This is a genomic window from uncultured Methanobrevibacter sp. (assembly GCF_902771435.1).
In the GTDB taxonomy this organism is placed as follows: Archaea; Methanobacteriota; Methanobacteria; order Methanobacteriales; family Methanobacteriaceae; genus Methanocatella.
Window position 1 is genome coordinate 1 of the sequence record NZ_CACXXB010000013.1, and the last position, 57,513, is coordinate 57,513.

General features: G+C 34.2%; 55 protein-coding genes, 1 tRNA gene and 1 pseudogene. 26 read left to right on the forward strand and 31 right to left on the reverse strand.

Features of this window, described 5'->3' with window-relative positions; translation table 11 throughout:
* Positions 1-676: condensation domain-containing protein (locus tag QZU83_RS04635; RefSeq protein ID WP_366925378.1), on the reverse strand; the 676-nt coding region annotated here is incomplete at its 3' end.
* A gap of 176 nt (positions 677-852) precedes the next feature.
* Positions 853-5,448 (reverse strand): non-ribosomal peptide synthetase, encoded by a 4,596-nt coding sequence (locus QZU83_RS04640; protein WP_295610064.1) that lies wholly within the window; start codon positions 5,446-5,448, stop codon positions 853-855.
* A 537-nt stretch (positions 5,449-5,985) separates the two neighbouring features.
* Here QZU83_RS04640 and QZU83_RS04645 point away from each other — a divergent pair.
* Positions 5,986-7,356, forward strand: a complete 1,371-nt coding sequence (locus QZU83_RS04645) for an MFS transporter (RefSeq protein WP_295610066.1) — start codon at positions 5,986-5,988, stop codon at positions 7,354-7,356.
* A 43-nt stretch (positions 7,357-7,399) separates the two neighbouring features.
* On the opposite strand, the gene QZU83_RS04650 is transcribed toward QZU83_RS04645, so the two are convergent.
* Positions 7,400-8,848, reverse strand: coding sequence for a sodium-dependent transporter (locus tag QZU83_RS04650; protein ID WP_295610067.1), 1,449 nt, complete (start codon positions 8,846-8,848; stop codon positions 7,400-7,402).
* A gap of 272 nt (positions 8,849-9,120) precedes the next feature.
* Between QZU83_RS04650 and QZU83_RS04655 the strand changes: the two genes are divergently transcribed.
* Entirely contained in the window at positions 9,121-9,231 is a 111-nt protein-coding gene (locus QZU83_RS04655) for an NAD(P)H-dependent oxidoreductase (RefSeq protein WP_295610069.1), read from the forward strand.
* A 28-nt stretch (positions 9,232-9,259) separates the two neighbouring features.
* Positions 9,260-9,781, forward strand: a complete 522-nt coding sequence (locus QZU83_RS04660; RefSeq protein WP_295610071.1) for an NAD(P)H-dependent oxidoreductase — start codon at positions 9,260-9,262, stop codon at positions 9,779-9,781.
* Positions 9,782-9,834: 53 nt separating this feature from the next.
* On the opposite strand, the gene QZU83_RS04665 is transcribed toward QZU83_RS04660, so the two are convergent.
* Complete coding sequence (locus QZU83_RS04665) at positions 9,835-10,053, reverse strand: hypothetical protein (protein WP_295610072.1); 219 nt, start codon at positions 10,051-10,053, stop codon at positions 9,835-9,837.
* A 225-nt stretch (positions 10,054-10,278) separates the two neighbouring features.
* Between QZU83_RS04665 and QZU83_RS04670 the strand changes: the two genes are divergently transcribed.
* The 3 genes from QZU83_RS04670 to QZU83_RS04680 all read left to right on the forward strand — a co-directional run bounded on the left by QZU83_RS04670 (position 10,279) and on the right by QZU83_RS04680 (position 13,031).
* Positions 10,279-11,121, forward strand: a complete 843-nt coding sequence (locus QZU83_RS04670; protein ID WP_295610073.1) for an aldo/keto reductase — start codon at positions 10,279-10,281, stop codon at positions 11,119-11,121.
* A 175-nt stretch (positions 11,122-11,296) separates the two neighbouring features.
* Positions 11,297-11,764 (forward strand): hypothetical protein, encoded by a 468-nt coding sequence (locus tag QZU83_RS04675; protein ID WP_295610074.1) that lies wholly within the window; start codon positions 11,297-11,299, stop codon positions 11,762-11,764.
* A 496-nt stretch (positions 11,765-12,260) separates the two neighbouring features.
* Positions 12,261-13,031 (forward strand): V4R domain-containing protein, encoded by a 771-nt coding sequence (locus QZU83_RS04680; RefSeq protein WP_295610075.1) that lies wholly within the window; start codon positions 12,261-12,263, stop codon positions 13,029-13,031.
* Here the strand turns inward: QZU83_RS04680 and cobI are convergent.
* Positions 13,028-13,732 (reverse strand): precorrin-2 C(20)-methyltransferase, encoded by a 705-nt coding sequence (cobI, locus tag QZU83_RS04685; protein WP_295610077.1) that lies wholly within the window; start codon positions 13,730-13,732, stop codon positions 13,028-13,030. The genes QZU83_RS04680 and cobI overlap by 4 nt on opposite strands.
* A gap of 95 nt (positions 13,733-13,827) precedes the next feature.
* On the opposite strand from cobI, the gene QZU83_RS04690 reads away from it, so the two are divergent.
* Entirely contained in the window at positions 13,828-15,657 is a 1,830-nt protein-coding gene (locus tag QZU83_RS04690) for a helicase C-terminal domain-containing protein (protein WP_295610079.1), read from the forward strand.
* A 1-nt stretch (position 15,658) separates the two neighbouring features.
* Here QZU83_RS04690 and QZU83_RS04695 read toward each other — a convergent pair.
* From QZU83_RS04695 to hpt, 8 genes are all read right to left on the reverse strand, one after another.
* Positions 15,659-15,732 (reverse strand) — tRNA-Arg (locus tag QZU83_RS04695).
* A gap of 22 nt (positions 15,733-15,754) precedes the next feature.
* A complete protein-coding gene (locus QZU83_RS04700; protein WP_295610081.1) occupies positions 15,755-16,732 on the reverse strand; it encodes a topoisomerase IV in 978 nt (325 codons plus the stop codon).
* Between the two features lie 11 nt (positions 16,733-16,743).
* Complete coding sequence (locus QZU83_RS04705) at positions 16,744-17,052, reverse strand: transcription factor S (RefSeq protein WP_295610083.1); 309 nt, start codon at positions 17,050-17,052, stop codon at positions 16,744-16,746.
* Positions 17,053-17,133: 81 nt separating this feature from the next.
* A complete protein-coding gene (locus QZU83_RS04710) occupies positions 17,134-17,556 on the reverse strand; it encodes an NUDIX hydrolase (protein WP_295610085.1) in 423 nt (140 codons plus the stop codon).
* Between the two features lie 27 nt (positions 17,557-17,583).
* Entirely contained in the window at positions 17,584-17,862 is a 279-nt protein-coding gene (locus QZU83_RS04715) for a DNA-directed RNA polymerase subunit L (RefSeq protein ID WP_295610087.1), read from the reverse strand.
* Between the two features lie 14 nt (positions 17,863-17,876).
* Positions 17,877-18,446 carry an exosome complex RNA-binding protein Csl4 gene (locus tag QZU83_RS04720; protein WP_295610088.1) on the reverse strand — a complete coding sequence of 190 codons (570 nt, stop codon included), beginning with the start codon at positions 18,444-18,446 and terminating at the stop codon, positions 17,877-17,879.
* Positions 18,447-18,519: 73 nt separating this feature from the next.
* A complete protein-coding gene (gene dph2 / locus QZU83_RS04725; protein WP_295610089.1) occupies positions 18,520-19,524 on the reverse strand; it encodes a diphthamide biosynthesis enzyme Dph2 in 1,005 nt (334 codons plus the stop codon).
* A 1-nt stretch (position 19,525) separates the two neighbouring features.
* Positions 19,526-20,095 carry a hypoxanthine/guanine phosphoribosyltransferase gene (gene hpt, locus QZU83_RS04730; RefSeq protein ID WP_295610090.1) on the reverse strand — a complete coding sequence of 190 codons (570 nt, stop codon included), beginning with the start codon at positions 20,093-20,095 and terminating at the stop codon, positions 19,526-19,528.
* An 86-nt stretch (positions 20,096-20,181) separates the two neighbouring features.
* Here hpt and QZU83_RS04735 point away from each other — a divergent pair, with 86 nt between their 5' ends.
* The 9 genes from QZU83_RS04735 to QZU83_RS04775 all read left to right on the forward strand — a co-directional run bounded on the left by QZU83_RS04735 (position 20,182) and on the right by QZU83_RS04775 (position 27,501).
* Positions 20,182-21,531 (forward strand): signal recognition particle protein Srp54, encoded by a 1,350-nt coding sequence (locus QZU83_RS04735; protein ID WP_295610144.1) that lies wholly within the window; start codon positions 20,182-20,184, stop codon positions 21,529-21,531.
* Positions 21,524-22,741, forward strand: a complete 1,218-nt coding sequence (locus tag QZU83_RS04740) for a tRNA pseudouridine(54/55) synthase Pus10 (protein ID WP_295610145.1) — start codon at positions 21,524-21,526, stop codon at positions 22,739-22,741. Before QZU83_RS04735 ends, QZU83_RS04740 begins: the two co-directional genes overlap by 8 nt.
* Positions 22,742-22,747: 6 nt before the next feature.
* Positions 22,748-23,215 (forward strand): cyclic pyranopterin monophosphate synthase MoaC, encoded by a 468-nt coding sequence (moaC, locus tag QZU83_RS04745; RefSeq protein ID WP_295610091.1) that lies wholly within the window; start codon positions 22,748-22,750, stop codon positions 23,213-23,215.
* Positions 23,216-23,284: 69 nt separating this feature from the next.
* The gene (locus QZU83_RS04750) at positions 23,285-23,446 is read left to right on the forward strand and encodes a preprotein translocase subunit Sec61beta (protein WP_295610092.1); all 162 of its coding nucleotides are present in this window, start codon (positions 23,285-23,287) and stop codon (positions 23,444-23,446) included.
* Between the two features lie 51 nt (positions 23,447-23,497).
* Complete coding sequence (gene hisF, locus QZU83_RS04755; protein WP_295610093.1) at positions 23,498-24,322, forward strand: imidazole glycerol phosphate synthase subunit HisF; 825 nt, start codon at positions 23,498-23,500, stop codon at positions 24,320-24,322.
* Positions 24,319-25,236 carry a DNA glycosylase gene (locus QZU83_RS04760; protein ID WP_295610094.1) on the forward strand — a complete coding sequence of 306 codons (918 nt, stop codon included), beginning with the start codon at positions 24,319-24,321 and terminating at the stop codon, positions 25,234-25,236. Before hisF ends, QZU83_RS04760 begins: the two co-directional genes overlap by 4 nt.
* A gap of 35 nt (positions 25,237-25,271) precedes the next feature.
* A complete protein-coding gene (locus QZU83_RS04765; RefSeq protein ID WP_295610095.1) occupies positions 25,272-25,667 on the forward strand; it encodes a nuclear transport factor 2 family protein in 396 nt (131 codons plus the stop codon).
* 75 nt (positions 25,668-25,742) lie between these two features.
* Positions 25,743-26,093: a VOC family protein gene (locus QZU83_RS04770; protein ID WP_295610096.1), complete on the forward strand. Its 351-nt coding sequence runs from the start codon at positions 25,743-25,745 to the stop codon at positions 26,091-26,093.
* A 37-nt stretch (positions 26,094-26,130) separates the two neighbouring features.
* Positions 26,131-27,501 carry an MFS transporter gene (locus tag QZU83_RS04775; protein WP_295610097.1) on the forward strand — a complete coding sequence of 457 codons (1,371 nt, stop codon included), beginning with the start codon at positions 26,131-26,133 and terminating at the stop codon, positions 27,499-27,501.
* Between the two features lie 157 nt (positions 27,502-27,658).
* Here the strand turns inward: QZU83_RS04775 and QZU83_RS04780 are convergent, their stop codons facing one another.
* Together QZU83_RS04780 and QZU83_RS04785 are read right to left on the reverse strand one after the other, a co-directional pair.
* The gene (locus tag QZU83_RS04780) at positions 27,659-28,066 is read right to left on the reverse strand and encodes a hypothetical protein (RefSeq protein WP_295610099.1); all 408 of its coding nucleotides are present in this window, start codon (positions 28,064-28,066) and stop codon (positions 27,659-27,661) included.
* A 143-nt stretch (positions 28,067-28,209) separates the two neighbouring features.
* Positions 28,210-28,641: a peptidylprolyl isomerase gene (locus tag QZU83_RS04785; RefSeq protein ID WP_295610100.1), complete on the reverse strand. Its 432-nt coding sequence runs from the start codon at positions 28,639-28,641 to the stop codon at positions 28,210-28,212.
* Between the two features lie 73 nt (positions 28,642-28,714).
* Between QZU83_RS04785 and QZU83_RS04790 the strand changes: the two genes are divergently transcribed.
* A complete protein-coding gene (locus QZU83_RS04790) occupies positions 28,715-29,875 on the forward strand; it encodes an acetylornithine transaminase (RefSeq protein WP_295610102.1) in 1,161 nt (386 codons plus the stop codon).
* Positions 29,876-29,884: 9 nt separating this feature from the next.
* Complete coding sequence (locus QZU83_RS04795) at positions 29,885-30,586, forward strand: hypothetical protein (protein WP_295610103.1); 702 nt, start codon at positions 29,885-29,887, stop codon at positions 30,584-30,586.
* Here the strand turns inward: QZU83_RS04795 and QZU83_RS04800 are convergent.
* Entirely contained in the window at positions 30,583-30,987 is a 405-nt protein-coding gene (locus QZU83_RS04800) for an NUDIX domain-containing protein (RefSeq protein ID WP_295610105.1), read from the reverse strand. The genes QZU83_RS04795 and QZU83_RS04800 overlap by 4 nt on opposite strands.
* 131 nt (positions 30,988-31,118) lie before the next feature.
* Between QZU83_RS04800 and lysA the strand changes: the two genes are divergently transcribed.
* Both lysA and dapF read left to right on the forward strand, forming a co-directional pair.
* The gene (gene lysA / locus QZU83_RS04805; RefSeq protein WP_295610107.1) at positions 31,119-32,402 is read left to right on the forward strand and encodes a diaminopimelate decarboxylase; all 1,284 of its coding nucleotides are present in this window, start codon (positions 31,119-31,121) and stop codon (positions 32,400-32,402) included.
* Positions 32,403-32,412: 10 nt separating this feature from the next.
* Positions 32,413-33,273, forward strand: a complete 861-nt coding sequence (gene dapF, locus QZU83_RS04810) for a diaminopimelate epimerase (protein ID WP_295610109.1) — start codon at positions 32,413-32,415, stop codon at positions 33,271-33,273.
* A gap of 9 nt (positions 33,274-33,282) precedes the next feature.
* Here the strand turns inward: dapF and QZU83_RS04815 are convergent, their stop codons facing one another.
* The 10 genes from QZU83_RS04815 to polC form a co-directional block, all read right to left on the reverse strand.
* Complete coding sequence (locus tag QZU83_RS04815; RefSeq protein ID WP_295610110.1) at positions 33,283-33,441, reverse strand: hypothetical protein; 159 nt, start codon at positions 33,439-33,441, stop codon at positions 33,283-33,285.
* Between the two features lie 14 nt (positions 33,442-33,455).
* On the reverse strand, positions 33,456-34,040 hold the full coding sequence (locus QZU83_RS04820; protein ID WP_295610112.1) for a HemK2/MTQ2 family protein methyltransferase: 585 nt from the start codon (positions 34,038-34,040) through the stop codon (positions 33,456-33,458).
* Between the two features lie 5 nt (positions 34,041-34,045).
* Complete coding sequence (gene rsmA / locus QZU83_RS04825; RefSeq protein ID WP_295610113.1) at positions 34,046-34,918, reverse strand: 16S rRNA (adenine(1518)-N(6)/adenine(1519)-N(6))-dimethyltransferase RsmA; 873 nt, start codon at positions 34,916-34,918, stop codon at positions 34,046-34,048.
* Positions 34,919-34,926: 8 nt separating this feature from the next.
* Positions 34,927-35,559, reverse strand: a complete 633-nt coding sequence (locus QZU83_RS04830) for a DUF655 domain-containing protein (protein ID WP_295610115.1) — start codon at positions 35,557-35,559, stop codon at positions 34,927-34,929.
* A 171-nt stretch (positions 35,560-35,730) separates the two neighbouring features.
* Positions 35,731-36,075 carry an RNA polymerase Rpb4 family protein gene (locus tag QZU83_RS04835; protein ID WP_295610117.1) on the reverse strand — a complete coding sequence of 115 codons (345 nt, stop codon included), beginning with the start codon at positions 36,073-36,075 and terminating at the stop codon, positions 35,731-35,733.
* Positions 36,076-36,080: 5 nt separating this feature from the next.
* Positions 36,081-36,371, reverse strand: coding sequence for a 50S ribosomal protein L21e (locus tag QZU83_RS04840; protein ID WP_294999928.1), 291 nt, complete (start codon positions 36,369-36,371; stop codon positions 36,081-36,083).
* 418 nt (positions 36,372-36,789) lie between these two features.
* Positions 36,790-37,275 (reverse strand): hypothetical protein, encoded by a 486-nt coding sequence (locus tag QZU83_RS04845; RefSeq protein WP_295610119.1) that lies wholly within the window; start codon positions 37,273-37,275, stop codon positions 36,790-36,792.
* Positions 37,276-37,436: 161 nt separating this feature from the next.
* Positions 37,437-41,000, reverse strand: a complete 3,564-nt coding sequence (locus tag QZU83_RS04850; RefSeq protein WP_295610121.1) for a C1 family peptidase — start codon at positions 40,998-41,000, stop codon at positions 37,437-37,439.
* Between the two features lie 129 nt (positions 41,001-41,129).
* Positions 41,130-43,448 carry an anaerobic ribonucleoside-triphosphate reductase gene (gene nrdD, locus QZU83_RS04855; RefSeq protein WP_295610123.1) on the reverse strand — a complete coding sequence of 773 codons (2,319 nt, stop codon included), beginning with the start codon at positions 43,446-43,448 and terminating at the stop codon, positions 41,130-41,132.
* Between the two features lie 262 nt (positions 43,449-43,710).
* Entirely contained in the window at positions 43,711-47,010 is a 3,300-nt protein-coding gene (gene polC / locus QZU83_RS04860; RefSeq protein ID WP_295610125.1) for a DNA polymerase II large subunit, read from the reverse strand.
* Positions 47,011-47,193: 183 nt separating this feature from the next.
* On the opposite strand from polC, the gene QZU83_RS04865 reads away from it, so the two are divergent.
* The 3 genes from QZU83_RS04865 to QZU83_RS04875 are packed head-to-tail and all read left to right on the forward strand — an operon-like array spanning position 47,194 to position 49,297.
* On the forward strand, positions 47,194-48,408 hold the full coding sequence (locus QZU83_RS04865) for a hypothetical protein (RefSeq protein WP_295610126.1): 1,215 nt from the start codon (positions 47,194-47,196) through the stop codon (positions 48,406-48,408).
* A gap of 32 nt (positions 48,409-48,440) precedes the next feature.
* Positions 48,441-48,911, forward strand: coding sequence for a nucleoside deaminase (locus tag QZU83_RS04870; protein WP_295610128.1), 471 nt, complete (start codon positions 48,441-48,443; stop codon positions 48,909-48,911).
* Positions 48,911-49,297 (forward strand): hypothetical protein, encoded by a 387-nt coding sequence (locus QZU83_RS04875; RefSeq protein ID WP_295610130.1) that lies wholly within the window; start codon positions 48,911-48,913, stop codon positions 49,295-49,297. Before QZU83_RS04870 ends, QZU83_RS04875 begins: the two co-directional genes overlap by 1 nt.
* 20 nt (positions 49,298-49,317) lie before the next feature.
* On the opposite strand, the gene lysS is transcribed toward QZU83_RS04875, so the two are convergent.
* From lysS to QZU83_RS04895, 4 genes and pseudogenes are all read right to left on the reverse strand, one after another.
* Positions 49,318-50,901 carry a lysine--tRNA ligase gene (gene lysS, locus QZU83_RS04880; RefSeq protein WP_295610132.1) on the reverse strand — a complete coding sequence of 528 codons (1,584 nt, stop codon included), beginning with the start codon at positions 50,899-50,901 and terminating at the stop codon, positions 49,318-49,320.
* Positions 50,902-51,102: 201 nt separating this feature from the next.
* Positions 51,103-52,280 (reverse strand): annotated as a pseudogene (locus tag QZU83_RS04885) (phosphomethylpyrimidine synthase ThiC).
* 244 nt (positions 52,281-52,524) lie between these two features.
* Positions 52,525-53,439, reverse strand: coding sequence for a carbohydrate kinase family protein (locus tag QZU83_RS04890; RefSeq protein WP_295610134.1), 915 nt, complete (start codon positions 53,437-53,439; stop codon positions 52,525-52,527).
* 164 nt (positions 53,440-53,603) lie between these two features.
* Positions 53,604-54,473 carry a LysR family transcriptional regulator gene (locus tag QZU83_RS04895; RefSeq protein WP_295610136.1) on the reverse strand — a complete coding sequence of 290 codons (870 nt, stop codon included), beginning with the start codon at positions 54,471-54,473 and terminating at the stop codon, positions 53,604-53,606.
* Positions 54,474-54,539: 66 nt separating this feature from the next.
* On the opposite strand from QZU83_RS04895, the gene hxlB reads away from it, so the two are divergent.
* The gene (gene hxlB, locus QZU83_RS04900; RefSeq protein WP_295610138.1) at positions 54,540-55,130 is read left to right on the forward strand and encodes a 6-phospho-3-hexuloisomerase; all 591 of its coding nucleotides are present in this window, start codon (positions 54,540-54,542) and stop codon (positions 55,128-55,130) included.
* Position 55,131: 1 nt separating this feature from the next.
* Here the strand turns inward: hxlB and fdhD are convergent, their stop codons facing one another.
* Complete coding sequence (gene fdhD / locus QZU83_RS04905) at positions 55,132-55,881, reverse strand: formate dehydrogenase accessory sulfurtransferase FdhD (RefSeq protein ID WP_295610139.1); 750 nt, start codon at positions 55,879-55,881, stop codon at positions 55,132-55,134.
* A 570-nt stretch (positions 55,882-56,451) separates the two neighbouring features.
* Here fdhD and QZU83_RS04910 point away from each other — a divergent pair.
* The gene (locus QZU83_RS04910; RefSeq protein ID WP_295610141.1) at positions 56,452-57,249 is read left to right on the forward strand and encodes a formate/nitrite transporter family protein; all 798 of its coding nucleotides are present in this window, start codon (positions 56,452-56,454) and stop codon (positions 57,247-57,249) included.
* 84 nt (positions 57,250-57,333) lie between these two features.
* Positions 57,334-57,513 (forward strand): hypothetical protein (locus QZU83_RS04915; RefSeq protein ID WP_295591526.1); only part of this gene is annotated, 180 nt, incomplete at its 3' end.

A 57,513-nucleotide genomic window follows, 5' to 3' on the forward strand; every position in this document is an offset into this window, starting at 1 on the left:
TTATGTCATTTTTCATTATTTCCTTATTGGTAATTGAATCTATTTCAACAATTTCTATTTCTTCAATTTCAGCATCATCACATCTTTTTTGCATGATTTGTCCATCATCAGTATTGACAATTCTTGTTTTAAGATATGGATGTGCTTCAATAGTATCAATAAGTGCTTTCTTAAGCTTTTCAGGTTCAATACTGTTATCAAATCTCACTGCGACTGGCATTGTGTATTTGATTTTTTCAGTTTGCATACATTCGTAATAAATTCCTAATTGGTTTGAAGTCAATGGGAAGTACTCAGTATCCTTTGCACTTTCAATAATCTCATCAACGTCAATGTCTGATTCGATGTTATTGTCAATCTTATATGAAAGTGATTGGACTGTTGGATTGTTGAATAATGAAGTTATGTCAATGTTTACATTGGTTTCATTATAAATCATGGAGTTTAACTTCATTAATGTTAAAGATGTGAATCCGAGAGTATAAAGGTCATCTGTTGTTCCGAATTCAGAAGATCCAATCATTTCAGAGACCATTCTGAATAGTTTTTCTTCTGTTTCATTTTCAGGTTTTACATTTTCCAAATCTAGTTTTGGAGTAGGTAATTTTTTCAGGTCTGTTTTTCCGTTTGGCAGATGTGGAATTTCATCAAGCTGCATAAATACTGTTGGAACCATATATTTGGTTAATTTGTTATGCAGATATCTTTTCAATAGTCTTATGTCAATTTCCTCATCGCTTGTGAAATATGCACACAGGTGGTCGTTATTGTTAATCTCTTTGATTACAACAACAGTCCTTTTAATATTTGGGAATCTGTTGATGTTGGATTCGATTTCTCCGATTTCTATTCTCAGTCCTCTGAGTTTGATTTGGTTGTCGATTCTTCCTTTGATGTCGATTTCACCATTTGGAAGTTCTTTTCCTTGTAGTTGGATGCAATTGTTGCTTCGGTTGGTCCGTAACTGTTGTATACCTTTGCGTTGGTGTATTGTTTGACTCCGTTGAATGCCTTGGCTGAGAATTGTTCTCCACCCATTACAATACATTTTCCACAACCTATCGCATTGCAAAACTCTTCAATTTCAAGATAAGAAAGTAATCTGGATGGTGTGAATTCCATTACTTCCGGTTGGTTTTCTTTGATTAAATTAGTTAAATCAACAACATTTTTTATCTCATTATCATTTGCAAATATGATTTTAATACCGTTTGTTATTCCGGTTAGGATATCTTCAAGGGATGTGTCAAATGCTATTGTTGCAATACTCAATATGCTTGAGTATTCGCATTTTGGATTTTCTGCTGCTTCATTACATGCATTTTCATGACTTATCATTACTCCTTTAGGATTACCTGTTGATCCTGAAGTGTAAATCATGTATGCCAAGTCATCAGGAGTTATTTCAACATTTGGATTGTCAACATTTTCTTCCTTAATTAATTCATTGATGTCCAAGGTGTTTTTAGTTGTTCCATCGGTATTGATTATATAGTCCGCCTCACTATTTTCATAGATATATTTTATTCTTTCAGCAGGATATTCTAAATCTATTGGAATGAATGTGCATCCAGCCTTAAATATTCCAATGATAGTTGCTATGAGGTTGCTGGTCCTTGGAAGCATTACCAGGACATTATTTCCAGGTTCAACACCTTTTTTTATCAATGAATTGGCTATCCTATTACTTTTTTCATTTAATTGTTTGTAAGTTAATGTAGAATCACTTGCAACAAGAGCAATATCGTCAGGTTTTTCAGCGACCTGTCTTTCAAAGCGTCCATGTAAGAAAGGATTATCGATTGGGTCAAATGTAGGTATTCCTTTATCTTCACTTAGTTCTATTTCACCAATAGATAATTTTTCAATATCCGCTTCAATTAATTGATTTATTACATTAACAATGCAATTTAAGAAGGTTTCTATGTAATCTTCACTGTATAACTGGTCATTATATTGGATAAACAATTCAAGATTGTCTTTGGTTTCATTAACATCCAAAGATATTTTATAATTGACTTCAAGTGAATTCAAATACTTGACTTTATAAACTTTATCATCAATTTCAATTTCTTCAGCGTCAAGATTGTTGTATGCATAGAAAAACTCAGGTTTTAATTTAAACTCTTCGGAAATTTTAGTATAAGGATAATCTGAATGGCTAATGGTTTCCATCCAAATATCATTTATAGATTTTAAATATTCTTTAACTGTTAAAGTTCTATCATCGTTTATTGAGACAATAGGAAGTGTTTTAACAAGCAATGTTTGTGTATTGCTGTATAATGAGTTTGATCTTCCATTGAAAATGGTTGTAATCAGTGTTTTATCACTGAATGTGTACTTATTAAGGTTTAATATGGTTGTTGCCATGAACAAAGCATTTGGAGTTATTTTATTTGCGTTACAGAATTCACTAATCAAATCTGGTTTAATATTTTTGGAAACTGATTTTAAAACTCCATCTTCAAAGTTTCCATTCAAATTAGGGGTCAAAACAGTTGAATCAATTTCCTGGGACAGTTTGTCCTGGAAGAATTTTCTGGATGATTCATATTTTTCACTGTTTTCATTTTCAGTTTCAATCAGGCTGTTAATGTAACCATCAATTTCCTCTTTTTCAATTTCAATTCCCTGATAAGCATTAGCAATGTTTGTGAATAACTTATCTAAAGATTCTCCGTCAGAAATTATGTGGTGAACGTCGGAGAATAAAATTGTTTCAGTAGGGGTTGTATAAATTTTAAATCTGAATAATTGGTCATTATGCAAATCAAATGGTTTTAGATTTTCCTTTTCAAGTTCATCGTCTAAAATATCTTCAACACTGACAATCGGAATATCTTCGATAGCTATTGAATCGTCACGTTTTAGCATCACTTTACTTTTTTCTAGAACAATTCTGGTTTTAAGATATGGATATGCTTCAATTGTCTTGATAATGGCTTCTTTTAATCTATTTGCATCAATTTCACTGCCAAATCTTATGACTGACGGAAGATTATATTGTGCAACATCTCCGCTTTGAATACATTCATAATAGATTCCCATTTGATTTTCTGTTAATGGATAATACTCGGTATTATGGGATAATTCAATTATGCTGTCTAAATCAAGCAAATCATTATTTTCAATTTCATTTGCAATGTTTTTTATTGTAGGATCATTCAATAAAGCAATGATGTCTAAATTAACACCCATTTCATCATAAATCCTAGCATTTAATTTCATCAGTGTTAATGAGGTAAATCCAATGGCATATAAATCATCAGTAGTACCGAACTCTTTTGTTTCACTAATGGATGAAGCGATTTCATGCAATCTTATTTCAGTTTCTGTTTCTGGAAGTGTTAATGTTAATCTTAATTGTGGTTCCGGTAGTTTTTTCAAGTCTGTTTTACCGTTTGGTGTTTGTGGCATCTCATCAAGTTGCATAAATACTGTTGGAACCATATAACGAGTTAATTTGTCTTTTAAATACTCTTTCAAATCATTGCTATCAATCTCTTCATCAGCTGTGTAATAAGCACATAAATGGTCATTATTGTTAATTTCTTTAATTACAACAACCGCTTGTTTTATATTAGGATATTGGCTAATGTTTGTTTCAATTTCACCAATTTCGATCCTTAAACCTCTTAATTTAATTTGATTGTCTATTCTTCCTTTGATGTCAATCTCACCATTTGGAAGCTCTATAGCATAGTCTCCACTTCGGTAATATGGAATGTCGTTGATAGTCATGAAAACCTCTGCGGTTTTTTCCGGCATGTTGTAGTATCCTTTACCTACGCCGGTACCACCAATGTATAATTCGCCCATTACTCCATTTGGCACTAGTTTGCCATCAATATCACGAACATCAGTTATATAATTGTCTAAAGGAAATCCTACAGTTATATCATTAATGTCAGTCACTTCTTTGTTGTTTGAAGTGATTGTTGTCTCAGTTGGTCCGTAACTGTTGTATACAATCGCATCGGAGTATTTTCTAAAGTCTTCGTATACTTTGGTTGAAAATTGTTCTCCTCCGAGGAATAAACATTTCAAGCAGCTTATGGCATTACAGAATTCTTCCACTTCAAGGTGTGAAGCCATTCTGGATGGGGTAAAATCAGCCACTTCCGGTTCATGTTCGTTTATTAATTCGGTTAGTTTTGGTATGTTTTTGATTTGTATATCATTTGCAAATATCAGTTTGATTCCATTTCCAAGTGCTGAAAATATGTCATCCATAGCTACGTCAAAAGAAATTGTTGTAATACATAATAAGCTTTTGTATTGTGATTTTGGATTTTGCACTTCGTTACAGATGTTTTCATGTGAAATCATTACTCCTTTTGGATTTCCGGTTGAACCTGATGTATAAATCATGTATGCCAAATCATCAGGAGTAATTTCAACATCTGGGTTTTCAGTATTTTCCTCTTTAAGTAGTTCCTTGATGTTTAATGAATTCTCTTTATCCTCATCTGAAATGATGTAGTCTGCCTGACTGTTTTCGTATATATAGTTGATTCTGTCCTTCGGATATTCCAAATCGATTGGGATGTATGCGCATCCTGCTTTCAATATACCTAATATTGATGCTATTAGGTCGCTGTTTCTGTGAAGCATTACCAGGACATTGCTTTTTGGTTTTACTCCTTTTTTGATTAATGCATTAGCAATTTTGTTTGCTTTTTGGTTAAGTTCATCAGCAGTGAATGTTGCATCTTCGGCTACAAGAGCAATGTTGTCAGGGTTTGCTTTAACCTGCTCTTCAAAGCGTTTGTGGAATATAGGCATTTCAACTTCAGTGAACTCAATATCTTCTTTTTCACTTACAAGAGCAATATCTTCAATGTTTGTTTTCTCGACATCAATATTAACAAATTGGTTTATAATATTTTCAATGCTTGACAGGAATAAATTGATGAAATCTGCTGTGTATAATTCGCTATTGTAAAATAAGGATAATAAAACAGTTTTGTCACTTTCAGCAATGTTTAAATAATTTGAATATTCAATGTCTGATTTTAAATCTTCATTGAAACTGTAGTAAAATTCAGGCTTTAAAAGAAGGGCATCTTTATCAATATATTCATCAAATTCTAAAGTTTCATTATAGATTTCATGAATATTTTCAAGAAATTCCTTAATGGAAATTTTCCTGTTTTCAAATTTAGTGGCGAATGGGACATTATTCTGATTGAAAATTAAAGTTTCATCTGAAAAATTGAATTTATTCAGGGTTAATGTTAAACTTGCCAATAAAAGTTCGTTAATGGAAATTGAATTGGAATTTAAAAATCCGACCAGATCTTCTTTTTTAATTTCATATTCTGATTTAGCAATTATGCCTTTTTCCTTTTCTCTACTTTTATTTGGAGAGATTAAAGTTGTTTCATCAAAATCCGCATAGATTTTTGATAAATGTTCATTGATGGAATTAAATTCTTTGCTCATATATATCAAACCTATATACCTTTTTAACATTATATTGTGTCTGTCAATTTGTTAGCTCTTGATTATTCTTGGAATACTTTTTCATTCATATAGTCTTGTAAACTTTTGAATATTATCTGATTCCTTTTTAACAAATCAACATAGATAATAATATATAAATTTGTTGATTATTCTTTATATTTGTTTTTGAATTTTTTCTTAAATTTTGTTATAGGGAAGTTTGATTATGTATTTTTTTTAAAATTATATTCTAATTCGTTTAATTTTTGTTAATTGTGGAAAATGTATTAAGGTTTAATAATATGCGAAATGCGCAAATTATGAACGAAACCCTGCTGTCTCATTATTAATAAGCTTTATACTATGCGTGTTTTTTAGGTTGTTATCTTTAGGGTAAGTTAGACAAATATAAAAACAATATGCGATATAAAATATAATATTCAATTAGGTGGGGATATTATTTTTAAAATTTCACAGAAAAAATCAACTTTAATTGTTGCGGCAGCATCCCAATTACTCATACAGTTAATTGCCAACATGACTGTTATTGCCCTGCCTGATATAGCTGCTGAATTAAATTTTTCTGCTGAAGCACTTTTGTGGGTAAATATAATCTATATGATGAGTTTTGTAGCTTTCAGTCTGCCTTTTGCTAAAATCATTTCACAGTATGGGGTTAAGAAATCCACAAAAATAAGTCTTTTATTGCTGTTTTTTTCTATTTTAATCTCAATTTTTTCGATAAATGATATCATGTTTCTTTTATCTAGATTAATGCAAGGATTTTCAGCCGCTGTATTGGCCATTAGCTTATATGTTATTATAGTTGAAGAGTTTGAGGATAGTGAAATAGGTTCTGCATTAGGTGTAGTTTCATCAACAGGATATATTGGATTGTTGATTGCTCCGGTAGTTATGGGATTTGCAATTTTTTTATTAAACTGGAAATTTGCATTTTTAATGGTGCTTCCAATAATAGCTGTTCTTTTGATATTATTGAATAGAATTGACTATGAATGGTCTACCGAAAAGAGACCTGTCGACAATAAAGGCTCACTAATTTATGTTGTCATGATGTGTCTATTTACCTATGGGATGACAATACTGGATGAGATTGGAATTGTTTTTGTAGTTGTCAGCTTTATTTTATTCATATTATTAGTTAAAGTTGAAAAAAATGCTCACGAACCAATATTTAATTTCAAGTTGCTTAAGGATGTTAAATATGTGATTGGAAATTATGCTGCTATGGTAACTTATTTCACTGTAACAATTACAATTACTGTACTGGCACTGCATTTGCAATATGTTTTAAATGTTGAAGAGATTATCGTGAGCTTTACTCTTCTTATTGCACCTATTATCATGATAGGGGCATCCGGTTTTTCAGGTAGGCTTTCAAATAGAATAGATTCAAGAATAATATCCGGTGTTGCAATGATGTTCATATGCGCATCATCAACCTTGTTTTTCTTTGTTGATTTTATACCGTTTAATCTTATTCTTGTTGCATGTGCCTTACAGGGAATCGGTAATGGATTGTTTTCAGCTCCAAATAATAAATATGTTTTAACTCTTGTGGATGAGGAAGATTTACCTGATGCAAGTTCAGTTTTATCAACAAGTAAGGAATTCGGTAAAATTTTAAGTTCCGGAATTTTCACAGTCATATTGTCCATTTTCATTGGAAATCAGCAATTGGGACCTGACCACATTGACCATTTGTTTGTTCAGTCAGCTAACTTAATGATGTTTATATGCATATTGTTAAATTTATCTGCAGTAATTTTACTCTTCTACAGTAAATTCAGATATGATTATGCTCCTAATGAGAATACTGTAAGATTCTTTAAACGCATTGCACCGGAATGGGCTAAAAAAAGGGTGTATGACAAATACGACCTTTGATTTTTTGTGGTAAGATACTTTAAAGCATGTTTCAAGTTTTGCATTATCGTGGCTTCAATTTTGTAAACAGTATTGAAAGTCCAATAACAATAACCGAGATAATTGCATCAACTATAATTTTAAATGTGTTCGCATTATTAAATAAATCAGCAAGTCCGAATGCCCAAACACCAATTAAAAGAAGTGGTATTAAATATTTTATTGTTAAAACCCAGGATTTTCCAACTTTAAAAGTTGAAAATTCATTTAGCACAGGCATGACCTTTTCAACGCCATAAAACCATCCGAAAATTATTGCCTGAATGCCAATCAGGACTAATATTCCAAAATTATTTACAAATTCATCAACGATTTCCACTAAATAACTGCTGATTCCTGTTGAATAGATAACCGTAACAATACAGGCAATGATTGTCAGAATTGTAACTCCTTTTTTCCTGCTCCATCCAAATTTATCACACAGGGATGAAAGCAAAGGTTCAAACAGTGCAAAGGAAGATGTAATTCCTGCAAACAATATTGATATAAACAATAATGGAGCTATAATATGTCCAACTACACCCATTGTATTGAATATGTGGGGAAATACAATAAAGATTAATCCGGTACCTTCGCTGATTAATTCACTCATAGGTATTGAAGATGTTAATGACATGTATCCAAGCATTGAAAATACTCCAAAAGCTACGAAAATCTCATATAGTGAGTTTGAAATAACAACAATCAATACTTCGTCAACTAATTTGGTATTTTTAGGCAAATAACTTGCATATGTATATACCATAGCCTGACCGATACTTAAAGTGAATATAGTTTGTCCGAATGCTGCAAGCCAGACATTTATATTAAAAAGTGCAGACCAATCGGGAGTAAGCAGTGTTGTTATTCCTGTACTAAATCCCGGTAATGTAAAGGCATATACGAATATAAAAACCATGAGCATAAATAGCAATGGAATTAAAACTGTTGATAATCTGCCGATTCCTTTATCCACATCCTTGATAGACACAGTCCAAAAGATTCCCCATAATATTAATGTACAAATCAGGGTAGACAGCATTATAGTTGTGGCAGAGGATAAATTTGAACTTCCTCCAACATAGTTTGTAAAAAAGGATGCAGGATCATTTCCCCATCCGAAATTGAAACTATTCAACAGGTATACAAAATCCCATCCTAAAATTATCATATAATAGATTACAACGATGAAAACAAGCAAAACCAACATCCATGCTATAATTTCAAATTCGGGACGGATGCTGTGCATTAGATTGGAAAAACTTTTCTTAAAGCTAAAACCCAATCCATATTCCAAAATTAAAAATGGAATTCCCATAATCAGAATTGCAATAACGTATGGTATGAAAAATGAACCGCCACCATTGGAATATAGCACGTAACTGAAACGCCAGATGTTTCCTATTCCAATAGTCAGACCTATCATTGCCATTATAAATGTGAATACCGAATTCCATTGGGAAGTGTTGTTCATTTTTAAGCACCGTTAATGTTATTTTTTAGTGTATTTAATAAATATTGCACATAATAATTTGGAGTAATCATTTGAATATTGTCATTGTTCAATAAACAACAATCTACATATTTAATTATTTAATGTTTGGTATTAAATAATTATTTATTTATCACATTTGCAAAAATACTTCGTCTACTTTAATTGTTGTGTAGGTTTTAATATTTTCATATTTTCTCCTATCTGCAGGTCATGTAAACATTTTTTTTACCATCAATTTCAAATTTAATATCATGAATATTGTAGTTATCAATGCAAGTCCAAGAAAAAGGGGAAACAGTGCGGAGTTATGTAAAAATGTGGTTGAAGGTGCTGAAAATAACGGTGCTGATGTAATATATTGATCTCTATACTTATGATTTTAAGGGATGCATGAGTTGTTTTGCATGCCATTTAAAGAAAAATAGCGAAAATCCATTATGCTTTTGGAAGGATGATTTAAAGGAAGTTCTTCAATTGTGTCTTGAATCTGATGCAATTGTCATTGGCACTCCAATATACTACGGTTCCATTTCATCATCAGCACAGGCATTTCTGGAAAGATTGCTTTTTGCAGCCGATACATACGTTTTGGATGAGGATGGAAATAGGGTTTCAAAAATCAAAAAGGAAATAAAAACAGCTATGATATACACCATGAACGTTACCAAGGAAATGGATTACTTCAACGGTGAGGACCAACTGGCCATCATGAGAGGATATCTTACAGCCATCTTTGGTGAATGCGAATCATTATATGCCTATGACACCAAACAGTTCAAAAAATATGATCCGTATCTTAATAACATGTTCGATCCCGAGTTAAAAGAACAGAGCAAAGAAGTGCAGTTTCCAAAAGACTGCAAAAAAGCTTATGAGTTGGGTGAAAGGTTATCTAAGTTAAATAATGAATGAAAGGCAATATAAACAGTGGATTTACCACCCACTTAATTGCCTGAGGTCTAGTTTCAATATAATCTGTATGCATCATATCCTGCAATTAGTCTGTAAATGGCTAAAACTATATATTGCATAATTTTGTCTAAATGGAAATATAGGAATATTCCGTTGAGTACAATCAATATTATGAATAAAATAAGACCTCTCATCTTATATCCTTCAATTGCTTGACCTAAGCCAGGAATAAAAAATGAAAGAATTCCATTTATAAGTGCATCGGTTTCCACATTAACACCTCCATAGTCATTGTTATATATTATTTAGGCATGACTAAATATATGTTTCGTTTGCAATGTCTAAAAATAGTTTAATATGGTGACTTTAGAATTAGGTTGCCGATTATTTGTTACAAACTTTATTAAATTAAAAAGGACACATTAATAATTATATTAAAAATATTTCATATATGTTGAAGTATTACTGAATGGATATAAATGCAGTCCGGTGAAACTATGGAATTTAAGAAATTAAATAATAATGAAAAATTGCCCTTTGTAAGTTTTGGAGTTTATGAAATTGAACCTGAAAACACGAAAAATGCCGTTATTAATGCTTTAGAAAGAGGTTATTCTGCTATAGATTGTGCACAGGTATATTATAATGAAAAACAGGTTGGAAAAGCTATAAAAGAATCTGAAATTCCTAGAGAAGAAATTTATTTAACCAGCAAAAATTGGGTTAGCAATTCCGGATATGATAAAACAATAAAAGGTGTTAATAAAACCTTGGAGGATTTACAAACTGATTATATTGATTTGATGCTTATTCATCAACCGTTTGGCGATTATTATGGTTCATACCGAGCATTACAGGATTTGCAAAAAGAAGGAACATTATTGTCTATTGGGGTTTCAAATTTTGTTCCAGCCCGTTTGATTGATCTTGTAATGAATTTTGACATTCTTCCTCAAGTCAATCAGGTTGAAACATCACCATATTTCCAACAGTATGAAGCTAATGAATTCATGAATAAGTTAGATGTGGCCCATCAAAGTTGGGGGCCTCTTTCTGAAGGGATGGATAATCTGTTTGAAAACCCTATTCTTTTAGAAATTGCAGAAAAATATGGAAAAAGCACTGTACAGGTAATATTCAGGTGGTTGGTTGACAGAGACATTCCATTTTCATGCAGATCTTTAAAAACAAAAAGAATGGAAGAAAATATTGATATTTTTGATTTCAAATTAAATGAAAAGGATATTGAAAAAATTAAAGAAATTGATATGGGAAAAAGTCCATTCATAGATTATGATGACCCTGAAACTGCAGAGGAGTTTAATTCTGAGATTGTATGATCTCAGGATTCTCTTTAAATATATTTTTGCGTTTCCAATTACATATGTATTAAATCACCAAAATTTTTGCATATTATTTGCAATAACATATAAAAAACTAAAAAAGAAGAAATTTTGTACAACCAAATCCAATAATTTAAATATAATTTTCATTTAACATAATAATATAAGATATATGGAGGTGAAAATTTTGGACATGAAAAAAGTATTGGTTCTTGGATTGTTACTAGTGGTGGCTGTTTCTGCAATAGCAGCTATCAGTGCAGCCGAAGAGATAACTTTAGAAGGCATTCATTTTAAAATTCCAGATGGATATACAGCAACTGAAAGACAAATGGATGCATCAGAGGCTGGTGATGTGGAAGATATAGACGGCACAGCTGTTGATACCGAAACAACTTCTGAATATAGAAATGCCGCTGGCGATGAATTGGAAATTCAAATAGGTGTAAGAAACAATCAAAAAATTGATTCAATAAACCCTTTAAATGCTCAAAAGAAAAACATCGCAGGTAAAGATGGTTTCCTTATTAAAGAAATGGATGACGGTAAAGACAAATATAAGTTTGAATACTTGCAAGATGGTAAATTAGTTAAAATTACTGGGGTTAGCGAGGATATCATAAGCCAAGTGATTGCATAGATTTTACCATTTTTTTAATTTTTTTGTTTAGGTGTGTTTGGCGAGATATTTGAGTAAATACACAGAATTAACTTTTTTTGCAAGTTTGTCGTAAAAGGAAATGTGTGTAGTTCTAATTTCGGTTACATATGTTCCTTTATTGGCTACGTATTTTTGTGATGTTTTTGCCTAATGTATTTTCGACAATTTTTGACAACTTTTTGTATTAATTGTTATAAAATTATATTTATTTTATCATACGATATTTAATAAAAGTAAGAATAGTTCTAATTGCTTTGTGTGAATAGTATATTGTCGGGTTTTTTGTGAAAAATCGTATGCATACGAACTGTTTTACATGTTTAAAAACGAACAGTTCGTATTTATTTAATTTTTTTATTTGAATATTGTTCATATTTTACAATGAATTATATACAAAATACTTTTTTTAATTTTCAGATATATTTATTAACCTATAAAATGTTAAATATTATTATATGAATGGGGGATATTGTCAATGAGTGAACAAAAACCAATTCAGATTTTCTCAAATACTGATGATAATATTGGAGTAAATGTCATAAAAAGTCCAGTAAAACTTACAATACTAGAAATGCTTAGAGATCATGATATGGAATTTGAAGAAATAGTAAATAATACTGGTAAATCCAAATCTACCGTTTCAGTTCATCTTAAAAGTTTAAGGGAAAGTGGAGTCATTTCATACAGGCTGCATCCCATAGATAACAGGAAAAAAATATTCTATTTAAATTCAAAATATATTGGTTCAGTAGATGTTTCAGAGCCGAAGGAAATTAAAGAAACTCAGACTGATTATTTGATTAAGAATATTGTAGAGGTGGATGCTGAGTTTTCTACATTATTGTTCCATACTTTAAAGGCAATGCTTATTCAGGAGGGAATAAATATTGACCCAATTTTACAGTCAACCGGAAACAGTATAGGAAGGTCCATTTTTGATAAATTATATGATGATGATTTGAATGTTTTCATGGATAATATTGCCGATTTCTGGCAAAGAAAAGGTTTGGGAAGAATCACCTTCAGCATTGGTCAGATTATTAAGGTAACTACCTATGACTGCTTTGAATGTGAATTGCTCCCAAAAACAGGCAAACCAGCATGTTATTTGGATACTGGAATTCTTGAGGGCCTGTTTACAGAGTTTTTCAATCTCCCTGTCAGCGTTATTGAAACCCAATGTTATACTATGGGAGATGAAAAATGCGTATTTGAGATTGAACCTCTTGGCATTAAACCTAATTAGTCCTTTTTGAATTTAATCACTGTTGTAGTCAGGTAAGGTTTTTCATTTGAAAAGCCTTCAATAATCTTTTCATTTTCACGGGTGCAGTTCTGCACAGAATATATTTCTTTTGGTCTTTCCTTTTCTTCTATTGTTTTTTCCAGCTGTGTTGTATTTCTTGATGCTTTCATCAGCACAACAGAATCGCTATATTCAAGAACATGTTCCAGCCTGTCATCTATTTTAGGAACAATAGTTAAAATTTCATTTTGTTCTACTAGCGCTTTGTTTCTGGCTGCAGCACATGCTGTAAATGATGTAATTCCAGGAACGGTTTCGATTTCATAGTTTTCAATCAGTTTCTTTTGAACATATGCATAGGTACTGAATACGGACGGATCGCCGAGTGTAATAAATGCTACATCCCTTCCGCTATCCAGGTATTGTGCAATCATTTCGGATGCGCTATTCCAAATTTTTTCAAGTTCGTCCTTATCTTCAATCATTGGAAAAATAGGAGTAACAAGCATTAATCTTTTATAATCTTCTCTTTCTTCAAGTACGGGTTTGACGATTGACAATGCGATGCTTTCTTTTTCTTTTGAGGATTTCGGTGTAAATACAACTGGCACGGTTTTCAAGATTCTTGCTGCTTTCAATGTTAGTAATTCAGTATCGCCAGGTCCAACACCAATTCCGTACAATTTTCCTTTTTCTGCCATATAATCACTTTTTACATTAATATTTAATTTTGAACAATAGTCTTCAAATGCTCTTTCTATAATTTATTTATAGTATACTAACTAATATATTTTTAATGTCAAATTCGCTATTCTGTCCAAATTGTGGAATGTTAAAAACTAATTGTACTTGTGGAAATTCAAGCAATAAAAAGTCTAAAGGCCCTACTAACCTGTTTAGCTTTAAAAAGCCAATTTCACATTCTATTTTAGATGATGAAATTCCTGAAGTCTATTCGATAGACAATCATAAGCTTGATGAGGGAACTGTTGCCTATTTAAAGGAGATATATCCTCACATTGATGAGGAGATAATAGAAAATTTCCCATTTACAGAACCTAGATTCGGTCAATTGGATATTATACAGAACATCAATGATGCAATCAGGCAGGGATACAAATATATTATTTTGGAAGCGGGTACAGGTACAGGTAAATCCGCTATTGCAACCACCCTAGCCAAGATGTATGAATCCGCATATATACTGACAATGACCAAACAGCTGCAGTCACAATACGCTAACGAGTTTGATTTTCCCCTGGTTAAGGGAAGAGGAAATTTTGCCTGTTTGAACAGTAATCTGGATGTAACCTGCGATATGGGAACATGTAAAACCACACCAACTTCCAGCAATTTCTTCTGTTCTTTTGGTGTTGCTAAAAATCCTACATTGGATGCTGAACTGGCATTTGAGGATTCATATGGTGGAACAGTCTTTTACCAGTCTGCCAATCATTGTCATTATTGGAATCAGAAGGCAAATGCAATCAACTCTCCAATCACATTAATGAATTATGATTATGCAATTTTGGAGCTGAATTATGTAAAACATTTTGCGCCACGTTCCCTATTGATATTGGACGAAGCCCATAACATTGAAAATAAGTTGATGGCCACAATGGAAGTTACTTTGTACAATAGGACTCTGGAGAAGGACATTAACAAAAGAATCTCTGATGAAACTTTAAAAAACGGCGAGCTTGAAGACTGGAAAATGGAAATTGATGCCATCAGAGACAGTTATGAAGATATTGACCTGAAGGATGTCACTAAAAACAAGGCCGATAGAATCAGATCAACAATTGCAAGACTCAAAACCCTAAGCAATAATTTGGAAAAGGAACCTAAAAATTGGGTCATTGATGCAGAAGAAGCAGGTGTTGTTTTCAAACCGTTAAGGGTTCATCATTATGCAAAAGATAATCTATTGAAATATGGGGATGTTGTTATTTTCATGAGCGCTACAATTCTTTCCCATAAGATGTTTTCAAAATGGCTTGGCCTAAATCCGAATGAAGTGTATCACATTAAGGTTGACAGTCCATTTACAAAAGAAAAAAGGCCTATTATTTTAAATTTGGCAGGCAAAATGTCAGCCAACAGAATTAAGCACACTGCTCCGAAAACCATTCCTATTCTTCAGGAAATTCTAAAAAAACATGAAAACGATAAAGGTTTGATACACACTCACAGCTATAAATGCCAACAGTACATTGTTAACAATTTATATAACTCAAGATTAATTTCCCATTCATCCAAAAACAGAGAACAAATTTTAAATTTCTTTGAAAAAGATGAAAATCCATTGGTTTTGGTTTCACCTTCAATGAGTGAGGGTGTTGACTTGCCTTATGATAAATGCAGATTCCAGATAATCTATAAGATGCCGTTTCCATATCTTGGGGATAAACAGGTTAACATGAGAATGAAAAGGGACAAGAAATGGTATGCCTATAAAACTGTAATGACTCTTATGCAGGCTTATGGTCGTGGTATGAGGGCAGAAGATGACTCCTGCTATACATATATCATTGACAGTGACATTAACATGCTGTTTAAAAGTCCAATGTATAGGTCTTTGATTCCGGACTTTTTTAAAGAAGCAGTCGTTAGAGTGAAAAATTAAACGGACCTGGAGGGATTTGAACCCCCGATCTCAGGATCCGAAGTCCTGCGTCATTCCTGACTAGACCACAGGCCCAAAATAATAAAATTAAATGAGATTATTTTTTATTTTCACTATCGATAGAACTCATAGGCATTTCATCAATTTCATCAACTTCAGCAAAAATATCATCGATAGATTCATTTTCACGAACTGCCTGTTGATATTCGAGTTCTTCAATTTCTTCAGCAGTCAAACCTTTTCTATCATCGGGTTTTTCACGTGCAGGCGGAATGTTATCCAATTCCTCTTGTGTTGGTGATGTTTGTTTGTTGGTTGAGACGGATTTTTTGAATTTATATTTCAAATCTTTAATATTAAATTCACCTATTTTGTAAGATTCCTTATCCAATGGGATATTACTTTTAGGAACAGTTTTTTCCTCTTCAAGTTCTTTTTTTGTATTGGATTTGATTGTTTCTCCATTTTCAATTGAATTTATACTTGAAGTTACACTCTCAAATGGATTCTTAAATCCGATAATTCTGTAAATTCCATAGATTAAGAATAATAATCCGAATATTAAAAATATGACTGATATAAAGTTGCTTTCACCAGAAACAACATTATCGATTACTCTATCACTACGTGAAGTGAAAACAATTGCTGAAATAACAAGTAATGCTAATCCTAACAATGTACTGACAACAGCTAAAATAGGGGTTCTTCCAATTTTAGCATTCATTACTCTATCGAATCCATCGCTCATGTTTGATGAATAATCTTCGTAAGCTTCATCATTTTCATTTGATTCGTCTGAGTTTATTTCTTTTTCTTTTGGGGTCTTGATTAAAAAATCATCATTAATATTGTTTTTTTCTAAATTAATAGCGGGTTCTTTTTCATCACCTGGGCGGTAAATGAATTCATCATCAATTTCTAAATCATCGTAATCAAGTTGATCTTCATTGAGATAGTTGATTAGTTCAATATCCTCTTCAAATTCTCCACTATCTTCAGGGACATTGGCATCAGTCACGTTGTCAATCATGTCTTTGAGATTAGAAATTCTACGCTCTTTTTTAGAATCTTTCATATTAATCCTCTTTAATCGTATGCTCTCCAAGTATGTTTACATTTGGTACATTTAAATATTCTTGTAGGCGCTTCATCAGCACTACGGGTCTGAAGTAATGTGTATGTAGCTTTATCATGTCCGCATTCAGGACAAGTTTCGTTTACAGTAGGAGCAACATCTACATCTTCTCCAAGCATTTTAACGTTTTCTTCAGTTTCTACTTTCTTAGAAACTTCGTATCCATCATTATCTGATAAATCTTGTTTATATCCACAATTACATTCTAATTTACCATTTTTTGGAAGTAACATAGCTCCACATTCAGGACAAAATTCCATTTAACTCTCCTCTGTTTAATCACTCATTAATAATTTATATATTAAATAAATCTTTTCTTTAAATTATTTAAATATATATCATTATAAATTCTTTTTTGCAATTTTTAAGCAATCCTTAATTATTTTTTTGTGGTCAAAAGCAATTTTTATTTCATCTATTTTTTCGGCTGAAAATATTGCAATGTCACATGCATCGTCTTCAGCTTTTCTATCGTTGAAATTACCTTTGGCTATGTATGCTACTGTAATTGTGTGTCCTCTTGGGTCTCTGTCAGGTTCTGAATAAACATTGACTAAATCTATAAGTTCAACGTCAATGCTTGTTTCTTCTTTTGCTTCTCGTATTGCTGCAGTTTCTACGGTTTCTCCATACTCTACAAATCCTCCAGGTAATGCCCAACAATCTTTGAAAGGGTCATTTCTTCTTTTTATTAAAATGAAGTTAAAGTCATCATCAAAAATAAATATGTCGGCTGTCAGTGAAGGAATTTTGTAATCTGCCATTAAATCACATTAAAAATAATATTGAAGCTATAAAGCTTCATCAATAAGTTTTTTAAAATCAGCACTTTCTTTTTGGAGTTCTTCTGCTGCTTTTTTCAATACTATTCTAGGTCTTTTTCCTCTTTTGGTTTTGATAGTCATTTCAGGTTTTCCAGTAAGAGGGTGATCAATATTGTAAACAGCATATTCCACATCAGGATCCTGCATCAGGATATGTCTTAATGCATTGCAAACTCCGTGGCTTTCATCCTTTACAATAAATGTTAATTCTAAAGTTTTATCCTCAATAATTTCAATATTTTCCATTTTATCAACCTTAATTAATCATTAACGTAGTTTTTAGAAACTTTACGTTTTTCTTTTTTGTTACAAGTATTACATTGAAGCTCATTATCTTTTGAGGTTGTGTGCATAAAGTCTCTACAACGGGTACACATTGCTTTTAATACGCCACAATCGTCATCTACTGTTCCCAAGTCAACGTTATCTCCAGTAATTTTAACTACTTTCGCTTGAATGATGTCTCCTATTCTAAAGGCATCTGATAACTTTTCGAGATAATCCTTTTTTGCTTGAGATATGTGGATTGCACCCATATACGGCAGTGCCAATGGTCTTGCATTGTCTTTGATACAGTCAATTTTTACATTGGCCCTTTGAGGTTTTATGTCAGTTATCTGACCGTATACAATGTCACCAATTTTTAAGAGTGCCGGTTTAGCAGTACCCTCAACAGAAATAACCTTCATTTTTTGATTAATTTTAACATTACCAAGTACAGATGATTTAATATCTCCGTTGTCATCATATGTACCGTCTCCTGGAAGGTATTGTTCAATTATTCCCAGTTTGTCTCCAGGCATTACTATTTTTTCTTCTTTCTTTTCCATATTAAAATCACCAAAATAAAGATTTATAAAAATTTCTTTAATATAATAATTTTATTTATATTAATATTTAAAGCTATTTGTAACGTTCATGGAATAAAATTTCATCCAACTGATAATTTTCCCATTCCCTTTTGTCCAATACAATTTCCAATTCCTGTGGTGTCAAAAGTGGTTTTTTGTACATTTGCGAATCGTCAATGGCTATTCTAGGACAAGCGCTCACGACAAACGCTTCAAGTTCCATGTATGGTAATAATATGTCGGGATTGATGTTGTCGGCTAGAATGATATAGGCTTCCATTTCATGTTCTTCAAGTATTTTTTTAAGCTCTTTTGCCAAAATCATCCGGTATTGGCCTTCCTTTGAAGAGACTATGATTCCCCATTTTCGGGCGGATCTTGCCTTTGTTATTCTTGCAAATCTTATTCTTAAAATTCTGTCTGCATACTCGTCCATGCTTCTGATTTCTGAGTTGTACGGATCCAGCGCCAAAACAGGTGCGCTTGAGAACAGTTTTATTCCCAGAGGGTGGAAATTTCCACTTCCTATAAACAGGATTACATCAACGTCCAGCTCCTTTATCGATGAGAAATTGCAGCCCAGGACCTGTCCCTTTCGGGTTGACGCTGAAGAGCCTAAAATAACCTCTTTACCATTATCCTCAAGAAAATCTTTGGTTTCAGCTAAAAGATGCAGGTGTTGGGTTGTGGTAACGAGACCTATTCTTGAATAGCCTTTAAGTTCTTCCAAGCATTTTTCAAGGTCCTTTTTAAGGTCAATATTTGAAAAGGCTTCAATAAATAGTGTAGGCACTTCATATTTAAGGGGCAAGGGGGTGTGTCCGTAGTGAACAATTAGATCTACTGACCCTTTCATTTTCCAGTCGCTAACGTCACAGGCTCCAAAGCATGGATCTCCTGATATTATTACTGTTGCGTCAGTTTCGCTTTCAATTTGCCTAGCTATTTTTACAGCTTGCATTTTAAGGCCTTCAGGGAACTGAAGTCCAACGGTTTTGGCATCCTTTGAGTTTATTTTGCGGATTACCTTATCCAAACCCATATCATACATTGACATTTTAATCTTCAATTGTACTTTCAATTACAACTTTTCCATCAATAACATCTAATTTTACAATGGATAATACATCTACTCCAGTTTCCTCTTTAACGATTTTTTTTCCGTCACCTTTGTCAATGATGGCCACTACGGATTTCAAATCTAGTTTCATATCCTTCAATGTATTGATTAATGCTATTAATGTTCCGCCGGTACTTACAACGTCATCAATAAGTAAGATTCTTTCGCCTTCATGCAAATCGTTGACAAAAAGGTTTGATGAGCCGTAACCTGTTTTCTGATATACTTCCTTTTCTCCTGGCAGGCCGTATTGTCTTTTACGGATTACAACAAAAGGGATATCGGTTGCAAGGGATAATGCGGTTGCAAGATGTATTCCCATAGCTTCAACAGCAACAATTTTATCAATTTCCAAATCTGCATACTTATAAACGGACAGTGCCAATTCTCTAAGTATTTTAGCATCTATTGCCGGAACACCATCACTAATTGGATTTACAAAGTAGTCGTAGTCACCTTTTTTAACTATTGGTGATTCTTCTAAAGATTTCTTTACTTCCTCTAACATGGTCTCACACAAAAATTTAAAACTTAGTTAAATATAAATATATTTTAATATAATTATATAATTTTTCTAAATCAATTATTATTGTGATTATTATGCTTGGAAATTTAGGAGAAAATCTTACTAATACTATGAAAAAATTAGTAGGAATGTCTGTAATTGATAAAAAAACCATAAAAGAAGTTGTAAAAGATATACAACGTGCATTAATTCAATCAGACGTTAATATTAAGTTAGTATTAGAATTATCAAAAAAAATAGAATCTAGAGCTCTTGAAGAGGAACCTCCAAAGGGTATCACTCCAAGGGAACACATCATAACAATTATCTATGAAGAAATGGTAAATCTGCTTGGCAGTGAAGCCGCTGGTTTGGAAATAAATGATAGACCTTATAAAATTTTATTCCTGGGTCTTCAGGGTAGTGGTAAAACAACCACCATCGGTAAATTATGCAGATATCTTCAGAAAAAAGGTTTCAATCCGGCAGTTGTCTGTACAGACACATGGAGGCCTGCCGCTTATGAACAGTTAAGGCAGCTAACCGAAGAGATGGACGTTCCTTTATATGGGGATCCAAACAATAAGGATGCACTTGATTTGGCCCAGAAAGGTTTGGAGGAATTTAAAAACAGAAAAGTCATTATCTTCGATACAGCAGGTAGGCACAAGGAAGAGGCCGATTTGATTGCTGAGATGGATGAACTGGACAATATCATCAATCCGAATGAAGCCATTCTTGTCATTGACGGTACAATCGGTCAGCAAGCAGGTGAACAGGCAAGGGCATTTTCACAGGCTACAGATATCGGTTCAATCATAATTACAAAACTTGACGGTTCAGCTAAAGGTGGGGGAGCACTGTCCGCTGTTGCAGAAACAGGCGCACCAATCAAATTCATCGGTACAGGTGAAAGAATAGACGACTTTGAACTGTTCGACCCTGAAAGATTTATTTCAAGATTGCTTGGAATGGGGGACATCAAATCCCTTATTGAAAAGGCTGAGGAAAACATCGATGAGGACATTGCAGAAAAAACCATGAACAACATGCTGACTGGTAAATTCACATTGATGGACATGAAAAACCAGTTTGAAATGATGAACAAGATGGGTCCAATGCAACAGGTTCTAAACATGATTCCAGGTATGGGAAACAAGATTTCAAAAGAAGCATCCAAAATGACAGAGGATAAGATTGATACATATAAAATCATGATGTCCTCAATGACTGAAGAGGAAATGCTCAATCCTAAAATCATCAAACAGTCCCGTATAAGAAGAATTGCCCGTGGATCCGGAGTCCAAGAAAGTGAAGTGAAAGAACTTCTCAAATATTACAACAACACCAAAAAGACAATGAAAGGCATTGGAAAACGTGGAGGCCGTTTGGGCGGCGGTGCAATGAACCGTATGATGGGCCAATTTATGAATAGATAACATGTTTGAATTAGCTCAAAAGATTTTGGATGAAACAGACGGAAAAATCTGCAAAAATTGTCTGGGACGCAAACTGTCAAAAACGATTGAAGGTTCCAACAACATAGAAAGGGCAGATAAAGTCTGCAGCGAACTTGAAATTAATCTGGATGATGTGGATTGTTCAATCTGCGATAACCTGTTTGACAAGCTCGATGATGAGTTATATGAAAAGATAGATGATAAAATAAATCATCTGGGCATTGAGTTCGACACATTTCTGGTGGGTTCAAAAATACCAAAGGATATCCAACAGAAAGATGAGGAACTGTCCGAAAAATTCGACCTGACTGTTGAAACCATTAAAAAGGAAGTAAACAGATTAATCGGTCTTGGAATTTGGGAAAGATATGATAAGGAAGCGGAATTTGAAGCCCAGGACATTGTCTTTAACATTGATTTGACAGGCGAGCCTAAAGTCAGAATTCAAATCAATCCGTTATACATCGAAGGAAAATACAATAAGTTAAAAAGAGGTATTCCTCAAACAAAATGGCCATGCACCAAATGCAAGGGAAGAGGCTGTGAGGAATGCAATGGAACAGGAAAACAATATCCCGAATCAGTTGAAGAATTAATTTCCGAGCATTTTTTAAAGCTGACCAAGGGAAAAGAAGCCAAGTTCCATGGTGCCGGTCGTGAAGACATTGATGTGCTGATGCTGGGTTCCGGCAGACCGTTCGTTCTTGAAATAAAGGAACCAAAAATCAGAAAATTGGATTTAAAAGAATTGGAAGAAAAAATTAATGAAATTAATGAGGGAAAAACCTCTTATCATAATTTACATGTTTGCGAGAGAAAAAGAAAGGCTGAAATCAAGCAGTCCTCTCCGGACACATATAAAGTTTACAGAGCTCTTGTCAAGTGTGATGGTGCATTCGACAAGGATAAATTGGAAAAACTAACAGAATTGGATGAAATTCACCAGCAGACTCCTTTAAGAGTTCTTAGAAGGCGTGCAGACAAGGTGCGCATTAAGCATGTTCTGGACTTGTCTTATGAGGTGATAGACGATACTACATTCAGCATGACGATTAAAACTGAAGGTGGATTATACATTAAAGAACTGATTTCAGGCGATGAGGGAAGAAGTCATCCCAATGTTGGTGAAATCTTAGGCGTTAATGCAATTTGTGAACAATTAGACGTAATTGAAGTAAGTGAGAAGTAGATATTTATGGCAGAAGAATTTACACATTTAACTGACAGTGGAGTGCACATGGTTGAAGTTGGGGGAAAACCTGATCAAAAAAGAAGGGCGATAGCCAGCGGCAGCATATTTTTGGATAAGCATACAGTCGATTTGATTCAGAATGAAGAAATCAAAAAAGGTAATGTATTAACAACCGCCCAAATTGCAGGAATTCAGGCCGTTAAAAACACTTCTTCAATAATTCCGCTTTGCCATCCTTTGGCTTTAACAGGAATAGAACTTGATTTCGAAGTTAAGGAAAATGAAATTATAGCAAGATGCGCAGTAAATACATTGGGTAAAACTGGTGTTGAAATGGAAGCCATTACCGGCGTCAGTGTTGCTTTGCTAACTGTATGGGACATGGTAAAAGCTGTTGAAAAAGATGAGGACGGACAATACCCAGATACAAGAATCAGTGATATTAAAGTAATTAAAAAAGAAAAAATTTAAAGTTTATATATAATGAAGAAAATAATTATATTCAGTTATTTTTATTAATTAATTTTATAGGAGATTACTATGGCGAAAAAAGATAATAAGATTTCTATGCCTCAAACTGGTGCAGGTTTAGTAAGATACTTTGATGAAGAAAGTTTAGGTCCAAAACTTTCACCTGAGCATGTTATTGTAGCTACTATAATTTTAGCTATATTTTGTTTTGTTTTAAGATATTCAGCTTAAAAATATTGTTTTTTAAAAAACAATACTCTTTTTTTTTATTTAAATGATACTATGTTAACTAAAAGAATTATTCCTTGTCTGGATTGTGATTTGCAGGTTCCTGAAGGACGTGTTGTTAAAGGTGTTGAATTTAAGGAAATTAAATATGCAGGAAATCCTGTGGATTTGGCTACACGCTATTATGAAGAAGGAGCCGATGAGGTTGTCGTATTGGACATCACTGCATCACATGAACGCCGTGCAACAATGGCTGATGTTATTGACAGACTAACGGAAAACGTATTCATGCCGATTTGTGTAGGTGGAGGAATAAGAAAGGTTGATGATTACATTAAAATGCTTAAGGCAGGTGCCGACAAATGTTCAACAAACACTGCGGCAATCAAAAATCCCGAACTTTTGACAGAAGCTTCTAAGGTGGTTGGATCACAAGCGGTTGTAATCGGAATTGATGCAAAAAGAAGATATGTTTCACATCCTGACGATGCACCTGATAAGACTGTCATTGAAACTGATAAGGGTTACTGCTGGTTTGATACAAGCATTTACGGCGGACGTGAGTTTACAGGTATTGATGCGATTGCATGGGCAGTTGAATGTCAGGAACGCGGTGCCGGTGAAATATTATTGACCAGTATGGATGGAGACGGAACTCAGGCAGGATATGATATTGAGTTAAATAAAACCATCAACGATGCAGTCGACATTCCGGTAATAGCAAGTGGCGGTGTCGGAGAGCCAAAACACATTTTGGAAGTGTTTGAAAAAACTGACGTAAGTGCGGCTCTTGCAGCAAGCATATTCCATTTCAATCAATATTCAATAGGCACTGTTAAAGAGTATCTAAAAGAAAATAATGTAGCTGTTCGCTTATGATTATCAAATCTCCAATTGATTTAGAATTGACACAACTGTCAGGTCAGACTTCACAGCCTCCATGGAAGGAATCTGACGGATGTTACAGTAACGTTGTTTTAGTCAATGGAGATCCTGTTATTTTTAATGTTAAACAGTCTGGAGATTTTTTGGATTTTAATTTTAATGGTGAAATTTCGCAAAATGAAGCCATCTCCAGATTGAATTATATTTTTGATTTGGATTTTGACTTAAGTAAATTCTATAAATATTTGGACAATCAGGCAGAATTGTCCGAGATGTCAAAGTTCTGCAACGGATTGAGATTGTTTTTGGCTCCTGATCCTTTTGAGTGTGTTATATCATCAATCTGTTCCGCCAACAATTCCATAAAAAGATGGACAAAATCAATTTCCGATATTAAGGAAAATTGGGGAAATCATTATGGAATTTACCATACATTTCCTAAAAGCTGTGACCTTGCAAAAATATACTTGGATGAAGAGGACGAATTTAATTCATCAGATATTCAAGATATTTGCAACTGCAATAATAATCTCAAAAGTTGTGGTGTAGGATATAGAGCACCATACATGAGAAAGGCATCTGAGCTGTTTACACTTGAAATAGGCCTTCAGGAAATTTTTTCCATGTCATATGATGAAGCATTTGAAACAATACTCGAAGTTCCTGGTGTTGGTCCTAAAGTGGCAGATTGCATATTGCTTTACGGATTTAACTTCAGGGAAGCTTTTCCTTCAGATGTTTGGATAAAACGCATTGTATCTCACTTATATTTTGAGGGAAAGGATATCAGTGTAGCTAAAGTGCGTGAATTCGGAATGGAGGAATTCGGTGAAAATGCAGGTTATGTTCAATTGTACATGTTCCATTATGCCAGAAAATCCGGTTTAATGAATAGATTGAAGAAATAGTATTTTAAGTTAAAGATATGCAATTTAGTGATATGATGATTAATGTAGAGGTTATTAACAAAAAGAAATTAACAGAAAGTGAAGAGGAAGTGCTTCAACGATTTATGGAATTTCAAAAGGCAATGATAGAAAAGGATTTAGACATGCTCAATGAAATTTTAGATGATGACTATACATTAACACACATGTCCGGAAAAACACAAACAAAGCAGGAATACATCGATGAAATCATGGATGGAACGCTCAACTACTACAAATCAACAATCGACAATCCCCAAATTAGAATAATCGAAGAAGATAAGGCAATATTCAATGCCGACGTAACACTTGACGCAAAGGTATATGGGATGAAAGGAACTTGGACCCTTCATTCACAACAAACAATGGAAAAAATCAATGGCAGATGGTATATTAGCAGATGGGATAATTAATGGCCGAAATGTTGGCATATATTTTTGACAGCCATTAAGAATACTTTTAAGATGGAATAACATAAATCTATTAACATGAAAATAAGATATGCTACAGTCATTGTTAATGATATGGAAGAATCAGTTAAATTCTACACAGAGACTTTAGATTTTACAATTGATGAGGTTTTTGACGTTCCAGGAGGCAAAATCACTCTTTTAAATGGTGACGGATTTGCAGGATTTGAATTAATAGAGCACCCAAGCTATGATGTTGGAATTTATTCAATTGGAATGGATGTTGAAGATATTCATGAAGAAATCAAAAAACTTGAAGATAAGGGAGCTAATATTGCATTGAAGCCTATTGAAACACAAGTGGGTTATATGGCAAGAGTAATTGATCCCAATGGAATTAATATTGTTTTAGTCCAGCACAAAAAATAATAATCTTATATTGTATAAATGCAATATATTACATTTGATGGAAAACAAAAATTTAATTCTTTTTATTTGTGCGGTATTGTCATTTTTCGCAGTATTTGCAGTCAATTCAGTCATGGTTGTAATTCCAACGATTGCGGTTGAATTTCATATGAACAATATTGTTCAAAACTGGGCAATAATTATCTTTTTATTGGTTGTAGCCGTACTGTCTGTACCTGCAGGCCAGATTTCCGGCAAATATGGTCTTAAAAAGGTTACAATCATAAGTGTCGTATTGTTTATTCTAATTTCAATTGCCAATGTCCTGGTCACATCATCTGAGCAATTTTTACTTTGCCGTTTGGTATTGGGAATTTCCCTATCGTTTTTCAATGTCACTTCCATGGCAATGGTGGTATCTGCATTTGCCCCGGAAGAGAGAGGCAAGGCATTGGGAATAACCATTACAGGAGTTTATATTGCATTATCCCTGGCACCTGTTCTTGGAGGAGTTTTAAATTACCAGTTTGGATGGAGGTCAGTAGTCCTGTTTGGAGTTCCGTTTTTACTTGTTATACTGGCATTGCTTTTAACCAAAGTCGATGAGGAATGGATTACCTTTGGCGACATTCCGCTTGATGTAAAAGGATCCATCGCCTATGGAATAGGAATGGTACTGTTCATATATGGCTTTACAATACTCAACACTTCTTTAGGTGTAATATTGACTGTTTTGGGTATTATTGTCCTGATTATATTTGGATTAATAGAATTAAGAGAGGTTCATCCGGTATTTGATATAAGATTCTTTAAAAATCGCAGATTCCTGTCAGCTAATTTCGCATCATTATGCGCATATCTGGCTACTTTTGCAGTCACCACAATCCTGAATTATCATTTGCAATATATTAAAGGCATGGATTCACAGACTGCAGGCATAATTTTACTTGCAGCCCCATTATGTCAGGTTGTTCTTGCTCCAATCGCCGGAAGATTGTCCGATAAGTATGTTCCTCAGGTGCTGGCAGCTATTGGAATGGGTCTTGGAACTGTTTCCCTGGTGCTGTTCTCATTTTTAAACGAAGGAACTTCCATTGGATTTTTAATAGTGTCCATGATTATTTACGGTGTTGGATTCGGATTGTTTTCACCGCCGAATACAAATGTTATAATGAGCTCCGTTCCGCCAAAGGACACATCGGTAGCTTCAGCTTCCGTTGCAACAATGCGTACGGTTGGTCAGGCGATGAGTTTGGGAATATTGACATTGGTATTTGCATTTGTGATGGGTAATGTGCCGATTGTTGAGCAGTATTATCCTCTATTGATAAGCAGCTGCCAAATAACATGCATTATCTGTGTGCTGTTATGCATAGCATCTGTATTTGCTTCACTTGTAGGAATCAAATCAAATGAAAATCAAATTTAATCTCTTACATCAAATATTTTCCATTTTACTTTTTCATAATCCTTACAGGATGGTTGATTAAATAGTCAAGGAGTGCAAATATCTCCTCAGATATTTTTTTAGAATTTTTTGTTTGATTAGTTGTAAGTGAATTTTTCAAATTCAAAAGAGGCCATGCCTACCACAACTCCACACAAACTGATCCATTAATGTTTCTTGAAAATTTTGATTTATATAAGGGTTCTTTTTTGAATTTTGTCAATATTTCGTAGTCTTCATCAAAAATTGAGCCTTTAATGTAAATCATTATGAAATCCAAATCACTGAATTCTGGGTCTTCACAAAATTCAATAACCTTTTGATAATTTGGAAAGTAATTATCAAGTAATGGTGTAATTTCAATGATGTAGTCAAGAATTTCATCATTGTTTTTAATAAAATTCTTTATTTTATCATAATTTTCCAGCGTATAGTCTTTTGATAATTTATCAAAATTATCATCATAACTGGACATTGTAGTCACTTCAGTATATGTATTTTCGTGTGGTATTTGCATTTCAATTCTTTGAGAAAAATTTTGATGCATTCTTTAACTTCCATTCATTAATTAAAATTTAATATTAATTATGTTGGAGGTTTTATTTATAATTTAACTTCGTTATGAGGTCAATTTTACGAAGTAAAAGCAATTCAGTAGTTAAAATAAAAAATAAGGTTGAAAGATAATGATTATCTTTCTTCAATGGTCACTTTATTCATTTTGTCGCCTTGGCGTATAGCATCAACGACATCCTGGCCTTTGATAACTTGACCGAATACGGTGTGCACTCCGTCTAAGTGTGGTTGTGGAGAGTGAGTGATAAAGAACTGGCTTCCACCTGTGTCTTTACCTGCATGTGCCATTGATAATGCACCGGTACCGTGTTTGTGTGGATTTCCTTCAGTTTCACATTTGATGGTGTAACCTGGTCCTCCAGTTCCGTTTCCTATAGGGCATCCTCCTTGGATTACAAAGTTAGGAATAACTCTGTGGAAGGTTAGTCCGTCGTAAAATCCTTCATTAGCTAATTTTTCAAAGTTAGCTACAGTTCCAGGTGCTTCATTTGGGAATAATTCTAATTCGATATTTCCTTTATCAGTTTCGATTATTGCGACTTTCATCTTTTCACCTAATTTTTAAATAATACTAATACTATAAATATTAATGATTAAATAGTTTATGGAAATGATTATTATGAATACACAGGAATTAATTAAAATTGAAGATGATTATTTCATAAACACTTTCACCAGACAGCCAGTTGTACTTGACCATGGTGAAGGTGTTAAAGTAACAGACATCGACGGAAATGAATATTTGGATATGTTTGCAGGTATTGCAGTTAATGCCTTAGGCCACAACCACCCAGCATTAGTCAAAGCAATACAGGATCAAGCAGAAAAGCTAATTCACATTTCAAGTATTTACTATAATGAACCAGCATTAATCTATGCCAAAAAACTTGTCGACAAAACAAGCTTCGATAGAATTTTTTATGCAAACAGTGGTGCTGAAGCAAATGAGGGAGCTATCAAGCTAGCAGTTAAATACACAGGTAAAAGTGAAGTTATCTCCACTATCGATTCATTCCACGGAAGAACAATAATGACACTTGCGGCAACAGGTCATGATGAATATCATGAGCCTTTTAAATGCATTTTGCCAAAAGGTTTCATCAATGTTCCATACAATGATATCGATGCTATCAAAGAGGCTATTACAGAAAATACTGCTGCAATCATCGTTGAACCTGTTCAAGGTGAAGGTGGTGTCAATGTTCCGGATAATGATTATCTAAAACAAATTGAAGAGCTCTGTCATGAAAATAATATTGTTTTCATTGTTGATGAGGTTCAGACAGGCTTTGGAAGATGCGGAACCTTATTCGCTCATGAACTGTTCGATGTAAAACCTGACATAATGACAATGGCTAAGGGTATCGGCGGAGGAGTTCCAATGGGAGGAATCCTTGCAACCGAAAAAGTGGCCAGTGCATTTGTCCCTGGTGACCATGGAACTACTTTCGGTGGAGGTCCTTTAGTTTGTGCAGCTGCAAACGCAGTATTGGACACTATAGATGAAGAAAATATATTGGATAATGTCAATGAAGTTGGGGATTACTTTATCGAAGAGCTTAAAAAATTGGATAAGGAAATCATTGCTGATGTAAGAGGTAAAGGTTTAATGGTTGGTGTCGAACTGACCAAACCTGGAGCTGAATACGTCGACAAATTCAGAGAAGCAGGATTTTTAATAAACTGCACTGCTGGAAATGTCTTGAGATTCGTTCCACCACTTATAATTACAAAAGACGACATTGATGAATTTGTAAAAGCTGTAGATGAAATATTATAAGGTGATAAAATGGGTATCCATACGGAATATTCTTGTAATGAATGTGGATTTAAACTGGTAGATTCTTCAGATATTTTCTGGATTGACGATGAAAAGAAAATTCATGCGGATATGCAAACTGTGGATTCCTCTAAAAAATCTTCTGATGCATTGGCTTCTGGAGGAATTTTTAAATATTATTGCTATAACTGCGATAATTACATTTATAATTTTCATGTAACAAGAAAGTCAAGATTCATATCAAAAGAAGAGATTATCCAGCTTGTTGAAGGTTTGGATGACAATATAAAGATCATCGATTTTGACAACAGGTTCCAAAGCTGCATTCACTGTCGTCAGGACGTGCCCTTAAAATCCGAAAAGTCATTTGCTATTGATAACAAAGGTGAATTCTTCATTGAAGATTCACTGTATAATGATTTTGATAGCAAGCAGTTTGATTTTTCAGGCAAATACTATGGATATTACTGTAATGATTGTAAAAAACAAATCAATAAATTTGTTATTCTGGAAAACAATGCAAATTTAAATGATTCATTGATTAAGGAAATCCTTCATGATCATACCAATGATTTAACAGTTTACATTAATGATACCTTTTTAGTTTGCCCTAACTGTGATGACGAGCTTCAGGTTTTAGGCGAATCATCAACATGTCCAAAATGTAGAGTGGGATTATTGACTATAGAAAATCAAACTTTGTTTGATTAAATATCCCAATTTCTTTTTTTTAACACTTTATTTAGGGATGTTGAAATCTCTAAACTTTTTAATTTTTCAAGACTGGCCCACATCCACTCGGTGTGCTCGTCGCTAATTTTAATTTCGCCTGTAACATTGCATAGATACATCATAATCTGCACGGTTCTTTTGTGCTGGTAATCGTTTTGGATAGCTTCTGCAAAGTCACCAAGTTCCACATCCAGGTTGGTTTCCTCTTTGATTTCACGGACAAGCGCATCAGCAAAGAATTCTCCCGGCTCTACTTTACCTCCCGGCAATTCCCACATTTCAGGGTCAGTTCTGCTTTTTGGATGTCTTTTCACTATTAAAATTTCATTCTCATCATTTTTGATTATTCCGCGCACAGTTAATCCATATGGTTTTTTCATTTCAATCACTGTTTTTTTAGTTTATTTGTATTATTTAATAAATTTAATCGGCAAAATCTTTTCCTTCACTAGTTTTAAATAGATTAAAATAAATAAATAAATATATAATGTAACTTTTTAGGAGTTTTATTATGGATTTAAATATTAAAGTCAACGATAAAAACCACTTGGATATTGGTGGTGCAGATGCATGCGATATTGCAGAAGAATTTGGAACTCCAACCTATGTAATTGATGAAGCCAGGATAAGGGATAACTATAACAGATTTTATAGTGCATTTTCAAAATATTATCCTGATTTTAAAGTATTTTATGCATGTAAAGCAAATACCAACCTTGCAGTAATGAAAATTTTGGAGTCTGAAGGTTGTTGTATTGATGCAGTTTCACCTGGAGAAGTTCACATAGCTAAATTGATCGGATTTTCAGGTGACAGAATATTGTTTACAGGAAACAACATTACCAACGATGAGTTAAAATTTGTCCACGATGAAGGTGCAGTTTTAAACATCGATTCAGTCTCAGCACTTAAAAGATTAGCTAAAGTTGTTGACCCTGAAGGTTTGAAAATTTCATTCAGAGTCAACCCAATGGTAGGTGCAGGTCACCACGACCACTGTATTACCGGTGGAGTAATGAGTAAATTCGGTATAATGGATAATGAAGCCGTAGAAGTATACACATTGGCTAAAGAATTAGGATTCAACCCTGTTGGTATGCACTCCCACATCGGTTCAGGCATCCTTGATCCGGAACCGTTTAAATTGGCTGTCGAGTCCACAATGGATATTGCAGGTAAAGTGCATCAGGAAGCTGGAATTGACTTTGAATTTGTCGATTTCGGTGGAGGTGTAGGAATTCCATACACTCCGGAAGAAAATGTCGTGGATTTGGATAAATTTGCTGAAGTCAATATAGGCCTATTCAAAGAAAAATTAGAACAGTATGGTATGGGAAATCCAACAATGTATCTGGAACCTGGAAGATATCTGGTCGGAGATGCAAGTGTCCTTCTTGTAACTGTAAACAGCATAAAACAAAGTTACAGAAAATTCATAGGCGTAGATGGAGGATTCCACACACTTTTAAGGCCTGCAATGTATGAGTCATACCATCACATTGTTGATGCAAGCAAAATGGATGCTCCAATTACTCAGGAAGTGGACATTGCCGGTAACGTATGTGAATCCGGAGACTTATTTGCACGTGACAGACCAATGCCTGATGTAGAGGAAGGCGACGTGTTAGGTATCTTAAATGCTGGTGCATATGGATTTACAATGTCATCCAACTATAACTCAAGACCTTTAACCTCTGAAGTATTGGTAACCGATGGCAAATGTAATCTTGTACGTGAAAGACAAACCTTTGAAGATTTATATGCAAAACAACGCATTCCACCACACTTAAAATAAAGTTGATATTATGGTTGATTTAAAAGGATTAAAATTTTCAAAAATGCATGGGATAGGCAATGACTTTCCAATAATCGATGAAAGTAAAGGGGAAGTCATTCCTGAAGCGGACAAGCCAGAGGCATGCAGAATTTTATGCCACAGAAATTTTGGTGTTGGCGGTGACGGAGTATTGTTTGTAGAACCGTCTGAAGTAGCTGACATTGGATATAGAATGTTTAATCCGGACGGAAGCGAAGCTGAAATGTGCGGAAATGGTATAAGATGTTTCGGAGATTTTGTCTACAGAAAAGGCATTTTAAAACAGGAAAAAATGACTGTAGAAACAAGAGCCGGAATAAAAACCATTGAAATTACATTGGAAAATGATGAACCGGTCTTATTTAAGGTGGATATGGGTTTATCAACTTTTAAAACTCCTGAAATTCCAATGACTGCCGATGTTGATGAATTTTTGGATGGTGAATTGGAAGTTTTGGACACTACATTTAATGTGACTGCAATCAGTGTCGGAAACCCTCATGCAATAATCTTCGTTGATGATGTTGATGCTGTTGACATTAACAAGTACGGCCCTGCCATTGAAGCCCATGAAGTTTTCCCTGAAAAAATCAATGTACACTTTGTTGAGGTAATCTCTGAAAACGAAGGTAAAATGATCACCTGGGAAAGGGGCGCTGGCGTAACACTTGCATGTGGTACTGGAGCTACTTCCACAGCTATTTCCGGTTACAAGCTAGGCTTATTTGACAGTAAAATTTTACTTCACCTGCCTGGCGGCGACTTAAACTTTACAGTTTATGAAAAAGAAGATGCTCTTGGAGCCTTCATGGAAGGTCCTGCAGAGCTTGTTTTCGATGGGGAATTTTAATCCCCTTTTCTATCTATTTTTTCTATACAATCCCAATGCGATGTCAACTATCGCAAGTATAATAATTAAAATTATCCATATGCTTATTGCTTTTCTGAGTATTGCAAATATTATTGCAAGAACTATAAGTGCTACTCCCACTAAAATTGACATTTTCCATTGTTCCATATTTAATCACCTTTTTATATTTTATAACCATTTATTAATGTAATATCTTCAAAAAAGAAGTGTTCGGAAGCTGCAATTTCAGCTATAAATCCTAATTCATCCAGCATATCCAGGGTTTTCTCGTTATCTGAAAATGAAGACTGAATTAGCTGTACAGTTCCACCATCATTTAAATGATTTGGCACTTCATTTAAAAATAAATCAATAACTTTCCTTCCATTTAATCCACCATCAAATGCATAATTTAAATTGCTGTCAATAACTTCATCTTCTTCAGTAGGTAGATATGGAGTATTAAACAAAACTACATCAAACTTTCTATTTTTCACAGGCTCGAATAGATTTCCGAATAGGATTTCAATATTTTCAATGCCGTTTGCCTGAAAGTTTTTTCTTGCAAGTTCGCATGCGTCAAAATTGATGTCTGTCACTGTTATCTTATCCGTTAATTTTGATGCATACATTGCAACAATTCCGGATCCCGTACCAATTTCCAAAACGCTTTGACCTTCTTTGATTAGTAAATTTTCAGCTAGCAAATAACTGTCTTCAGCTGGAATATAAACATTATCATCATTATTTATAATAAATTCACTCATATTATCTACTCATTCAAAATTGAATTCAACTCTTTTGATAAAAACAGTATCTCTTCGGGTTTGATGGCTATTACTCTCTTTTTAAGATATTCATTTAGCTCATCATCTTCAATCCGGTTTATTTTTTCTTTCATTTCTTTCTTGTCGAGATTGCAGATTACATGCCTTGAATCGATCAGTGCATTTCTGATTTTTTTGTTTCTGTGCTGGAACAGCGCTTTTGTAAAATTGGAATATATCTTAAAGTCCTCTTCTGATATTTTATTTTCCTTTGGGGTCAGCTTAACGACGGTCGAATCTATTTTCGGTTTCGGCAAAAAGCTTTCTGAACTGACATCTGTTAATGTTTCAACATCACATTTAAAATACAGCATTGCAGACAGTCTGGAATAGTCTTTTGTCCCGACGGCACCGTTCATACGTCTTGCAAACTCTTTTTGATACATTAAAATAGCAAGGTCAAAATCATAGTTTAAAAATTTAAAGGTGATTGGTGATGAAATTTGATAAGGTAGATTTGAGATGATCTTATTGAATTTGGGAAAATCAACATTTAAGGCATCATCGTTAATTAATTCTACGTTATCTATTTTTTCTTTCTTTAGTCTTTCTCTTAGTATTTTGGCTATATTTGAATCTTGTTCAATAGCTATTACTTTTCCAGCTTTTTTGGCAAGTTCAATTGTTAGTGTTCCTATCCCAGTTCCTATCTCCAGCACAACATCGTCTTCATTGAGATTTCCAAAGTTAATTATCTGGTCCCTTTTATTTTTATCAATCAAATAATTCTGACCGAGATTTTTATTTAACTTTATCCCATATTGATTCAAGATGATTTTCGTTGTTTTTGACAGGGATTGGGAAGATTCACTATTCAATTTATCACTTATTTTGAATTCCTAGGTCTTCTTGGAGCTTGTGTAAATAGATAATATTTACGTTTACCTCTTCTAACTATAGAAGTATCTAATTCTTGTTTTACTCTATTAACAATCATTCCTGCAGGATCTGTTAAAGTAGGAAGCCTTTTAGTTATGTCTTCAAAGCTTTCGAACGGTTTTTCTTCTCTTGCTTTAATAATGTCCCACATGTATTTTTTTCCAATTCCCGGAATTAACTCTAAAGAATGGAGTCTTGTACTTAATGAATCTGCAGTATTGAAAAATTCAACAAATTTTTCTTCATTTGCTTCCACAATTTCACGAATAGCATATTCTAATTCTATTCTACTTGTTGCAGTTAGATTTTCAAAATTTAATTTACCTAAGACCCTATATATCTTATCTCTCTTTCCTTTTCCGATATATACGGTATCCTGGATATCTAAATCCACTCCAGTTTTAGGAGCTAATTCTAGTAAAGTGAACTGTTCTGTACCAATAGCTTGAGCAATAGCTTTTCCACCAAATTTGGACATGTCTGATTTAACATATCCTCTACTTAAATAATCAAGTATAACAGCATATTCTTCTTTTTTTACTGCTGGTGTTTTATTTTTTTTGTTTTTATTTTTATCCATAGTTATCACTTCACTATTGTTTTTTGCATGTCAAAAAATATTGACCTTAGCTTAACTTATGATTAGTTTTAATTTTTAAATGTAATAAATATATCTAAAAATAGCTAGCAAAATTGCCTTAAAAGTAGTAAATTATATTTTAAAATAAGAAAAAAGGTGAATAGTTAGTAACTATTCAACAACATCATATTGTTCTAGAAGTTCGAGAATTTTTTTCATTTCTTCGTTGTCAATTTTACTTGGTTCTTTAGCAAATATCAATCTTAAATCTGCTAAGTCTTCAGGAACTAAATCAACAATATGAACAGCGACTTTAGGTCTTAAGTTAAATTCTTCTTGGAGTTTTGCAATGATTTCTTGTGAATCTTCAAGAGAGTATCTTTTAAATCTTGCAAGGTGGTTTAAAGTAATGTTCTGTTCATAATTTAATTCATTATCCTCAGAAAACTCTTCAAGTATCTCTTTAACTTCAACACCTGGAATAGGTTCACTTTCAATAATATTTTTTCCAATCATAAAACTCAGTTTTGTAATTTTAAGTGGTCAGGTCTAACGATTAATTCTTTTGCTTTGTTCCCATCTTTTAAGGATACGATGTAAGCTTTACCTTTTTGACCTGTGATTTTTCCGGTTTTACCGTGGAATCTAGGAGCAGGTTGACCTTTTTGGATAGATGGGTTAATGGTAATGTGAACTAAGTCTCCTTCTTCAAATTTTTGGAGTCTGTTAGTAATTGGGTTGGTTCTGCCCGGCCTTTGTACTTTAGTCATTTTTTTTCTTGATCTACTTTTTAATCCTCTTGATCTTTGCATTGTATAACCTCTTAAATCAGTTCTTGTCTGGGTATATAATTATATCTATGTTATCAGCTACCTAGTATTAAAAAAGCCCATAAATACTAGTAACATAGAATGTGAAAATAATTGATTATCATCAGTGATATGATAATATTATATTTTTAGTTTAATGTCATTAATATACTTTTAGTTTTTGTAAGTGATTTGACAAAAGATTTCATGTTAATGTCAAAACAGTTTTGAATATGCTGGTGAACCCTGACTTTATGTTTGGAATTATTAAACTGGTCATGTTATGGATGGTGATAACGTTAAAGGATGTATAACAGTTGGTAAGCTCTAATCCATGATGGTCTTAAGAAGTAATTTGAAAAAATCAGATTAATGAAATTAAAAAATGTGACTTAAAGTCACATTCTTAAAGAAAAGTTTTTTATGCTTTTAATATAGATTCGAGAGTTTGTTGATCAGGAGAGTTGATTTCAACTATTTTACCATCAACAACATAATCGAAGAGTGTTCTGCCTTCTTTTTCAGTGACGAAACCTTGGTGACCTGCAATAGTTTGGTTAGTTGCGTTGTTTACTTTTAAGTCATTAAAGTCACCATCATCAGCAAAGAAAACTTGTACAATGAAGTTGGTTTCGTTGTTGTAGAATTCAGTACCGGATACTTTACATTTTTCACCAAATGCTTCAGTAGCGTTTGCTACCATCCTAGCGGATTCATTTTCTTTAAATCCAGCTGGAACTTTGAAATCTATACCTTGTAAACTAAGTTTATCATTATTTATAGATATGTCTCCTCCATCGGAATTTGATTCGCTTCCGAATGAAAAACTAAATCCTTCAGCACTAACAGCGCCGATGGAAACCCCAATTGCAATTAATGCAATTAAAACAATTATTATCTTTTTCATAAAAACCACCTATATGTATAACATTAACATGTTATAATGTTAATTTTGCATTTTATTGTATAAGTAATATTCCATTAGTCTGCAAGAATCTGGTGCACATTAAATGTTTTTTTCGCACATATCAGATGTTAAAAAAATAGAAGAGTTAGAGAATTATATCTCTAACGTTTAACTTTTAAAGTTGTTTTTATAGTGTTTTTAAGGTAGGTAACTGTCATGGTGTATTTTTTACCTGCCTGGAGTTTGCTGATAACGCTTTTGCTAATGGTAAATTTAGCTATTCCTTTTGCACTGGTTTTAGCACTGTATTTTTTACCATTAAGTTTAAGTGTTATTTTTTTGTTTTTAACTGCTTTTTTGCCGTTTTTAAGTGTTGCCTTGACAGTCAGTTTTTTTGCAGATTTTTTAACGGTGTATTTGCTGGTTTTAAGATTTTGTTTTACCTTAATGATATTTTTATTTACATTGCCTTTATAAACTCCATATAGTATATATTTGCCCGGTTTTAAGGTATTTGGTATTTTGAAAGTGATGTAACCTTTGGAATTGGTTTTAACCTTGTATATTTTCTTGTTAATCTGGAGGGCCACCACTTTATTTTTACCAACAGGTTTGGTATTGTCGTCAAGTATATACGCTTTAAACTTAGATCCGTCATTGTAATACATTACAACATTTTTATCTTCTGTAAATCTGGAATATGCACCGATTTTACTTGTTTTAATTTCGCCAGTTTTCGGATTTTTGACAGTTATCTTTTGATTTTTAGCCAGTTTGGTGAATTTGAGGGTTATGTAACCGGATTTATCACTTTTGTAATACTTGGATTTTCCGTTGACAGTAATTAAAACCTTGGTATTTTTCACGGCTTTTCCATTGGAATCCAACACTCTCAACTTGTAATTGAAATTACTGTTAAAAGTCTTGTTAATATTTGAAGAAACCACAGTATTCTTTATGATGATATAATTGACAATTGAAGTGTTGTTGTATGTGGTTGTGATGCTATACTTTCCAGGTTTGGAATTTATATTAAGTTTAGCCAATCCGTTTTCATCTGCTTGACGTTTGTAGGTTTTTCCATTGTATTCAAAAACGACTGTTTCACCAGGACCAACTTTTGCGACAAATGGATCCTTGTTGGTGTAGTATTTAACTAAATTTTCAGTAATGTTTAAATCGGAAACAGTATAAGCTTTTATAATTGCTACACTGTTTAATTTTGCTAAATCAGTCCATTTTTTCCCGTCATTACTTGCAAATGACTGGCCTTTTTTAACATGAATTCTAAGGTTATCAGCAGAATACAATTCAGCTTTAACTTTTATTTTAAAAGTATCTCCTTTTTTGATTTGAACCAATTTGTTTAATTTGATGGTTTCAAATCCCTCGAAGTTACTTACGCCTGTTTGTTCATAAACAACAGCATCGTTTACACTTATTGAAACTGCATATTTAATGCCTGCTTTTTTGAAATAGGTTCCGACAGCTGCAATCAGTTCGTCTTCATCAGCTGTAAAGGAATTGTAATAATACTTGGCAGTTAATTCAGTTATTTTACCTCCGACATTAATCTGATAAATCCTGTTGAATGTATCATTATTGATTATGTAGCATATATTGTCATCAGATCCAAGACTAAGGTCATAATATGACACATAGAAATATCCTTCATCACCCCAGTCTGTTCCCCAGCTGTTTTTGACAATCCATGCTCCATCGCCAGGTGGAGTTTTTAAGAAATTATGTGCAGAATAATTATCATCCCAACCTACAATACAAACCCTATGGTCTGCAATTTTATTGCCATAATAATATTGCGCGGATTTTACTTTACTAAAAAACTTTTTTTCATTAAAATCTGCATGATGACTAGTAGCTACCGCACCATAACGTATTAGTGCATCCTTAATTAAACTGTTATCTCCTGCATTTTTTCTTTTAGGAAGAACAACTGCATTTTGAATGTGAATGTCTTCAGGAGTTATGTATAATGAAGATATTTTGCCCAGTTCGTCATAACTATCATATTTTGAAGGGAAAACTCCTAACCAATCAGTCAGATAGGCTATAGCTCCATATTCAGCTCCACCTTCAATATATCCTTTTGCTCCATATTTGGAATATTGAATCATTGAATTTTGAGCATTGTTTTCTGATAGGGAATATGTAACATTTGTATATCTAAGTAATGCGGATTCCAATGCTGCAAGATTACCGAACATCCAGCATGCACCCATAAATCCCTGGTCTTTGACAGGGGTAATCCAACCATAATCTCTCAAATCAAATTTGGCAGGCATTTCATCATATGAAAGAGTGTTATTGAGTATTATAAATGGTTTTGCAGTATTTTCAAAATTATAGAAGTCATTAGTGTTGCCGAATGAGCGCTTATCGTTGGTGAAGTTGTTATTTTTTTTATCAGTTACTGTTCCATATACTGTATATATGCTTGTAACATTGGAAGGATTCTCAAAATAATTATTTCTCAATGTTAAATCAGTATCATATGCATAAATGGTAGTAACGTTGGAAGCAAGATTATTTTCAAAAATGTTTCTTGCAAGATTCACTGTTCCCATATCAAAATAACATGCTCCTCCGTAAGATATTTCATCCTGTAGGCTGTTAGATCGGAATTTTGAATCGGCAATACCTACGGTAGCAAAACTGGTATAAATTGCACCGCCTTCATAGTTCGCCTTATTTGATATGAATTCAGAACTTCTGACTATTATAGTTCCGCCTAACTGTAAAAGAGCTCCACCAAAAGAGGAGTAACAGTCATAGAATTTACAGTTGGCGATTTCAACTTCACCATCACCGGTTTTATTATCCCCTATGATGTCTAGAAATATTGCTCCACCATTGTTTACACTGGACACATTGACAAATTCACAATTATTAACATCTAGATTAATATTTTCTTTAACAGCAATTGCACCAGCAGTTTTATTCGCAAATAAGTTTCTAAATTTTGTGTTATTAATCTCAATGTCAGATTTATATTCACAAAATATTGCAGTAGCGTACCTTGAAGTAGTATTTAAAAAAATAGAGTTTAAAACTTTCAAATCTGACTGATACCCATAAATTTGACCTTTGATAATTTTATCAGAATTACTGATAAATGTAGAGTTATTGACAGTCACATCACAACCATAAGCAGTGATTGAAGAACCCTCTTCCCCACTGGTATCAATAAATTTACAGTCGTTAACAATTAAACGTGCCTCTTTGGAATATATGGCTCCCATGTTATATGGGTTTCCGGTACCAATACAATTTATAAATGTTACATTATTTAATGTCAGAGTAGTATTGGCAGCAATTGCCGAACCGTAGTTATGAAAACCATTTTTAATTATCAGATTATTTATGGTCACTTTATTTCCGGTAATATTAAATGCTCTGGCCTGATTGTCACAATCGATTATATGATTATTCCCGTTTATGACAAATGCCTTTTTATTTATATAAATTCCTGTGTCGGAATCCAGTCCGCTGGAATTGTCAAATTTATAATCGCCGCTAAGATCCAAACTCGAATCTGCAACAAAAAGTTCAGTCTCAAAATCTGCAAATGAACTCTCATTTGCACTGACGTCCTTTAAAACATCCATACTTCCAGTATCATTCAAATCGGCTGCGGAAATTGCAGTGATTGAAAACAATAATACAAGTAATATGAATGAGTTTAAAATTAGTTTATTAAATTTCATATTTTACCTCATAAATTATATGCATTATAATATATTTGGTAAAATATTTAAGTGTTTGGTAAAATATTTAAGTGATTCTAAACAGTTTGATGGTTTGGTGTAAAAAAATGGTGTGAAGAAGATAACTGTTTAGTTATCTTCAAATCTTCTTCTGTCAATTAATTCTTGACGTTTACCTGGATTCCATCCTCCGGATGCAGATTTTGCACGTCCAACTTGTTGTACGTATCCGGTAATTCTGTCATACCATTCCACATCTTCAGATTCTCCGCAGGTAGGGCATGTATTATTTAGCCCTTTCATTAAAGTTTTACATTTAAGACAGAAACTTAATGCTGAGCTGTAAGCCCAGAATCCGATGTCGGATTTTTTTGCAATTTTATTGGTTAAGCTCATTAATGAATCCGGATCGGAGTAGGATTCTCCCATGAATGCATGGAAGATGTGTCCACCAGGAGTAATTCCGTGGTATTGTTCTTCAATTTTGATTTTTTCAATTAATGATAATCCAGTGTCTACTGGTACATGTGAAGAGTTAGTGTAGTAGTTAGCGTTTCCTTCACCTTGTACGATAGCTTGGTCTCCGAATTGTTTTTTATCGAGAGTTGCAAATCTGTAAGCAGTAGATTCAGCTGGAGTTTGGATAACGGACCATCTGAGTCCAGTTTCATCTTTCAATTGGTTAGCTCTATCATTGATGTATTCAATACATTTTACACCAAATTTATTTGAATCTGGGTTTTCGATACCTTCGCCGAAGAGGGAGGTTAACATTTCATTAAGTCCAACGAAACCAAAGGATAATGTTGAATTTTCGATTCTGTAGTAGGATTCCTCGCCTACTTTTTGTTTTAAGAATGGTAAAATGTGGAAATCATTTAAACATTTTAATCCTTGTTCTCTTCTGAGCATTAAGGTTTCAACAGCAAGGTCCATGTATGCGTCGAGGTATTCGAATACTTGGTTTTCGTCTTTTGATTGGTATCCGATTCTTGGTAAGTTTAAAGTTACATATGCGAGGTTACCAGTTCTTAAACAGTCTTTGTCCCAGTCACCAGTCCAGGTATCTTGTAAACAGGTTCTGCAACCCATGTAGTTAGCATTTTTTCCTCTGTATTCAGGGAACATGTTTACAAAGTAGGAGGAACCGTATTTTGCAGATAATTCGTGAACTAAACGGAGGTCGTCTTCGTATTCACTGGTCATTGTTTCTTCACGGAGTGTGTAAATTGTATTTGGGAATAAATGAGGTTTACCTTCGTTGTCTCCATCGAGTAATGTTTCGGTGAATGCTCTTTGGATTAATCTGGTTTCTTCTTCATAGTCTGCATAGGTTCCAACTACTTGGCCTTTTGGTCCGTAAGCAGTTTCATCTTTTAAGAAATCAGGAACACCGAATTCTAATGCCATGCTGGTAAATGGAACTTGGGATCCACGAGCTGCATAAGCCATGTTCAGGTTGTAGATGAGCATTTGGACAGCCTGTTTGATTTCTTCGTAGGTTCTGCCTCTTGCAAATGGTGCAACAAATACGTTCCAGAGAGACATGGATTGTCCACCGGACATGTTTTGTTGTGCTGCGAGCATGATTTCACCTGTGTGGTTCATTAAAGTTTCCATGTGGTTTGGTGCACCTGCAATGGAGGTGTGGTCACCGGTACCGTCTACTTTAAGTCCATATTTGATGAATGTTCTTATATCATGTTGAAGACAGTTTAAAGGTCTTCCTGCGAAGAATTCTAAATCGTGAATGTGAATGTCACCGGACATGTGTGCGTCAGCTAAGTGTGCAGGTAACATTTTTAAAAGTGCATATTGTTTTAATGCTTCGTCCGCTACATGTTTGTGAATACTTTCAGGGTTGTGAATCATATTTGCGTTATCTCTGTTACCGTTTTCAATTAATGAGGTAATGTTGTATACAGGAATACCTAAACGAGTGTAACGGCTTCTTAAGTCTTCTAAACCATATTCGATTAATTTGGTGTTAACCATTTCCCTGATCATTGGAGCGGTCAAGTATTCGACATTTAATTTTTTGAGTTCTTTCCATGTTTCAGTAGCGATTTCAAAAGCGGTTTCTTGGCTAGCACCGGTTTCTTCAATTAAGGTGTTAGCAATTTTTGATAAATCGAATGCTTCGATAGTGTCTCTGGAAGTACGTACCTTTAATTGGGTACTTGCTAAGTATTTGTTTGCAATTTCAGGGTCAATATCCTCTAAGCATTCATAAACAATTTTTTTGATTTCTTTGGTTTTGATTCCATCGTATAATTGTGATACCACTGTAGCTACGATTTTGTCTGATTCAAAGAATGGAGTTTCGACCATTACTAATGATTTTAGTAATTTTTCGTAACTGAATCTTTCTCTGATTCCGTTATTTTTCTCTACATTGATTTTAGCGGAATCATTTAATTTATTTCCTAATTCTGATATTTTTTCCATATTTTTCACACCATTTTTCCTACGTTTTTATTAATAAGTATAATTAGTAAACGAGAGATTACTCTCTCACGTGATTATACTATATGTCTGCACATGTATAATTATTGTTCGTATACATACGAACAAGTTTCTATATAATAGATGGGTCCTTATCATATATAAAATGTTCGTCTTCATGCGAACATTATTAATGTGCACTGAAATTTACTATGTTTTTCATATTTAAAACAAAATGTCCTAGAGCATTTGATGAGTATTCGGACTAAAAGAAAACATCCAGTGAACTCTGTTTGGATTTATCACTTTCAAACAATGATTTAATACCAAATTCCTGAATCTCCAAACGTTGTCTTAAGTATGGGGATATTGGGTATCTGTCAATTAGCTCTTGCGAAATTTCAAGATATTTTGTCACTGATCCTTTTGAAACTGAAAGAATCAGGTTACCGCCACACCTGCATTTTCCGGTCAGCGGCATTCTCCTGTATTTTGCACCACACTTAGTACATCTTACCTTCTGTTTGGAAAATGCTCTAGAATTGCCCATGATGTCTGGTAAGAAATGAGAGGACAATACTTTCTCAACAACTCCACGCTGATCAACAGCTCTTATGCTTTCAGCAAGAGCAATCTGCGCTTCAACTTTTTCTCTCATTGATGGTAAGGTTTTATAGAGACATATTGTTGGTCCCGCATGAATGTTGGTTGTGTGGTGGGAAAACATCAATCCCTCATATTGCTGCGGAGTTCCTAAATGCATTTCGACATTATCGATATATTCGAGAACTTCGGCAGGTTTCAGAGGACTGTATGTCTTTTCATAAAATTCAACAGGGAATCTTTCGAATATGTCCAGGTTGTGAGATTCGTCGTCTATTTCTTCAGGGTCTATTCTTGATGATAAAACCAAAGGAGCGTCCATACTGCCTCCCCTGGTATTTGGTAAGTATGATTTTGAAAAGTTAATCAATGCATCTAAAAGCAACATTACTGCATCTTCATCACTGTCACAGTTTCTACGTTTGGCTGAATGGAAATAAGGATGCGCATAACAACCCAAAGCTTTGGTAAATCCAACAATTCTTCCGAGCACGCCTGCAGATGTATGCGGTGCAAGTCCTGCTACCAAATGACCAATCAAATCACTTTTCTCTTTAACGTTATAAAATGGATCCATTCCATAAAATCTTGTAAGTTCGTCATCAATAAATTGTGCGGTTCTAAGAAGGTATTCTCCACAGTTGTCTGAAATTACAATGTCCTGAACTCTAAGTTCAATGATTTGGTCTTCATTTTCAATCGGGTTTCCATAACAATCTTTTTCATAACCCATTTCAAGAAGCTTTTCGACAGTGACGCCAATCTCTTTAGGCACGAAATGAGTCAGCGGCAAATCAGTTGAGTCATGGCGTATTGTACCGTCCTTAAATGTAAACACTTCATTTTTTGCTCTAAGTATTCCTTTTTCAAGAGGTTCAGCTAACTTTGACTCGGAAATCATACCGATTACACCTTTCACTTCATCAACCCTTCTGACTTTAACGTTATCAGATGCCTGTTTGAGCATTGATGCAAGGGGTATGTTTTTTTCTCTAGGTGGTGTAATTTCTGTAGGGCTTCCACATTTCGGACAAAGTGAATTGTTGGAAGTGATTCCGCATTCAGGATTGGTACATTTCCTTCTGGCCATTTCTACTTTGATACTGCCTTTTTTGGCAGCTGTGGCAATCAGTCTCCTGGCACCTCCATTATTTCCGATTGGGAATAATCCATGAGGTGCAGGTCTCATTAATCTTTCTTTTGATTTTTCAGGTCTGCCTACACGGGTACCGATGTATGCCGGGGCCTTGTTTTTTATTTCAATAGGCGCAACTTCATTTACGGCTTCGATTGTAGTTTCCATTTTAGGCAGTTTTTTGGATAAGGTAACTAAAAGAGCATAGGAATGGTCTTTGTCAATGATTATTTTACCATCGCGAACGGTGTGCGGAACACCAATGACTTCCAGAACTCTTTTTGGATATGATAAATCTAATTTTATTCCTTCATTTGGTTTATAGGTTGATTTGCATTTAATAATTAAATCGATTAATTCATTTAAATCGTCAATGGTCACGTCATTATAGCAGTAGGTGTATTTCGGATGCAGCGGAATGTCATACTCCTTGGATAATTTAAATGCTTCGATTGATGACAAATACTCATATTCAAGTTTATGCAAATCTAAATCATTGTTTTCCGCATCGAATTTTTCACTGCCTGTTAACAATTGAATCCACCATTCTTCAACCCAACCTGATGGATACAATGGCTGGTTGTTTCTTAAAAATTCTCCAAATGCAACAAGCATGTCTCCCAGGAATAATATTTCGACAACATCTTTTTTGACTTCACGGGCTTTTTTAACGCTATCGAGTATCAATACATCTCCGTTTCTAAGCTTGACGGTAGGTCCTTCAATGGAATCAACAGGAACAACACAATTACCTTTACCAGGATATTCAATTTTAAGCTGTGTTCCAACGGCTAAAAATTCGAGCAATGCCATTGTTGCCGGATGAACACCCATGGTTGCAAGGCCGGTATTTCTTGACCTTCCGTATCTTAATCTGAATGCTCCCTTTTCGGAAGGATATCCTAAAATCGGCCTTCCTCCGATAATATCCTGAATATACTTAGGTTCACTGGCGACTTCAGACTCTCCTCCATCATCACTTTTGGAGTCATCTTTTTTAGGTTTGGAATACTCTGTAAGCCATTCCCAGTCAAGTCCAAGCTTTTTGGAAATTTTATGAATCTTTTTGGATTTCTGGATAACCCCTTCAACCATCGCAAGCAAAGCTCCACCACGGATGTTGTTGGTTTCGACACGTGCAAGGTCTCTGTGTGAAACTTCAACCTGGTCTGTCTGCTCTCCTGACACTTCAACGGGTATGTGGGTTGCGGCAAATCTGACCTCTTCCGGGGTTGGTGAGTATTGTAAGTTTGTAACCTCTGATTCGTAAAGCTCAACTTCTTCCACATATCTTTCGATTTCATCATCAATTGGTTTAAACGCATCAATGTTGATAGCTTGCCTGATTTTATCTCCTAAAAGCACAGCCAAAGCAGCTGCAGTACCTCCGGCACTTCTGATAGGTCCTGCAAAGTAAACTCCGATATATTTTGTTCCATCAAAATTATCTTTGATTTTAACGTCTGAGATTCCTTCCAGAGGAGCCGCTACAACTCCTTCTGTTAGAATGGCCAAAGCGGTTCTCAAGCCCTGATCACATCTTTGTTCTTCATTCCAGTCTGCTTTTTCACCGGTAAGCTCAAATTTTCCTGATGCAATCTCTGCGGCAATTTCAAAAGCCACTTCTTCTCTGGTAATGTCTGCTTCTAATTCTTTAATTCTTTTAGCAACGCCTTCAGGGCCTACAAGCCCTTCTACTCTTTCCGCTAAATCCTTTGCAAGAGGCACTTCTGTCTCTGTTTCAACATCTAATCCTTTAGACCTTGCCTCATTGGCTATTTCATATAGGTGATTGGTTTCTGCTTCTAATCTATCAAAATAATTCATGGTATCCCCACAGGTTACAAAACTAATTTCAGTATATTAGTATTTGTTTTCATGATATTAATAATATTTGCAGGTGTGAAATTTCACATTTCAAAAATAGTTAAATATGTTGTTGACTATAATTTTATATTACTGTACTAAGTGGTTGAACTTTTAATTATTATTGCTATTTTGGTGATTTTAATGTCAGATGATAAACCAATGAATGCCATGTATGGGCAAAAAGTAAAATTAAATTTAGATAAAATTAAAAATAGAAAGGAAAAACCTGTAGAAACTGTTGAAGAAGCTCCTGCAGAACCTATTGTTGAAAATGTTCCTGAAGAACCTGTTGTTGAAGAAGTTGTAGAAGAGCCTGTTGTTGAAGAGGTTGCTTCTGATGAGCCTGAAGAGGTTGTTGAGGAAGTAGTTGAAGAGCCTGTTGTTGAAGAGGTTGCTTCTGATGAGCCTGAAGAGGTTGTTGAGGAAGTAGTTGAAGAGCCTGTTGTTGAAGAGGTTGTTCCTGATGAGCCTGAAGAGGTTGTTGAGGAAGTTGTAGAAGAGCCTGTTGTTGAAGAGGTTGTTCCTGATGAGCCTGAAGAGGTTGTTGAGGAAGTTGTAGAAGAGCCTGTTGTTGAAAAAGCTCCTAAAAAACCAAAAGCTGAAGAAAAACCTGCTTCAAATGAAAAACCTAAAAAACAAAAATCTAAATTAGATGATTTGAAAAAGAAACTAAAAGAAAAAGATGAAAAATTATCTAATCAATCAAGTGAACTTAATTATTTGACTAATAAGATTATTCCTAAGCTTAAAAAAGAAAACGCTGATTTAAATAATCTTAAAAATGAATTGACAAAAGCATTAGAAAAAACTACCAGAAAATACTTCGATCAATTGGATATTAATGCAGATTTAAGTAACAAAATTGGTAAACTCGGTGCTGAAAGTGCTGTCAATAAAGTGAGAGCTGATAAATTAGAATCCGAAGTTGATACAATTAAAGAAGAACTTGAAGCTAAGATCGAGGATTACAAAGAAAAATTAGCTAATGTTAATGTTGATTCAATTGAAAAAGAAAACAAGAAGTTAACTAGCGAAATTGAAGACATTAAGGAAAAACTTTCTGATGCTAGAAAAGAGAATGTAGACCTTTCCACTGAAGTTGATAATTTAAGATCTGAACTCATTGACCTTGGTAACTATAAAGAAGAAGTTGAAAGCCAAATCAAAAAAGAAATCACTGGTTATAAAGAGGAAATTTCTTCACTCAGAACTCAGCTTAAACTTAAGGAAAGTAGCTACGACAAATTGTCTAATGAATCCAAAAAAGAGTCTTCTGATTTGCGCAATACCATCAGAAAACTTGAAGATGAATTAGAAAAACAATCCAATAAAGGATTATTCAATAGATTAAGATGATTAATTTCATCTAATTTATTCTTTTTTTTAAAATGACACAAGATAACTATTTCATGACCGAAGCCATCAAGGAGGCTCAAAAATCTTTAGATCAAGGCGGGATTCCAATTGGAGCAGTCCTTGTTAAGGATGGTGAAATTATATCCAGGGGTCATAATAGATTGATTCAAAATGATTCCGTTATTTTGCATGCTGAAATGGATGCAATCGAAAATGCGGGTCGTTTAAATTATGAAGATTACATTAAATGTACATTATACACCACTTTATCCCCATGCCCTATGTGTTCCGGAGCAGTAATACTGTATAATATACCGAAAGTTGTGATTGGAGAGAATACCACATTAATGGGAGCGGAAAACTTGCTTGAATGCAATGATGTTGAAGTCGTTGTTTTAAATGACATTAGGTGTAGAGACTTATTTTTGAAGTTCAAGTGTGATAACTGCGGAATATGGGATGAAGAGCTTGCTAAAGTTGGAAACACTACTGAGGTTAAATAATGGAAATTATAGTGACTGATGAGAGGGATGAAAGATTCATTGAAATGTGCGCATCTTTTGGATGCGTAATTGATGAGCCTCATGTAGTTTTACTTTTAATAAATTTTGGTAAAACTGTGGGGTGCACTAGTTTTAAGGTATATGATGCAGATTCTGCTGAAATCACTACATTATTCTTGAATTCCTATGACAATCGTGAAAAGATTGCATATAAATTGATAAGACAGCTTGAAAAAATAGCAATGGATTATGAGTTTAAAAGTGTTGTTGTTAGTTTTGAAAGCAGGGAAGATATCCTCATTGAGATATTCGAAAAATTGGATTATCAATTTGTTGAAGATGCAGATGAAATACTGCTCAAAAAAGAGTTCAAAAGTTTAATTTAAAAAAAGAAAAATTTAAAAGATTAAGCTTCCTGTCTTAATCTTTTTACAACAAAGTCTTTATCTAAGCTTAACAAGAATGATGCTGCTCTTGGGCCTTGTTTTTGACCGAGAATCATTTTGTAAATAGCTTGGAATCCTTTTTGTGGTTTTAATTCTTGAGCTTCCAGGATTTCATACATTGCATCGTGCAGTTCTGTTGCATCTGAAAACTCATTGTTTTCAATCAAATCAGCCAGGTCTCTTAAGAATTTGGTTTGCTCATCAGTTAAAGGTAATTTTGGAACTTTTTTGGTTTGCACTTGGAATTTTACAAATTTAGGTGCATAATTGTCCAACCAATATTTCACATTGTCGATCCTTTCCCTGTATTGTGCCATTTCAGTTTCATTCAAGTCACCAAATTCCTTGTCTTTGAAGCTTTTTGTCAGCTGGGAGTTTCTTTTGAGAATGTCAAAGATTTTCTCAAGGTCATCACCTGCAATCTGATAAGCATTGACCAGGAATCTGAACGGAGGTCTGAAAGGTAAAGGTGCATCAGGAGTCATTTGGACTATTTCATAGATTTCCTTGAATTTCCTTTCTTCTTTTTCAGATGGAGCTTCCACTTCATCATAGAATACTTTTTCTACTGTATCAAACTGATCAATAAAGTCTAGGAAAGGCATTTTTGGTGAGAAATCTTTAGCTTTCATAGGTTTTGATCTGAATAGGTAGTAGTGAAGACTTTCAGCAGGACCAATTTTCAGCCATTCTTCAGGTGCGAAGAATACTCCGTGGGATTTACTCATCGCTTCACCATCAAGGGTTATCCATTCGTATGGTACAGGATATGGTGCAGGGTAGTCAAATATTTTTTCGGATATTACGCTACTTACATCATATGATCCTCCACTTGCCGCATGGTCTTTACCGAATGGTTCGCATGTTGTTCCGAATATTTTCCATCTTGCAGCCCATTCCACTCTCCATGTGAGTTTACCGTTTCCGGTTTTGATGTCCATTTCACCATCGTGGCCACATTCACATCTGTATTTGATGATGTCGCCGTCATAGTCATAAGCATATGTGGTGTTTACCCTACCACATTTGTCACAGATTGGGTTGTAAGGAAGCCAGTCATCAGCCAAAGGCTCTCTTCTGTATTGGTTGAAGATTTCCTTGATCTCTTCAACATTTTCAAGTGCAGTTCTTATATAATCGTTATATACTCCGGATTTATACATTTCAAAACCGGATTTTGCTTCCATTTCAATTCCGTAGTCGTCCATCACACTGAGTAAAGGTTTTTCAAAGTGCTCTACAAAGTTGGCGCAGCAACCGTCAGGACATGGAATTGTGGAATATGGCATTCCTAAGTATTTATCGTAATCTTCAGGTAAAGGATATGGAACTTTTCTGAGTGGGTCGTGGTCATCTGCAATCCATATTGTTTTAGCTTTTTTTCCTTTTTCTCTTAATTTCTTTCCAATTCCGTTAGCTATAAATATGTCGCAGGAGTTTCCAATATGTATTGAACCTGAAATGGAGGTTCCACTCGCAATGACATGTTCTTCTACATCCATTTTACTTAATTCATCAGCTATATTTTCAATCCAATGTGTCATCTATTCTCACCGTTAATAATAAAAAAATTATCATAAAATAAGTATATCTATATTTTTGTTATTATAATATAAAAAGATTAGTTTGTTAAAATTTCAACATTAACGACAAATGTTGGGTATTTTCAGTTTATATGAAACAAAATTAAATAAGGAGTAATAAAAGTAATTAAATAAAAAAAGAAGTTAAATAGATAAGAATATCTATTTAATTAGGTCAGAATCGGATTGATCCAACCATTCGTTAACGATTTTTACTGCACAGTAGTTACCGCACATTGTACAGGTATCTTCTTCTTCAGGAGGTCTTTGGTCTCTTTTTGCACGTGCAGCTTCAGGGAACATTGCACAAGCATATTGTGCTTCCCAATCGAGGTTTTTACGGGCTTCTGCCATTGCAAGGTCTTGTGAACCGTCGATTTGGCCACTTGCAAGGTCTCCAGCATAAGCTCCGATTTTGGTTGCAATAACTCCTTCTCTTACGTCATCTGGGTTAGGTAAAGCCAAGTGTTCTGCAGGGGTTACGTAACAGATGAAGTCTGCTCCGGCTTTTGCAGAGGATGCTGCACCGATTGCAGATACGATGTGGTCGTAACCTGGTGCCACGTCACATACAATAGGTCCTAACATGTAGAAAGGAGCGTTGGAACACATTTTCTTTTGAATCATTACGTTTGTTGGAATTTCATTGATTGGGATGTGTCCTGGTCCTTCAATCATACATTGTACTCCAGCTTCACGGGACCTGTCGATTAATTCTCCTAAAATAATCAATTCTTGTATTTGAGCCCTGTCTCAACAATCCATCCGGACATGAATGATCCTCCACGGGAAACGAGTCCGGTTACACGACCTTGTCTTTTGAGTCTGGTTAAGGTTTCGATGTTGATACTACTGTGGACAGCCATAAAGTCAATACCATCTTTTGCTTGTTTTTCAATGGTGTTGAACAGGTCGTCTTCAGTCATGTAGACTACAGATCCGTCTCTTCTGATACTTTCAATAGCAGCCTGATAGACTGGCACTGAACCCACTGGCAATGGGGACATGTCCAAGACTCTGTTTCTTATTACGTCCAGGTCTCCACCTATACTCAATTCCATTAAGCAGTCTGCACCATTGTCAATTGCAATTTGTGCTTTTAAGACTTCTTCATCAAAGTTAACGATATCTGTTGAAGTACCAACGGTTGCATTTACTTTGGTTCTTAATCCTGCACCAATACCTGATGCTTCGATATCTCTATTAACGTTACTTGGTATTACTATAGTACCTTGGGCTACTGATTTTAAAATGAAATCTTCTGAAACACCTTCAATTTCTGCAACGTGTTTCATTTCATCAGTTAAAATGCCTTTTTTTGCATCACTAATTTGTGTCATTATTTTCCTCCTTGATTATAGATTAAACAGTCAAATTTATTTTATTATATTTTCATCAATGATTGATAATGTGTTATATTTATTTAATAGTATTTAAATTAATTGGATTATTGTTAATTCAAACTTTATTGATATATGTAAATTTTTTTTTAAAAAACAGTAATTCTTCAGTTAGTACAACTGAATTAAAGCCTTATTGATATAAATAAAGTTTACTTTAAAAAAAATAAAAAAAGAAAAGAATTTAGTAAAATTCTTGCATTCTTTCAAAAGCATCATCAAAAGTTGGCATATTGGTTTGACAGCCTTGATGTTCAATAATGAATGATGATACTGCTGATGCGAATTTTGCTGATTCTTCTAATGATTCTCCGTTAAGGAATCTTGATAAGAATCCTGCCCTGTAGGAATCTCCTGCTCCTGTTGGGTCAACAGCTTCTCTTTTGATTGCATCAATTTTGATCTTTTCTTCATTTGAATAAATTTCGCTGCCCTGCGCTCCGCATGTCTTAACAATTATTTTTGGTCCCAATTCTCTAAGGCCTGCTAAATCAACTTCCAGAGCATTCAGAATTCTTTCTATTTCGTGATGATTTCCAAACAGTATGGTGGTGTTTTGTATCACGTCACATAATTTTTTGGTATCATACATTCCGAGGTCTTGGCCTGGGTCAAATGAAACGAGCAAGTCTTCTTCTTTTGCTTCAAGGGAACATTTCCAGTTAAAATTAGGGTCACCGGTTGCAAGGTGCACTGCTTCAGTATTTTTAATTGCTGAGGTAGGCACTTTACTGTCAGCGAATTCACGTGCAGCTCCCCAGTAGAAGTAACTGATCTGGTCATCGTTGTCGTCTGTAAGGACAAATGCGGTAGGGGTAGCTTCACCAGGAACATAAATTAATGAATCAGTGTCAATACCTAAGTTTTGCATATGTTCGTAGTATTCGGTTTTTTTGAAATCTCCAGCAACAGCTGAAACCAATGAGGTTTTCAATCCTAATTTCGCACCAACACACGCAACGTTAGCGGCTGCTCCGCCATTGAATGTTTTCATATTGGTTATTGGTGCTGAGAAGTTTGCTTTTGGAAATTCAGGCACTCTAATAATGTAATCATGAGCAGAGTGACCAATAGCTAGTAAATCTCTGTTTTTTGCCATAATATCGCCTTTTTATATTTCAATTTAATATTGGATTTTATTGTTATTTAATGTTTTGAAAATCATAACCGTGAAAAATCACAGTCACGCACAGTCACATAAATGTATAATTAATTTATATTTTTATTAAAGGTTTTCTTTTTGCCGAGAGCATTTGATGAGTATTATTGTATAGGTGCAAATCCCTGATTTTTTATTTCCTTTTGACCCTCATTCAGCAGATATTCAATGAATTCATCTACTTCTCTTTTATCTTCGCTTACCTTAATCAAACTTATTACGTGACGGGTATCGAACTTTAACAGTTCATTTCCTTTAAAATAACTGGCATTTAAAAAACAGTGTAAATTTTCAGAGTTTTTCACTAGTTTGAAAGCGTCGAACTGTGAATTCACTTTATGGGTGATGTTATAATCAATATCGTAATGTTTTAATGTATTCCAGGCAAGCCTTTGGGCAGAACCTGTCACATTTACAAAATTAAGGCCATTCAAATCATTTATGCTTTTAACTTCCTTGCAATTCGGGCTTGAAATTAAAACAAGATAGTCATAGGCTATCGGCGTAAAGTCAATATCCCTTTCATAGGCAATCAGCGGATCGTCCAATGTCAATATATCTACAGCTCCTCTTTTGGCAAGTTCAAATGCATCTCTGTCGCTGCTGCTGTAAATATTTGTATTGAATGGTGGTCTGATGGTTTCCAGAAGTCCTGAACTGATATGTCCTCCAACAATGTTTATGTTCGGGGTTTTTTCTATTCTTATTTGATATTTTTGAAATTCTTCAAGCAATTCCAGTCCGTTTCGAGTCAGTATTGTTCCGTTGCCTACCTTTTCAGTAATTTTGCATCCCAATTTTTCCTCAGCTTTTAGCAGTCTTCTATTAAAAACAGTATGTGATATATTCAATTCTTTAGCTGACTGTCTCTGGGATTTTGTTCGGGAGAGGGATTCTAAACTTTGATATAATTTATAGTCATAAATTGTACCATCTATGTCTAAGCTAATCAGACCTTTGCTTTCTAAGTTCATTAATTATATATAATTATTTAATCATAATTATAATTATATTGTTTAACTATTCTGGGATTGGATAAAATGGATATAATGAAAGATTCAATTAATGCTATATTGAAAAATATTGAAAATGCTGTTGATTATTTAGATGAAGATATTATTGAAGATTTTGAAAATGAAATATTGAAGGCCGAAAATATTTTCGTAACCGGTGCGGGAAGGTCAGGTCTTGCAGGCAAAGCATTTGCAATGAGATTGATGCATTTGGGATTAAGCGCTTATGTTGTTGGTGAAACCATCTCTCCAGCTATTCATAAAAACGATTGCATAATTGCCATTTCCGGTTCTGGAGAAACCAATACCATAGTTTCTGCTGCAAGAATTGCTAAAGACAGGGGTTCTAGAGTATTGGCCGTAACTTCTTATCCTGAATCCACTCTTGGGCAGCTGACTGACAGTTATCTTCTTGTCAAAGGTAGAACCAAACAGGAAGTTGATGACGAGAACTATATGAAACGTCAGATTCACGGTAATTACACTTCATTGACTCCGCTGGGTACTGCATTTGAGTTAACCACTTTGGTATTTTTGGATGCTATCGTATCAGAATTGATGGATAAGATGCAACAGACAGAAAACGACTTAAGAAATAGGCATGCGGTTTTAGAGTAATTTAGTCAAAAATTACTCTATTTTGATTATTATATATATTACAGCGTTGGCCTCTTAGGAATCCGACCAATGTAATGTTTCCTTTTTTTGCAATATTGTATCCTGAATTTGCGGGTGCGGCATTTGATGCCAAAATTGGTACGCCGGCTCTTGTCATTTTGATTACCATGTCCGCAGGCATTCTGCCACTGTAAATCACATATGACTGTGAAAGATCAAAATCATGCAGCAGACCATATCCGATTACCTTGTCAACTGCAACATGGCGGCTGACGTCTTCTTTTACGATAAACTGATCTTCATGCACGATTCCGGCCACATGTGTTCCTCCGGTAGCCTGCCATATTTCGGCGTTGTTCTTCAGCTCTTCGATTCTGTCGATTAATTCGCTAACGTGTACCTGGAATGTGGATTCAACAGGATTTACATGTTTTATTTTGCTTCTCCATCCTCCGGCCGAATCAGAACAGAGTACTGTTTCATTTGTTTTTAAAAGTGTATCATCAATTTCGGCATGGATATTGACTCCGTCAACTTCTATTTTTTTAATCGCATCCATTGTGTTTACCATATTTTCATTAAAAAGGTATCCTACCGCAAATTCTTCAAGTGAATCCTCTATTGCTGAGAGGCTGCGGCTGATGTCATTGTTGATGGTTAGTGTTATTGTCTCATCGAGAACTACCTTTTCCTTTGCTTCAACCGCTTCATTATTTTTATAATTAATTGCATCAATTTCGCCGACTTTCATTTAAATCATCTCTCTGAATACATTTTCTATAACTATTGTTACTATTTTAAATATTTTATAAATAATAATATTGTTGTTTGGCGATGTGATGGGCGATATGAAATCGCTTGTGTAAATTTTTTTTTATAATTATATTAATTGTCTAAACTTAGTTTTGTTTGTTGGTAATCGAATAAAAATTGTTTATATCTAAATTTAAATTGATTATGAAAATTAGACAACTAGTTAACTATTTATGGCTTATAGTAAACTATTTTTTCAGTTTCATATCATAAATTTTAATATGAAATATATTTCATTTCGTATTGTGATTGTACATTTAAATGGGATATATATTTTGAATTTTGTTAAAATTATGCATTAAATCGATATGAATTAATATTCTTATCATCGTGCTTTTCTTTAAAATATTCAGTTGTAGTATTTAAATATTTCTCTTTAAGCCTAATAACAAATCCTTTTTATATGGTAAAGTTAATATATAATATCATAATACTCCGAACTGTGTAAGCAGTGGATTCTATTAGTATTATACAAATTATAAAAAAAAGGGAATAAGAGGTAGATAATATGGGTTCATCTTTTAAAAGTCCAGTAGATACCGCAAAAGCAATTTCCGGAACTGCTGGAGCAAAAAACTCTGCAAATATTGTTAATGTAATATTACTCTCCTTCTTAGCAGGAGCTTATATTGCATTTGGTGGATTATTAGCTGTCGTTGCAAGCGCAGGTATGATTAAAGCAGGCGCACCAATCGGTTTAGAAAAGTTCGTATTCGGTGCAGTGTTCCCTGTCGGTTTGATTATCGTTGTCCTTGCTGGATCTGAATTATTCACTGGAAATGTTATGTTCATGACCCTTGGTGTTTTAGATGGTACCGCTTCTGTTGGCGGTCTCGCTAAAAACTGGGTAATCAGTTGGATTTTCAACTTCGTAGGTGCATTATTCGTCGCTTACGTTCTCGCTTTCATGGGTGGAATTGTCCCTGCAGACCCTACTAACGCTATTGCTGCTAAAGCTATTGCAGTATCAGAAGGAAAAGTTAAATTAGACTTCTTAACTGCAATGATTAGAGGTATTGGTTGTAACTGGTTGGTATGTTTAGCTGTATGGTTAGCTAACGCATCTGATGATATCATCGGTAAAATTGTTGGTATTTGGTTCCCAATCATGGCGTTTGTATGTATCGGATTTGAGCACAGTGTCGCAAACATGTTCTTCATCCCGTTAGGTTTGTTCTTAGGCGCTAAAGGTGTAACTTGGGGTACTATCATTATTAACAACTTAATCCCAGTTACTATTGGTAACATTATCGGTGGAGCTATCTTTGTAGCATGTATCTATTGGTACACCTACTTAAAAGACTAGCTAGTAAATTAAATCTTAAAGAAGCTTTTCAAGCTTCTTTTTTTTAAATTATTTAAAAAAATAATATATTTTGGAGATTATAAAATGGTTGAAATTAAATATGTTCCAACAATTTGTCCATACTGTGGTACTGGTTGTGGACTTAACTTTGTTGTTAAAGACGGCAAAATTGTTGGTGTAGAACCTTTAAAAAGACACCCTGTAAACGAGGGTAAAGTATGTCCAAAAGGTAACTTTGGATATCAGTTTATTAATAGGGAAGAC

Coding starts and splice junctions, on each gene's coding strand:
- QZU83_RS04640 (WP_295610064.1), bottom strand. CDS start 5,448: ATGAGCAAAGAATTTAATTCCATCAATGAACATTTATCAAAAATCTAT.
- QZU83_RS04645 (WP_295610066.1), top strand. CDS start 5,986: ATGACTGTTATTGCCCTGCCTGATATAGCTGCTGAATTAAATTTTTCT.
- QZU83_RS04650 (WP_295610067.1), bottom strand. CDS start 8,848: ATGAACAACACTTCCCAATGGAATTCGGTATTCACATTTATAATGGCA.
- QZU83_RS04655 (WP_295610069.1), top strand. CDS start 9,121: ATGAATATTGTAGTTATCAATGCAAGTCCAAGAAAAAGGGGAAACAGT.
- QZU83_RS04660 (WP_295610071.1), top strand. CDS start 9,260: ATGAGTTGTTTTGCATGCCATTTAAAGAAAAATAGCGAAAATCCATTA.
- QZU83_RS04670 (WP_295610073.1), top strand. CDS start 10,279: ATGGAATTTAAGAAATTAAATAATAATGAAAAATTGCCCTTTGTAAGT.
- QZU83_RS04675 (WP_295610074.1), top strand. CDS start 11,297: ATGGAGGTGAAAATTTTGGACATGAAAAAAGTATTGGTTCTTGGATTG.
- QZU83_RS04680 (WP_295610075.1), top strand. CDS start 12,261: ATGAGTGAACAAAAACCAATTCAGATTTTCTCAAATACTGATGATAAT.
- cobI (WP_295610077.1), bottom strand. CDS start 13,732: ATGGCAGAAAAAGGAAAATTGTACGGAATTGGTGTTGGACCTGGCGAT.
- QZU83_RS04690 (WP_295610079.1), top strand. CDS start 13,828: ATGTCAAATTCGCTATTCTGTCCAAATTGTGGAATGTTAAAAACTAAT.
- QZU83_RS04700 (WP_295610081.1), bottom strand. CDS start 16,732: ATGAAAGATTCTAAAAAAGAGCGTAGAATTTCTAATCTCAAAGACATG.
- QZU83_RS04705 (WP_295610083.1), bottom strand. CDS start 17,052: ATGGAATTTTGTCCTGAATGTGGAGCTATGTTACTTCCAAAAAATGGT.
- QZU83_RS04710 (WP_295610085.1), bottom strand. CDS start 17,556: ATGGCAGATTACAAAATTCCTTCACTGACAGCCGACATATTTATTTTT.
- QZU83_RS04715 (WP_295610087.1), bottom strand. CDS start 17,862: ATGGAAAATATTGAAATTATTGAGGATAAAACTTTAGAATTAACATTT.
- QZU83_RS04720 (WP_295610088.1), bottom strand. CDS start 18,446: ATGGAAAAGAAAGAAGAAAAAATAGTAATGCCTGGAGACAAACTGGGA.
- dph2 (WP_295610089.1), bottom strand. CDS start 19,524: ATGTCAATGTATGATATGGGTTTGGATAAGGTAATCCGCAAAATAAAC.
- hpt (WP_295610090.1), bottom strand. CDS start 20,095: ATGTTAGAGGAAGTAAAGAAATCTTTAGAAGAATCACCAATAGTTAAA.
- moaC (WP_295610091.1), top strand. CDS start 22,748: ATGGCAGAAGAATTTACACATTTAACTGACAGTGGAGTGCACATGGTT.
- QZU83_RS04750 (WP_295610092.1), top strand. CDS start 23,285: ATGGCGAAAAAAGATAATAAGATTTCTATGCCTCAAACTGGTGCAGGT.
- hisF (WP_295610093.1), top strand. CDS start 23,498: ATGTTAACTAAAAGAATTATTCCTTGTCTGGATTGTGATTTGCAGGTT.
- QZU83_RS04760 (WP_295610094.1), top strand. CDS start 24,319: ATGATTATCAAATCTCCAATTGATTTAGAATTGACACAACTGTCAGGT.
- QZU83_RS04765 (WP_295610095.1), top strand. CDS start 25,272: ATGATTAATGTAGAGGTTATTAACAAAAAGAAATTAACAGAAAGTGAA.
- QZU83_RS04770 (WP_295610096.1), top strand. CDS start 25,743: ATGAAAATAAGATATGCTACAGTCATTGTTAATGATATGGAAGAATCA.
- QZU83_RS04775 (WP_295610097.1), top strand. CDS start 26,131: ATGGAAAACAAAAATTTAATTCTTTTTATTTGTGCGGTATTGTCATTT.
- QZU83_RS04780 (WP_295610099.1), bottom strand. CDS start 28,066: ATGCATCAAAATTTTTCTCAAAGAATTGAAATGCAAATACCACACGAA.
- QZU83_RS04785 (WP_295610100.1), bottom strand. CDS start 28,641: ATGAAAGTCGCAATAATCGAAACTGATAAAGGAAATATCGAATTAGAA.
- QZU83_RS04790 (WP_295610102.1), top strand. CDS start 28,715: ATGAATACACAGGAATTAATTAAAATTGAAGATGATTATTTCATAAAC.
- QZU83_RS04795 (WP_295610103.1), top strand. CDS start 29,885: ATGGGTATCCATACGGAATATTCTTGTAATGAATGTGGATTTAAACTG.
- QZU83_RS04800 (WP_295610105.1), bottom strand. CDS start 30,987: ATGAAAAAACCATATGGATTAACTGTGCGCGGAATAATCAAAAATGAT.
- lysA (WP_295610107.1), top strand. CDS start 31,119: ATGGATTTAAATATTAAAGTCAACGATAAAAACCACTTGGATATTGGT.
- dapF (WP_295610109.1), top strand. CDS start 32,413: ATGGTTGATTTAAAAGGATTAAAATTTTCAAAAATGCATGGGATAGGC.
- QZU83_RS04815 (WP_295610110.1), bottom strand. CDS start 33,441: ATGGAACAATGGAAAATGTCAATTTTAGTGGGAGTAGCACTTATAGTT.
- QZU83_RS04820 (WP_295610112.1), bottom strand. CDS start 34,040: ATGAGTGAATTTATTATAAATAATGATGATAATGTTTATATTCCAGCT.
- QZU83_RS04830 (WP_295610115.1), bottom strand. CDS start 35,559: ATGGATAAAAATAAAAACAAAAAAAATAAAACACCAGCAGTAAAAAAA.
- QZU83_RS04835 (WP_295610117.1), bottom strand. CDS start 36,075: ATGATTGGAAAAAATATTATTGAAAGTGAACCTATTCCAGGTGTTGAA.
- QZU83_RS04840 (WP_294999928.1), bottom strand. CDS start 36,371: ATGCAAAGATCAAGAGGATTAAAAAGTAGATCAAGAAAAAAAATGACT.
- QZU83_RS04845 (WP_295610119.1), bottom strand. CDS start 37,275: ATGAAAAAGATAATAATTGTTTTAATTGCATTAATTGCAATTGGGGTT.
- QZU83_RS04850 (WP_295610121.1), bottom strand. CDS start 41,000: ATGAAATTTAATAAACTAATTTTAAACTCATTCATATTACTTGTATTA.
- nrdD (WP_295610123.1), bottom strand. CDS start 43,448: ATGGAAAAAATATCAGAATTAGGAAATAAATTAAATGATTCCGCTAAA.
- polC (WP_295610125.1), bottom strand. CDS start 47,010: ATGAATTATTTTGATAGATTAGAAGCAGAAACCAATCACCTATATGAA.
- QZU83_RS04865 (WP_295610126.1), top strand. CDS start 47,194: ATGTCAGATGATAAACCAATGAATGCCATGTATGGGCAAAAAGTAAAA.
- QZU83_RS04870 (WP_295610128.1), top strand. CDS start 48,441: ATGACACAAGATAACTATTTCATGACCGAAGCCATCAAGGAGGCTCAA.
- QZU83_RS04875 (WP_295610130.1), top strand. CDS start 48,911: ATGGAAATTATAGTGACTGATGAGAGGGATGAAAGATTCATTGAAATG.
- lysS (WP_295610132.1), bottom strand. CDS start 50,901: ATGACACATTGGATTGAAAATATAGCTGATGAATTAAGTAAAATGGAT.
- QZU83_RS04890 (WP_295610134.1), bottom strand. CDS start 53,439: ATGGCAAAAAACAGAGATTTACTAGCTATTGGTCACTCTGCTCATGAT.
- QZU83_RS04895 (WP_295610136.1), bottom strand. CDS start 54,473: ATGAACTTAGAAAGCAAAGGTCTGATTAGCTTAGACATAGATGGTACA.
- hxlB (WP_295610138.1), top strand. CDS start 54,540: ATGGATATAATGAAAGATTCAATTAATGCTATATTGAAAAATATTGAA.
- fdhD (WP_295610139.1), bottom strand. CDS start 55,881: ATGAAAGTCGGCGAAATTGATGCAATTAATTATAAAAATAATGAAGCG.
- QZU83_RS04910 (WP_295610141.1), top strand. CDS start 56,452: ATGGGTTCATCTTTTAAAAGTCCAGTAGATACCGCAAAAGCAATTTCC.